40 protein-coding genes and 8 tRNA genes are annotated in these 42,156 nt (G+C 58.4%); 33 read left to right on the top strand and 15 right to left on the bottom strand.

Going from position 1 to position 42,156, the window contains the following annotated elements; genetic code table 11:
* Positions 1-65: 65 nt before the first annotated feature.
* The 6 genes from ACE3SE_RS19220 to ACE3SE_RS19245 all read left to right on the top strand — a co-directional run bounded on the left by ACE3SE_RS19220 (position 66) and on the right by ACE3SE_RS19245 (position 984).
* Positions 66-141 (top strand) — tRNA-Lys (locus tag ACE3SE_RS19220).
* 31 nt (positions 142-172) lie between these two features.
* Positions 173-248: transfer RNA gene (locus tag ACE3SE_RS19225), tRNA-Lys, on the top strand.
* Between the two features lie 10 nt (positions 249-258).
* A tRNA-Lys gene (locus tag ACE3SE_RS19230) sits at positions 259-334 on the top strand.
* A gap of 31 nt (positions 335-365) precedes the next feature.
* A tRNA-Lys gene (locus ACE3SE_RS19235) sits at positions 366-441 on the top strand.
* 10 nt (positions 442-451) lie between these two features.
* Positions 452-527: transfer RNA gene (locus ACE3SE_RS19240), tRNA-Lys, on the top strand.
* A gap of 130 nt (positions 528-657) precedes the next feature.
* Positions 658-984, top strand: a complete 327-nt coding sequence (locus ACE3SE_RS19245) for a hypothetical protein (protein ID WP_062788367.1) — start codon at positions 658-660, stop codon at positions 982-984.
* Positions 985-1,031: 47 nt separating this feature from the next.
* On the opposite strand, the gene ACE3SE_RS19250 is transcribed toward ACE3SE_RS19245, so the two are convergent.
* Positions 1,032-1,637, bottom strand: a complete 606-nt coding sequence (locus ACE3SE_RS19250) for a DUF4124 domain-containing protein (protein WP_062788365.1) — start codon at positions 1,635-1,637, stop codon at positions 1,032-1,034.
* The gene (gene pyrE, locus ACE3SE_RS19255; RefSeq protein WP_374557560.1) at positions 1,638-2,282 is read right to left on the bottom strand and encodes an orotate phosphoribosyltransferase; all 645 of its coding nucleotides are present in this window, start codon (positions 2,280-2,282) and stop codon (positions 1,638-1,640) included.
* A 76-nt stretch (positions 2,283-2,358) separates the two neighbouring features.
* On the opposite strand from pyrE, the gene ACE3SE_RS19260 reads away from it, so the two are divergent.
* The 3 genes from ACE3SE_RS19260 to ACE3SE_RS19270 all read left to right on the top strand — a co-directional run bounded on the left by ACE3SE_RS19260 (position 2,359) and on the right by ACE3SE_RS19270 (position 4,538).
* Positions 2,359-3,141, top strand: a complete 783-nt coding sequence (locus tag ACE3SE_RS19260) for an exodeoxyribonuclease III (protein WP_045846353.1) — start codon at positions 2,359-2,361, stop codon at positions 3,139-3,141.
* A gap of 182 nt (positions 3,142-3,323) precedes the next feature.
* A complete protein-coding gene (locus ACE3SE_RS19265; RefSeq protein WP_374557562.1) occupies positions 3,324-3,776 on the top strand; it encodes a hypothetical protein in 453 nt (150 codons plus the stop codon).
* A 138-nt stretch (positions 3,777-3,914) separates the two neighbouring features.
* Entirely contained in the window at positions 3,915-4,538 is a 624-nt protein-coding gene (locus tag ACE3SE_RS19270; protein WP_374557564.1) for an RBBP9/YdeN family alpha/beta hydrolase, read from the top strand.
* 74 nt (positions 4,539-4,612) lie between these two features.
* Here the strand turns inward: ACE3SE_RS19270 and ACE3SE_RS19275 are convergent, their stop codons facing one another.
* On the bottom strand, positions 4,613-5,449 hold the full coding sequence (locus ACE3SE_RS19275) for a sulfurtransferase (protein ID WP_374557566.1): 837 nt from the start codon (positions 5,447-5,449) through the stop codon (positions 4,613-4,615).
* A gap of 190 nt (positions 5,450-5,639) precedes the next feature.
* On the bottom strand, positions 5,640-6,050 hold the full coding sequence (locus ACE3SE_RS19280) for an HIT family protein (protein ID WP_374557569.1): 411 nt from the start codon (positions 6,048-6,050) through the stop codon (positions 5,640-5,642).
* A 169-nt stretch (positions 6,051-6,219) separates the two neighbouring features.
* On the opposite strand from ACE3SE_RS19280, the gene ACE3SE_RS19285 reads away from it, so the two are divergent.
* The 3 genes from ACE3SE_RS19285 to ACE3SE_RS19295 all read left to right on the top strand — a co-directional run bounded on the left by ACE3SE_RS19285 (position 6,220) and on the right by ACE3SE_RS19295 (position 8,902).
* Complete coding sequence (locus tag ACE3SE_RS19285; protein ID WP_207389854.1) at positions 6,220-7,527, top strand: hemolysin family protein; 1,308 nt, start codon at positions 6,220-6,222, stop codon at positions 7,525-7,527.
* Between the two features lie 136 nt (positions 7,528-7,663).
* On the top strand, positions 7,664-7,957 hold the full coding sequence (locus ACE3SE_RS19290; protein WP_045846384.1) for a hypothetical protein: 294 nt from the start codon (positions 7,664-7,666) through the stop codon (positions 7,955-7,957).
* A 192-nt stretch (positions 7,958-8,149) separates the two neighbouring features.
* Positions 8,150-8,902 (top strand): glutathione S-transferase family protein, encoded by a 753-nt coding sequence (locus ACE3SE_RS19295; protein ID WP_374557572.1) that lies wholly within the window; start codon positions 8,150-8,152, stop codon positions 8,900-8,902.
* Positions 8,903-8,954: 52 nt separating this feature from the next.
* Here the strand turns inward: ACE3SE_RS19295 and ACE3SE_RS19300 are convergent, their stop codons facing one another.
* The 4 genes from ACE3SE_RS19300 to ACE3SE_RS19315 form a co-directional block, all read right to left on the bottom strand.
* Positions 8,955-12,797: a DUF3683 domain-containing protein gene (locus ACE3SE_RS19300; protein WP_374557574.1), complete on the bottom strand. Its 3,843-nt coding sequence runs from the start codon at positions 12,795-12,797 to the stop codon at positions 8,955-8,957.
* Between the two features lie 218 nt (positions 12,798-13,015).
* Positions 13,016-14,005: a 4-hydroxythreonine-4-phosphate dehydrogenase PdxA gene (gene pdxA, locus ACE3SE_RS19305; protein WP_374557577.1), complete on the bottom strand. Its 990-nt coding sequence runs from the start codon at positions 14,003-14,005 to the stop codon at positions 13,016-13,018.
* Positions 14,006-14,008: 3 nt separating this feature from the next.
* Positions 14,009-15,298 (bottom strand): peptidylprolyl isomerase, encoded by a 1,290-nt coding sequence (locus tag ACE3SE_RS19310; RefSeq protein ID WP_374557579.1) that lies wholly within the window; start codon positions 15,296-15,298, stop codon positions 14,009-14,011.
* 2 nt (positions 15,299-15,300) lie between these two features.
* Entirely contained in the window at positions 15,301-17,604 is a 2,304-nt protein-coding gene (locus ACE3SE_RS19315; protein ID WP_374557581.1) for an LPS-assembly protein LptD, read from the bottom strand.
* A gap of 74 nt (positions 17,605-17,678) precedes the next feature.
* On the opposite strand from ACE3SE_RS19315, the gene amgK reads away from it, so the two are divergent.
* The 9 genes from amgK to ACE3SE_RS19360 all read left to right on the top strand — a co-directional run bounded on the left by amgK (position 17,679) and on the right by ACE3SE_RS19360 (position 24,783).
* Entirely contained in the window at positions 17,679-18,710 is a 1,032-nt protein-coding gene (gene amgK / locus ACE3SE_RS19320; protein WP_062788340.1) for an N-acetylmuramate/N-acetylglucosamine kinase AmgK, read from the top strand.
* Between the two features lie 10 nt (positions 18,711-18,720).
* Positions 18,721-19,419, top strand: a complete 699-nt coding sequence (gene murU / locus ACE3SE_RS19325) for an N-acetylmuramate alpha-1-phosphate uridylyltransferase MurU (RefSeq protein ID WP_374557584.1) — start codon at positions 18,721-18,723, stop codon at positions 19,417-19,419.
* Entirely contained in the window at positions 19,416-19,946 is a 531-nt protein-coding gene (ruvC, locus tag ACE3SE_RS19330) for a crossover junction endodeoxyribonuclease RuvC (protein WP_045846364.1), read from the top strand. Before murU ends, ruvC begins: the two co-directional genes overlap by 4 nt.
* 60 nt (positions 19,947-20,006) lie before the next feature.
* Positions 20,007-20,954, top strand: coding sequence for a prenyltransferase (locus tag ACE3SE_RS19335; RefSeq protein ID WP_374557586.1), 948 nt, complete (start codon positions 20,007-20,009; stop codon positions 20,952-20,954).
* Positions 20,955-20,983: 29 nt separating this feature from the next.
* Positions 20,984-21,577 carry a Holliday junction branch migration protein RuvA gene (gene ruvA, locus ACE3SE_RS19340; protein WP_045846366.1) on the top strand — a complete coding sequence of 198 codons (594 nt, stop codon included), beginning with the start codon at positions 20,984-20,986 and terminating at the stop codon, positions 21,575-21,577.
* 66 nt (positions 21,578-21,643) lie between these two features.
* On the top strand, positions 21,644-22,678 hold the full coding sequence (gene ruvB / locus ACE3SE_RS19345; protein ID WP_045846367.1) for a Holliday junction branch migration DNA helicase RuvB: 1,035 nt from the start codon (positions 21,644-21,646) through the stop codon (positions 22,676-22,678).
* A 4-nt stretch (positions 22,679-22,682) separates the two neighbouring features.
* Entirely contained in the window at positions 22,683-23,399 is a 717-nt protein-coding gene (locus tag ACE3SE_RS19350) for a glutamine amidotransferase (RefSeq protein ID WP_374557590.1), read from the top strand.
* A 68-nt stretch (positions 23,400-23,467) separates the two neighbouring features.
* Positions 23,468-23,902, top strand: coding sequence for a hypothetical protein (locus ACE3SE_RS19355; RefSeq protein WP_374557593.1), 435 nt, complete (start codon positions 23,468-23,470; stop codon positions 23,900-23,902).
* A gap of 89 nt (positions 23,903-23,991) precedes the next feature.
* Entirely contained in the window at positions 23,992-24,783 is a 792-nt protein-coding gene (locus ACE3SE_RS19360) for a hypothetical protein (RefSeq protein ID WP_374557595.1), read from the top strand.
* Between the two features lie 70 nt (positions 24,784-24,853).
* Here the strand turns inward: ACE3SE_RS19360 and proB are convergent, their stop codons facing one another.
* The 3 genes from proB to ACE3SE_RS19375 form a co-directional block, all read right to left on the bottom strand.
* A complete protein-coding gene (proB, locus tag ACE3SE_RS19365; protein WP_045846370.1) occupies positions 24,854-25,972 on the bottom strand; it encodes a glutamate 5-kinase in 1,119 nt (372 codons plus the stop codon).
* Positions 25,973-26,043: 71 nt separating this feature from the next.
* On the bottom strand, positions 26,044-27,582 hold the full coding sequence (locus ACE3SE_RS19370) for a hypothetical protein (RefSeq protein WP_131356177.1): 1,539 nt from the start codon (positions 27,580-27,582) through the stop codon (positions 26,044-26,046).
* Positions 27,583-27,711: 129 nt separating this feature from the next.
* Positions 27,712-29,061 carry an adenosylmethionine--8-amino-7-oxononanoate transaminase gene (locus tag ACE3SE_RS19375; protein ID WP_131356175.1) on the bottom strand — a complete coding sequence of 450 codons (1,350 nt, stop codon included), beginning with the start codon at positions 29,059-29,061 and terminating at the stop codon, positions 27,712-27,714.
* Positions 29,062-29,249: 188 nt separating this feature from the next.
* On the opposite strand from ACE3SE_RS19375, the gene ACE3SE_RS19380 reads away from it, so the two are divergent.
* The 4 genes from ACE3SE_RS19380 to ACE3SE_RS19395 all read left to right on the top strand — a co-directional run bounded on the left by ACE3SE_RS19380 (position 29,250) and on the right by ACE3SE_RS19395 (position 33,891).
* Positions 29,250-29,672 carry a pilin gene (locus tag ACE3SE_RS19380; RefSeq protein ID WP_374557598.1) on the top strand — a complete coding sequence of 141 codons (423 nt, stop codon included), beginning with the start codon at positions 29,250-29,252 and terminating at the stop codon, positions 29,670-29,672.
* Between the two features lie 17 nt (positions 29,673-29,689).
* A complete protein-coding gene (locus ACE3SE_RS19385) occupies positions 29,690-30,130 on the top strand; it encodes a pilin (RefSeq protein WP_374557600.1) in 441 nt (146 codons plus the stop codon).
* Positions 30,131-30,189: 59 nt separating this feature from the next.
* Positions 30,190-32,010: a PglL family O-oligosaccharyltransferase gene (locus ACE3SE_RS19390; RefSeq protein WP_374557602.1), complete on the top strand. Its 1,821-nt coding sequence runs from the start codon at positions 30,190-30,192 to the stop codon at positions 32,008-32,010.
* A gap of 93 nt (positions 32,011-32,103) precedes the next feature.
* Positions 32,104-33,891 carry a PglL family O-oligosaccharyltransferase gene (locus tag ACE3SE_RS19395; RefSeq protein WP_374557604.1) on the top strand — a complete coding sequence of 596 codons (1,788 nt, stop codon included), beginning with the start codon at positions 32,104-32,106 and terminating at the stop codon, positions 33,889-33,891.
* Between the two features lie 120 nt (positions 33,892-34,011).
* Here ACE3SE_RS19395 and rpoH read toward each other — a convergent pair whose 3' ends face one another.
* From rpoH to ftsY, 4 genes are all read right to left on the bottom strand, one after another.
* Positions 34,012-34,875, bottom strand: a complete 864-nt coding sequence (rpoH, locus tag ACE3SE_RS19400; protein WP_045846375.1) for an RNA polymerase sigma factor RpoH — start codon at positions 34,873-34,875, stop codon at positions 34,012-34,014.
* A gap of 192 nt (positions 34,876-35,067) precedes the next feature.
* Positions 35,068-35,976, bottom strand: coding sequence for a permease-like cell division protein FtsX (gene ftsX / locus ACE3SE_RS19405; RefSeq protein ID WP_045846376.1), 909 nt, complete (start codon positions 35,974-35,976; stop codon positions 35,068-35,070).
* Complete coding sequence (gene ftsE, locus ACE3SE_RS19410; protein ID WP_045846377.1) at positions 35,973-36,626, bottom strand: cell division ATP-binding protein FtsE; 654 nt, start codon at positions 36,624-36,626, stop codon at positions 35,973-35,975. Before ftsE ends, ftsX begins: the two co-directional genes overlap by 4 nt.
* Positions 36,627-36,700: 74 nt before the next feature.
* Positions 36,701-37,825, bottom strand: a complete 1,125-nt coding sequence (gene ftsY / locus ACE3SE_RS19415) for a signal recognition particle-docking protein FtsY (protein WP_045846378.1) — start codon at positions 37,823-37,825, stop codon at positions 36,701-36,703.
* A 76-nt stretch (positions 37,826-37,901) separates the two neighbouring features.
* Between ftsY and ACE3SE_RS19420 the strand changes: the two genes are divergently transcribed.
* The 8 genes from ACE3SE_RS19420 to ACE3SE_RS19455 all read left to right on the top strand — a co-directional run.
* The gene (locus tag ACE3SE_RS19420; RefSeq protein WP_374557608.1) at positions 37,902-39,260 is read left to right on the top strand and encodes a M16 family metallopeptidase; all 1,359 of its coding nucleotides are present in this window, start codon (positions 37,902-37,904) and stop codon (positions 39,258-39,260) included.
* Entirely contained in the window at positions 39,250-40,554 is a 1,305-nt protein-coding gene (locus tag ACE3SE_RS19425) for a M16 family metallopeptidase (protein WP_374557610.1), read from the top strand. Before ACE3SE_RS19420 ends, ACE3SE_RS19425 begins: the two co-directional genes overlap by 11 nt.
* 78 nt (positions 40,555-40,632) lie before the next feature.
* A complete protein-coding gene (rsmD, locus tag ACE3SE_RS19430; RefSeq protein ID WP_045846380.1) occupies positions 40,633-41,193 on the top strand; it encodes a 16S rRNA (guanine(966)-N(2))-methyltransferase RsmD in 561 nt (186 codons plus the stop codon).
* Between the two features lie 99 nt (positions 41,194-41,292).
* Positions 41,293-41,544, top strand: a complete 252-nt coding sequence (locus ACE3SE_RS19435; protein WP_045846381.1) for a YfhL family 4Fe-4S dicluster ferredoxin — start codon at positions 41,293-41,295, stop codon at positions 41,542-41,544.
* A 139-nt stretch (positions 41,545-41,683) separates the two neighbouring features.
* Positions 41,684-41,769, top strand: a tRNA-Tyr gene (locus ACE3SE_RS19440).
* A gap of 53 nt (positions 41,770-41,822) precedes the next feature.
* A tRNA-Gly gene (locus ACE3SE_RS19445) sits at positions 41,823-41,896 on the top strand.
* Positions 41,897-41,917: 21 nt separating this feature from the next.
* A tRNA-Thr gene (locus tag ACE3SE_RS19450) sits at positions 41,918-41,992 on the top strand.
* A 40-nt stretch (positions 41,993-42,032) separates the two neighbouring features.
* Positions 42,033-42,156, top strand: a 124-nt coding sequence (locus tag ACE3SE_RS19455) for a GTP-binding protein (RefSeq protein ID WP_034985951.1), incomplete at its 3' end; no start/stop codon positions are given.

Raw genomic sequence — 42,156 nt, forward strand, 5'->3', positions numbered from 1 at the left:
GAGCAGCGGACTTTTAATCCGTTGGTCGCGAGTTCGAATCTCGCCCGACCCACCACGTTTCATCCGGGTTGTTAGCTCAGTTGGTAGAGCAGCGGACTCTTAATCCGTAGGTCGAGTGTTCGAGCCACTCACAACCCACCAGTTTTTCCGGTTTTGCTGTATGGCAAGACTCGGGTCGGTAGCTCAGCCGGTAGAGCAGCGGACTTTTAATCCGTTGGTCGCGAGTTCGAATCTCGCCCGACCCACCACGTTTCATCCGGGTTGTTAGCTCAGTTGGTAGAGCAGCGGACTCTTAATCCGTAGGTCGAGTGTTCGAGCCACTCACAACCCACCAGTTTTTCCGGTTTTGCTGTATGGCAAGACTCGGGTCGGTAGCTCAGCCGGTAGAGCAGCGGACTTTTAATCCGTTGGTCGCGAGTTCGAATCTCGCCCGACCCACCACGTTTCATCCGGGTTGTTAGCTCAGTTGGTAGAGCAGCGGACTCTTAATCCGTAGGTCGAGTGTTCGAGCCACTCACAACCCACCAGAATCAGCAAAAGCCCGGTCGCCAAGGTGACCGGGCTTTTGTTTTGTGGCGGGCGCACGCCAGGGTCGTCAAGGCTGGCCGTGGTGTGGATAATGACGGGGTCAACCATGGCTGTGAGAGGGCCCAGGCAATGATCAAACAATTTGCTGTTGTACTGTTGCTGGCAGCACCGCTGCCGCTATTGGCGCAGACGGTCGATGAACAATTGCTGTCGGCACAAATGGCTTACCAGCAGGCCAACAACCAACAGGAGCAGGCTGCCGAGCGGCTCAAGCAGGCACAAGCGGCCAAGCAGCAAGCCGACCAGCGCTTGCTTGATGCCCAGAATGCAGTACAGAAGGCGACAGATGAACTGGCTGCGGCCACCAGTGCCGACGCGGCTGCCAAACAGCAAATGCAGCAGCAGACCCAGCAATTGAATGAAGCTTGGAAACGCAAGGAAGCTGGTGGTCAGTAAGAGCCCGCTCCTGAATTGAAAAAAGCCGGTTAGTCCGGCTTTTTGCTTTACTGCTTGCTACGCGAGATCTGCTGGTAGCGCGCGATGTCTTCCTGCATTTTCTGGCGCACGTTGTTGTATTCCGCCTGTTTGGTGGCGATCAGTGTGCCCAGGCCCTTCTGTTCCTGCTGGATGACCTGGATATTGTGCTGCAGGCCGGCAGGCACCGGACGATGCTGCTGTTGGTTGACAGTTTGCTCCTTGAGCATGTCGCGCAACTGCAGGTTCAGGGTTTTCATGCGGGAATACTGGGCATCCAGCGAGGCTTGCAGAATCCCCAGCTGTTTTTCGCGATCCTGGCGCAGCTCGTCCACATTGCGATAGCTTTCCAGCAAACTCTTGTCATAGCGGGCGCTATCCAGCTGGCGTTGCTGCTCCTGCTTGCGCACGGCTTCGCTGGCTTCGCGTTGTTGACGTGCCTGCTCGCTTTCTGCCTGCTTGCGTACCACGCCCTGACGGTTCAGTTCCGCCACGCCCTGCTTCTGGTGCTGCAAGGGCGGTGCATCGCTGTAATGCACCTTGCCCGCATCGTCCACCCACTTGTACAGGCCGCCATCAGCCATGGCGGCACCGCAACTCAGCAGAATCAACAGGGCGGGCAGGTGCTTGGTCATTTAGTCATTCACTCCATATTGGGCGCGGTAGTCACGTACCGCAGCCAGATGTTGTGCCAGCTCCGGGCTGCCTTCAAGGAAGCCCAGCAGGTCTTTGAGGGTGGCAATGGCGACCACCGGCATGCCATATTGCTGTGCCACTTCCTGTACGGCAGACAGTTCGCCCGTGCCGCGCTCCATGCGATCCAGTGCAATGGCAACACCGGCCGGGATGGCACCTGCAGCACGAATCAATTCAACCGATTCGCGCACCGAGGTTCCGGCGGAAATCACGTCATCAATGATCAGCACGCGGCCTTGCAGCGGGGCACCAACCAGCGTGCCGCCTTCGCCGTGATCCTTGGCTTCCTTGCGATTATAGGCAAACGGAACGTTGCGGCCTTGTTCGGCCATGGCCATGGTGGCACCGGCTGCCAGAATGATACCCTTGTAGGCCGGTCCGAACAGCATGTCGAACTCGATATTACTCGCCATTATGGATTTGGCATAGAAGCGCGACAGGTGCAGGGTGGACAGGCCGTCGTTAAACAGGCCGGCATTGAAGAAGTACGGCGATTTGCGCCCTGCCTTGGTGATGAACTCGCCAAATTTCAAAACCTGCTTGTCGAGTGCAAAACGGATAAAATCTTGGCGGAAATCGCTCATATCATTCCTCTTAGAAACTAGTTAACTATCTGAACGGCTGGAAAATTTGCCGGCAAGGATAGCACAGGAGACTGCATTGCTTCGAATCGTTTCAGCCAACCTCAATGGTATCCGCTCGGCGGACAAGAAGGGTTTTTTTGACTGGATGTCCACCATCGGGGCGGATTTCGTTTGTGTGCAGGAGCTGAAGGCGCAGGCAGGGGACCTGAGCGAGCGCATGCGGGCACCGGACGGCATGACCGGCTATTTCCACTATGCCGAGAAAAAAGGTTATAGCGGCGTGGGGGTCTACACGCGCCGCCAGCCGGACGCGGTGATTGAAGGCCTGGGCGTGGACTGGATCGACGCCGAAGGCCGTTTTCTGCAGCTGGATGTTGGCAATCTGAGTGTGGTGTCGCTGTATCTGCCCTCCGGCTCCAGCAGCGATGAGCGCCAGCAGGTGAAGTTCCAGTTTCTGGATGTGTTCATGCCGCACCTGGAGCAACTCAAGGCAGCGGGTCGGGATATCGTCATCTGCGGGGACTGGAACATTGCCCATCAGGAAATCGACCTGAAAAACTGGAAGGGCAATCTGAAGAATTCCGGTTTCCTGCCGGAGGAACGGGCCTGGATGAGCGACTTGCTGGGGCGCGTGGGCTGGTGCGATGTCTGGCGTACCCTGTACCCGGATCAGCCCGGCTACAGCTGGTGGAGCAACCGCGGTCAGGCTTATGCCAAGGATGTGGGCTGGCGTATCGATTACCACATCGTCACCCCGTCCTTGATGGCCTTGGCCAAAAGCGCATCGGTCTACAAGGAGGAGAAGTTTTCCGACCATGCGCCGCTGATTGTGGATTACGCGCTGGAGCTGCCAGCCTGAGCGCTGCCGGGCGCTGCTTGATGAATTTGTGTTGAGCCGGTTGCGATTGCTAACACATCGCAATGATTGTCTTCACCGGTGGCAGCTTGCCGGGACTAGGATGAAGGCATCGGGGCAGATTGCCTGCGCTGCCTTTGGCCTGCCGCAGGTGAGCGTGAACAACACTTATCTCAGGACGCGCCATGAAACATCGTCTGCTGTTTTGCTTGCTGGCATTGACCGCCGCCACCCCAGCGATGGCGGCCAATGTCGGTATTTCGGTCAATATCGGAGAGCCGGGCTTTTACGGCCAGCTGGATATTGGTGATTATCCGCCACCGGCCTTGTTGTACCCGCAACCGGTGATTGTCAGCCCGGTGGTGGTGGCACAGCCACCCATCTACCTGCGGGTGCCACCGGGCCATGCCCGGCACTGGGATCGCTATTGCAGCCGTTACCATGCCTGTGATCGCCGGGTGTATTTCGTGCAGGACCAGTGGTATCGCCAGGAATATGCGCCGCGCTATCTGCGCGAGCACCCGCATGGTCACCATGACAATGGTTGGCATGAGGGCGATGACCACCGCGGGCATGGACCACGGGACGGACGTCCGGACGAGCCCTGGCCGGACCAGGGTGGACCGGGCCGCCACTGAGCTTGTCGTTTTCCCTTGCACACCGCCGGTCATGCCGGCGGTTTTGCATTCTGTGGCAAAGCGTTCTAGCCTGTGCTCAGAATGACAAACCCGTCCTGTCAGACAGGGCGCAACCACGGTGCAGCATGAGTACGCCTGATGCACCGGCAACAAGCAAGGGTGATGATGCTGGACGATGATGATGTGGTGCTGATTACCGTGCCCGGGTGGGGTAATTCCGGTGACAAGCACTGGCAAACCCTGTGGGAGCTGACCTACCCGCTGGCGCGGCGCGTGCAGCAGCAGGACTGGCTGTACCCGGAGCGTGAAGCATGGGTGGCGGCGCTGGATCAACTGGTGCGGGACACGCCCGGCCGTATCGTGCTGGCAGCACACAGTCTGGGCTGTCATACCACGGTAGCCTGGCTGCGTAAGGTGGATTATGTTACCCAGCGGCGCATCAAGGGCGTGCTGCTGGTGGTACCACCGGCACTGCCGATTACCGAGGCAAGGGCGCGCGCCAGTGGCGAACTGCCGGCTGCTGCGGCCATGCCGGCTTTTACCGGTTTCGAACAACCTGACGCTGGCGCATTGCCGGTTCCTGCGGTGATGGTGGCCAGCAGGGATGATCTGTTTTGTGATTTCGCCGCTGCCGAGTTAATGGCATCTGGCTGGGGCGTGCGCTTGCTGGATGCCGGCAAGGTCGGTCACATGGGCAGTCATGCCGGGCTGGGTAGCTGGGCGGCTGGCCAGCAGTTGTTGCAGCGTTTCATCCTGGCCTGAACTGGCCTGTGACGAAAAACCGCCGTCCCGGATAGCGAAGACGGCGGTTTTTTCATGGTGGTAACTTGGTTAACTTAGCGGGCGACCGGGCGCTCCGGGTCGCTGCACCATTCGCTCCATGAGCCCGGATACAAGCGGCTGCCGGTCAGCCCGGCATGTTCCATCGCCAGCAGGTTGTGGCAGGCGGTGACGCCGGAACCGCACTGATGCACGATTTCTTCCGGGCTGATGCCAGCCAGTACGGCCTCCCATTCGCTGCGCAGGGTGGCAGGGTCCTTGAAGCGGCCGTTGCCATCCAGATTGTGCTGGAAGAAGCGGTTGCGTGCGCCGGGGATGTGGCCGCCGACCGGATCCATGGTTTCGCCTTCGCCACGGAAGCGCTCCGGACTGCGGGCATCCACCACGACAAAATCCTGTTCTTCCAGATTAGCCAGTACCTGATCGGCATCGACGGTTTCGATCAGGCTGGCCTTCACCGGGAAGCGGCGCGGCATATGGCGCTTCTTGTCGGTTTCCAGCGTGGCACCGGCCTGTTGCCAGGCCTGGATGCCGCCATCCAGTACCGCTACCGCAGCATGGCCCAGCCAGCGCAGCAGCATCCAGGCGCGGGCGGCGTACATGCCTCCGGCGTCGTCATAGCACACTACTTGCACATCGGCGGTAATGCCGGCGGCACCCAGGTCCACCGCCAGACGCTGGCCGTCCGGCAGCGGGTGACGGCCATTGCTGCCGGTTTTCACGCCGGACAGGTGGTAATCCAGGTTGAGGTAAAGGGCACCGGGAATATGGCCGGCTTCGTAAGCATGCGAGCCGTATTCCGGGTCGGTCAGCTGGAAGCGGCAGTCGAGGATGACGGTGTGCTCCGGGTCCAGTGTCTGTAACTGGGTCGGGCTGATGAGGGTGGTGTACATCGGCAACTCCTGTGTGAGTGGTGGGCGGGTCGGGTCGACCTGCCGGTCTCCGGAGGAGCCGCTTACGAGCCGGCCCAGGGGCCGGCTTGAAAGCGGTTCCGCGTCATCGCTGGTGGTGTTTGCCACCAGCATGATCGCTCTAGCCTACACAGAAGCCATGGCTGCGGGCAAGTTGCCGGGGATGGCGCGCTCAGCTGGCAGCTTGCTCCAAGAGGGCAGTGCGCAGCAGCCCGGCCAGTTGCGGCTGGCTGTGGTCGGCCCCTTCGCGCTGCGGGCTGGCCCAGATCGGGCTGGGGAAATGGGCATCATCGGCAAAGCGCGGAATCACATGCCAGTGCAGGTGCGGAACCACATTGCCCAGGCTGGCCAGATTGATCTTGTCTGGCTGCATGACGTGGCGGATGGCCTTTTCGGTGCGCAATACCCAGTCAAGCACATGGGCGCTGTCGGCCGGAGGCAGGTCACTCATTTCGCGTACATGCTGTTTCCAGATGACGCGGCAAAAGCCGGGATAGCCGGCTTCTTCTACCAGCAAGACCCACAGACGGGCATCTTCGTACAGCAATTCGCCGGCAGGCAGGGTGCAAAGCGGACAAGTCATGAGCGGATCGCCTTATTCTGTTGAAGGATGTCGCTCATTCTACCGTGCCACGGCCTTGCGGTTTTTTTTCGTCTGTTATACTGATTCCACTGTCCGCATGTTCAGTCCTGTCATGCGGAATGGCTATCCTGTACAAGACATCCCGTCGCTAACCCCCTGGAAATACTGTGTGAATCTGGTTCAGAACCTGATGGTGATTGCCGTACTGATTTTGATCAGTGCCTTCTTTTCCGTATCGGAAATCTCGCTGGCGGCGGCACGCAAGATCAAACTGCGGCAAATGGCCGAAGAGGGCGACGTGCGTGCCGAACGCGTGCTGGCCTTGCAGGCGCAGCCGGGCTTGTTCTTTACCGTGGTGCAGATCGGCCTGAATGCCGTGGCCATCATGGCCGGTATCATGGGCGAGGCGGCCTTTACCCCCTATTTTGCCCAGGCACTGCATCTGGTGTTTTCCGCCGACTGGGTAGAACGGGTCAGCTTTCTGCTGTCTTTCGTCACTGTCACGGCGCTGTTCGTACTGTTTGCCGACCTGATGCCCAAGCGCTTGGGCATGTCGGCACCGGAGCAGATTGCGGTGCGCGTGGTACGGCCGATGCAGGCCTGTGTGCGGCTGTTCATGCCCTTGGTGTGGCTGTTCAACAGCCTGGCCAATGCCTTGTTCCGCCTGTTTGGCCTGCCCACCGCGCGGCCGGACGACCTGACGCCGGACGATATCGTGGCGATGATGGAAGCCGGGGCCGAGGCTGGCGTGCTGCAGGAGCAGGAACATCACCTGATCGAAAACGTGTTCGAGCTGGAAAGCCGCACCGTGCCGTCGTCGATGACGGCGCGGGAAAGCGTGGTGTATTTCACCCTGCAGGAAGAAGAAGCCAGCATCAAGCGCAAGATTGCCGAAAGCCCGCATGCCAAGTATCTGGTATGTGACGGCGTGGTGGATGCTGTCGTTGGCTATGTGGATTCCAAAGACATCCTGACCCGGCTGGTGAACCAGCAAAGCGTGTCGATCAAGCGCGAGCTGACCATCCGCAACGTGCTGATCATCCCGGACAGCCTGACCCTGTCCGAGCTGCTGGAGCGCTTCAAGGCCTCGCGCGAGGACTTTGCCGTGGTGATGAACGAGTACGCGCTGGTGGTGGGCATCATCACGCTGAACGACGTGATGAGCACGGTGATGGGCGACCTGGTGTCGCAAAGCCAGGAAGACCAGATCGTGCAGCGTGATGCCGACAGCTGGCTGGTGGATGGCGCCTCGCCGGTGGAAGATGTGCTGCGCGCGCTGGATATCGATGGCTTCCCGGATGACGAGAACTACGAAACCATTGCCGGTTTCATGATGTACATGCTGCGCAAGATTCCCAAGCGCACCGACCATGTCGAGTACGCCGGCTACAAGTTTGAAGTGGTGGACATCGACAATTACCGTATCGACCAGCTGCTGGTCACCCGTGTGCAGGCACCCGCTCCGGCTGGGGGCTGAGGCGGTTACGAACGCTTACACGGGCTTACAAGAGTCTCACAGACGCGCAGCTTTCCCCTCCCTAAGATGCAGTTCATGGAGACAGCAAACACGCTGCCCCCGGAACCCAACAAAGTCGCCTTACGGGAGAATGACCATGAAAAAGATCGCCGCCCTTGCCCTTGCCGCCGTGTTTGGTCTGGCTTCCGCTGCCGGTTTTGCTGCCGATGCCTCTGCTCCGGCTGCTAAGCCTGCTGTCGCTGCGCCGGCCAAGGCCCATGCCAAGGCACACCATGGCAAGAAAAAACATCATCAGGTGAAGAAGGCCCGCAAGGCCGCTTCGGCACCTGCCGCACAAAAGGCACAAGCTGCCAAAAAGCATGTGCACAAGCATCACCACCGCCATGCGGTGAAGCATCACCAGCATGCCCCGCGCAAGCTGAACCAATAAGCCATAAGCCGCACAGCGGCAGCTCACTCGCAGTATGTAGTGCTCAAGCAAGAGGAGGCGCAAGCCTCCTTTTGCTTTTGGCTAGTCCGGAATGACCGGTCTGATCTGGCGCAATATCAGGTCAGACAATCTTAATGCTTATGTCATTGCATGGCATCATGCTGGCTCTGCCAATACGGGCCGGATGGGCTGATGCTGACACTCTACCAATTCCCCTTTTCCCATTTTTGCGAAAAAGCCTGCTGGGCGCTGGACCTCAAGCAGCAGCCCTACCGCGCGGTCAACCTGTTACCTGCCTTGCATCTGGCCTGGAGCCGGCGCATGTCCAGTGCCAGTTCACTGCCCATTTTGCGTGACGGGCCGTATATCGTGCAGGATTCGTCCGCCATCATCGACTATCTGGACCAGCGCTGGCCACAGCATGGCCTGACACCGACAGACGGGAACCTGGCCCGTCAGGCGCGGCAATGGGAGCAATGGCTGGGCGATGAAATCGGCGTGCCCTTGCGCTTGTGGTTCTATTCCCACGTACTGCGTCAGCGTCAGTACGCGATGGCTTTTCTGTTACGTGGCGCGTCGCGTGGCCAGGGACTGGTGTTTCAGGCGCTGTTCGGCCTGATCCGCCATGCCATGTTTTACAAGATGCGGATCAACCCGCAGAGCGCTGCTGCTGCCTTGCCACAGCTGGAGCGGGCACTGGATACGCTGGAAGCTGCCTTGCAAGGGCGGGATTATCTGGTGGGGGATGCCTTCTGCCGGGCCGATCTGACCGCCGCTTCCCTGCTGTGGCCGATGCTGCCGTGGAGTGGTGATGAGACGGCAATGCAGGCCTGCCTGCCCGAGGTGATCAGGCAATGGCGGCAGGGCTTCACGCAGCGTCCGCTGTATGGCTGGCTGCAGCGCACCTACCGCTTGCATCGCCCCGTCTCTTGCATTCAGCCATGAAAAAACCGCAGGCCGGAGCCTGCGGTTTGTAGGGTAATACCAGGGTGATGGCTTACAGCAGCACGCGTTCGATACCACCGTTGCGGGCTTTTTCCACGTAGTCCTTCATCCAGTTCTTGCCCAGGATGTGCTTGGCCATTTCCACCACGATGTAGTCGGCTTCGGTGCCGGTATCCGGGCTGTAGCGCGACAGGCCCTGCAGGCAGGACGGGCAGGAAGTGAGAATCTTCACCGGCTGTTCGGTTGCACCGATCTTGGCCAGATCCTTGTTGATTTCCTCTTCCTTGCGCGAGCGCACCTGGGTGGCAATGTCCGGACGGCTGGCGGCAAAGGTGCCGGATTCGCCGCAGCAACGGTCGTTCAGCGTCACGCCACCGCCCAAGAGCTTGTTGGCCACGTCCAGTGGCTGGTAGGCCTTCATCGGAGTGTGGCAGGGGTCGTGGTACATATACTTCTGACCGCCAATCCCGTCCAGCTTCAGGCCCTTCTCCATCAGGTATTCATGGATGTCGATGATGCGGCAGCCCGGGAAAATGTCCTCGAAGCGGTATTTCGCCAGCTGGTCGTAGCAGGTGCCACAGCTCACCACCACGGTCTTGATGTCCAGGTAGTTCAGCGTGTTGGCCAGACGGTGGAACAGCACGCGGTTTTCCGTGGTGATGGCCTCGCCCTTGTCGGCGTAGCCTGCCGACGTTTGCGGGTAACCACAGCACAGATAGCCCGGCGGCAGCACGGTCTGGGTGCCGACATGCCACAACATGGCCTGGGTGGCGAGGCCCACCTGGCTGAACAGGCGTTCCGAGCCGCAGCCGGGGAAGTAGAACACCGCTTCGGCATCTTCCGCCACTTGCGGGTTGCGGATGACCGGCACCACATTGGCATCCTCCACATCCAGCAGCGCACGGGCGGTTTTCTTCGGCAGGCCGCCCGGCATCGGCTTGTTGATGAAGTGAATGATTTGTTCCTTCACCGGTGCCTTGCCGACGGTGGACGGCGGCTGCTTGGTTTGTCCGCCGGTCAGGTGCAGCTTCTTGCCCACGCTGTAACCCAGGCGCTGTGCCTTGTAGGCAAAGCCGACCAGGCCGCCACGGATGGCCTTGATGGTGGACGGGTCCTTGACGGTGAGGAAGGCCATGCCCAGCGCGGTGCCGGGGTTGAAGCGTTTGTTGCCGGTCTTGCGCAGGAAATTGCGCATGGCCACCGATACATCGCCGAAGTCGATCTTCACCGGGCAGGGTTTCACGCAGCGGTGACATACCGTGCAGTGGTCGGCCACATCGGACAGCTCGTCAAAGTGCTTCAGGCTGACGCCACGGCGGGTTTGTTCTTCGTACAGGAAGGCCTCGGTCAGCAGGCCGACGCCAAGAATCTTGTTGCGCGGGCTGTACAGCAGGTTGGCGCGCGGTACGTGGGTGGAGCACACCGGTTTGCACTTGCCGCAACGCAGGCAGTCCTTGACGCTGTTGGAAATGGCACCAATGTCGGATTGTTCCAGAATCAGCGATTCCGCACCCAGCAGCGAGAACGACGGAGTGTAGGCCATGGTGAGGTCGGCACCGGGCAACAGCTTGCCGCGGTTGAAATGACCGTTGGGGTCCACGCGTTGCTTGTAGGCGCGGAAGGGGGCGATTTCCTCTTCGGTGAGGAATTCCAGCTTGGTGATGCCGATGCCGTGTTCGCCGGAAATCACGCCGTTCAGGCTGCGTGCCAGTTCCATGATGCGGGCCACCGCCTTGTGGGCGGTTTGCAGCATGTCGTAGTCGTCGGAGTTGACCGGCAGGTTGGTATGCACATTGCCGTCACCGGCATGCATGTGCAGCGCCACGAACACGCGGCCGCGCAGCACTTTCTGGTGCAGTGCGTGCACGGCGTCCAGAATCGGCGCATCGGCCTTGCCGGAGAACAGGTTTTCCAGATCGTTCAGCAACTCGTCCTTCCAGCTGACGCGCAGCTGGAAGTCACGCATGGCGATGAACACGCTGGACGGGCTGGCATTGGCATCCACCAGCGGTGCATCCGGCCACAGGCTGCGGTACTGGGCAAACGGGGCATCCAGATTGTCCAGCAACCACTGCCAGCGCTGACGCAGGGTGGCAATCAGCTCCAGTGCGGAGCTGCGACGCTCGCCGATGATTTCGTCGGCCGAAACGGCACCGCCTTCGGTATCCACCGGCAGGTTGCCCTGGAAGTATTCGCTCAGCGTATCCAGCAGGCGCAGCTTGTTGGCGACGGATAGCTCGATATTGATGCGTTCGATGCCGTCGGAGTAATCGCCCAGGCGCGGCAGCGGAATCACCACGTCTTCGTTGATCTTGAAGGCATTGGTATGGCGCGAGATGGCGGCAGTGCGCGAGCGGTCCAGCCAGAACTTCTTGCGCGCTTCCGGGGTGACGGCAATAAAGCCTTCGCCGGTACGGGCATTGGCAAAGCGCACCACCTGGCTGGCGGCTTCGGCTACTGCGTTTTCATCGTCGCAGACAATGTCGGCGATCAGCACCATTTTCGGGCGGCCCTTGCTCTTGGCCTTGGTGGCATAACCCACGGCACGTACATAGCGCCAGTCCAGGTGTTCCAGACCTGCCAGTTGCACACCGGCAGCATGACCGGCACCGCCTTGCTTGAAGTAGTCGGTGATTTCGACAATGGCCGGGGTGGCCTGGGCCACGGTGCCGAAGAATTCCAGACACACGGTGCGGGTGTGCGCCGGCATGCGGTGCAGCACGAAGCGCGCGCTGGTGATGATGCCGTCGGTACCTTCCTTCTGTACGCCAGGCAGGCCGGCCAGGAATTTGTCGGTCACGTCCTTGCCCAGGCCGACCTTGCGGAAGGTGGGGCCGGGGATGTCCAGCTGCTCGGTGGACAGGACGGTCTTGTCGTCTTCCTTGTAGCGGGTGATGCGGAAGCTGGCCACGTCCACGTCGTGGATCTTGCCGTAGTTGTGGCCCACCCGTTCGATAAACATCCAGTTACCGTTGGGGTCCACCATTTTCCAGCTGGCCAGGTTGTCCAGCGCAGTCCCCCACAGCAGGGCTTTCTTGCCGCCGGCATTCATGGCGACGTTGCCGCCAATACAGGAGGCTTCGGCGGAGGTGGGGTCCACGGCAAATACCAGGCCGGCAGCACTGGCTGCCTCGGCCACGCGGGCGGTGACCACACCGGCACCACACTGGATGGTGGCGCGCTGGCCATCCAGGCCGGGCAGGGCGATGTATTCCACGCCGTTGTGCTGCACCAGCTTTTCGGTGTTGATGACGGCGCTGCGGCGGTCCAGCGGCACGGCACCGCCGGTGTAGCCGGTACCACCGCCACGCGGGATGATGGTGAGTTCCAGCTCGATCAGCGCCCGCACCAGCGGCGCGATTTCTTCTTCGGTATCCGGTGACAGCACTACGAAGGGGTATTCCACGCGCCAGTCGGTGGCGTCGGTCACGTGCGAGACACGAGCCAGGCCATCAAACAGGATGTTGTCGCGGCGGGTGTGGCGGCTGAGCTTTTTCAGGATGGCCTGACGCAGTTCGCGGGTTTCGGCAAATTGCTGCTCGAAGGCATTCACCGCCTGGCGGGCGGCGGCAATCAGCTGGCCTACCTTGTCATTGCCTTCGCGGCGCTTTTCCACTTCCTGCAGGCGGTGGTGCATGGCTTCCACCAGCGCGGACAGGCGCTTGGGGTTGTCCAGCAGGTCGTCTACCAGGTAGGGGTTACGGTCCACTACCCAGATATCCCCCAGCACTTCAAACAACATGCGGGCAGAACGGCCGGTCTTGCGCTCGCTGCGCAACTCTTCCAGCAGCGCCCACATGGGTGCGCCCAGAAGCCGGATGAAGATTTCCCGGTCCGAATACGATGTGTAGTTATAGGGGATCTCGCGGAGACGCTGATGGGTGCTGGTGGTCATGGTCCGTGCTGCTGTAATTGTTTGAATACATTGGCGGCTAGTTTAGCCCAATTGCTGCGTTGCGAAAAATGCCGTTCACGTCATTTTTACATTTTGATATAAAGATACCGACCTGTTCTGGATGTTGTCCGACAAAACAGGCCCGTCTACCTTAAGGTATTGCCACAAAAGGAAAAGCCCCTGTCATTAGCAGGGGCTGTGGTGTTTTGGCGGCAGTTTCACGGCTGTGTGACAGCCAGCTGTGCAGCCAGACGCACGGCTTCATACAGGCTGCCCGGATCGGCACGGCCGGTGCCGGCCAGGTCCAGCGCCGTGCCGTGGTCCACCGAGGTGCGGATGATGGGCAGACCCAGCGTGATGTTGATGCCGGCCCCGAAGCTGGCGTGCTTGAGTACCGGCAGGCCCTGGTCGTGGTACATGGCCAGTACCGCATCAGCCGTGGCCAGCTTGTCCGGGTTGAACAGGGTGTCAGCCGGTAGCGGGCCGATCAGCTGCATGCCTTCGGCGCGCAAGTCTTGCAATACCGGTTCGATGACGTCGATTTCCTCACGTCCCATGTGGCCGGATTCCCCTGCATGCGGGTTGAGGCCCGCCACCAGAATGCGCGGATTCTGCAGCCCGAACTTGTGCTGCAAATCGCCATGCAGGATGCGGATGACGGCTTCCAGCTCCGGTTTGGTGATGGCGTCGGCCACGGCACGCAGCGGCAGATGGGTGGTGACCAGCGCCACCCGCATGCCGGCCCCGGCCAGCATCATCACCACGCGCGGGGTGGCGGTGTGTTCTGCCAGATATTCGGTATGGCCACTGAATGGCACGCCTGCATCGTTGATCACGCCCTTGTGTACGGGAGCGGTTACCATGCCGGCAAACTCACCGGACAGACAGCCGGCAATGGCGGCATCCAGCGTATCCAGCACATAACGGCCATTGCGCTTATCCAGCACGCCCGGCGCGACTGGTGCGGCCAGCGGTACGTGCAGCACTTCCAGCGTACCTGCCGCAGGGGCGGGCTGGCCGGGCCGGTAAGGCATGAATTGCTGCTGATGCAGGCCCAGCAGCGCAGCACGCTGTTGCAACAGGGGCAGGTCGGCAATCACCACCAGCCGGGCATCTACCGTGAGGCGGCCCAGGGTGAGTACCAGATCCGGGCCGATGCCGGCCGGTTCTCCGGCGGTGACAGCCAGCAGGGGGCGTGCCGCAGTCATGGCTTACTTGTCGTCCAGGCGCTGTTCGACAAAGGCGGAATCACGCAGCTGACGCACCCAGTCCAGATAAGCCTGGTCCAGCTTGCGCATGCGCAGCTGCTGCTTGATGGTCTGGCGCTCGCGATCGGCGGAGACATCCTGGTTGCGCTTGGCATCCACCAGGATCAGGTGCCAGCCAAACGGGCTGCGTACCGGCTCGGATACGGTGCCCACCGGCAGGGCCAGCATGGCTTTTTCGAATTCCGGCACCATGTCGCCCTTGTTCACCCAGCCCAGATCGCCGCCTTTGACATTGCTGCCGTCTTCGGAATACAGCTTGGCCATTTCGGCAAACTTGGCACCGCGCAGAATACGGTCGCGGATTTGCAGGATGCGGTTCTTGGCGTCGGTATCGGAAACCGCTTCATTGGTGCGGATCAGGATATGCGAGGTGTGGTATTGCTCGACCACCAGCGGCTGGTTGCCGCCACGCTTCTCGATCAGCTGGAAAATCATGAAGCCTTGCGGTGTACGAATGACGCCGGTGTGCTGGCCCGGGTTGAGGCTGTCCAGCAGCGATACGAATTCCTGCGGCAAGGTGGCAGCCGGACGCCAGCCCAGATCGCCACCCTTGATGCCGTTCGGTGCATCGGAGTAAGTGGCTGCCACCTTGGCAAACGGCTGCTTGTCATTCAGCTCGGCCAGTGCCTTGCTGGCCTTGGCCGCCAGGTTATCCAGCTGCTTGGCGTCGGCACGCTCCGGGGTGCTGACCAGAATGGTGGCCAGGTGGTATTCGTTGCGATTGGCACTCTGGGCACTTTTCAGTACCTGATCCACTTCGCTGTCAGTCACATTGATGCGCGAGCCGATTTCATTGTTTTTCAGACGGGCCAGAATGATTTCGCGGCGGATTTCCTCACGGAAGCGGGCAAACGGCACGCCTTCCTTGGCCAGCTGCGCTTGCAGGCCTTTTACGTCCAGCTTGTTCTGCTTGGCCAGGTCGGCAATGGCCAGGTCCAGGTCATGGTCATCCACGCGGATGCCGTTGCTGTTGGCGTATTCCAGCTGTGTCTGCTCGGTAATCATCTGCTCCAGCACCTGATGCGCCAGAACGTCACGCGACGGCGGGGTGACATTCTGTCCTTTCAGTTGCTGGATGACGGCATCAATACGGTTTTGCAGGTCCAGATTGGTGATGACGGTCTTGTTGACCACCGCCACGATGCGATCCATTTCATTGACCGGGTTGGCCGGTGCTGCGTGGGTCGTCTGGACGAATGTTGCAATCAACAGAGCAAGCAGGGTTTTTTTCATGGTCAATTGGATCGGATATCGGAAATGTTGGAGTAGCCCGGGATGGCCAGCTTAAGGTCGGATGTCGGGCTGCTGCCCAGACTGCCCAGACCACGCAATTCCAGCTGGAAGAAAATACCGGTGCTCTTGGAGGCGGAAGAAATGGTGGTTGCCAGGGTGTTGGTACGCTTCACCACCACACGCGCCGTCCAGCAGCCGTCGTTGTACTCTACCCCGAGCAGATGCTCAAGTGGCTTGCTGTCGATCAGGGAATAGCTCTCGCGGCCCACGGCATACCATTGACGCACGATAGGCCATTGCACACCCAGGTCGACCATGCGTAGCGGGCCGTATTGGGTTGTATCACCAATTTGGTCGTAACGGCCATAGCGGTAGCGCAGGCTGACGGTTTTGCCCGGAGCCGGGTTGTAGCGCACTTGCAGATTGTAGCGCTGGGTTTTGGCCAGATCCTGGTTGTACTCATAGGTACTGTCCAGACGCCAGGCCTGGTCAAGATCGCCGCCCAGGCTACCCAGCAGGCCTTTGCTGTTGTTCTGCAGGGTGATCTGGTTGCCGTACAGCGAGGTGTCTTCGTTGCGGAAGTAATAGCGCTGACCCAGCATCAGGCGCAGCCGTTCGATACCGGTTTCAGCACTGATCAGGCGGCTGGTCAGCGCTGCGGTCAGCTGGTTGGCGGCATTGATGCGGTCCCAGCTGGAAAAGCGGTTTTCCGAGAACAGCTGGGCGAAGTTGAAGTCGTTTTCCGAGCTGTCAAAGTTCGGAATCTTGCTTTGGTCTTTGGCCGGGATGTAAACGTAGAACAAACGCGGTTCCAGCGTTTCCACATAATTGCTGCCATTGAAGCTGGTGTCGCGCTCGAAGTGCAGGCCGGAATCGGTGCTGAAAATCGGCAAGGTGCGGGTAATGGTGCTGCCCGGTGTCGTATTGTTACCCAGCGGATTCAGGTCGTACTTGGTGTAATTGACGCCGAACTTGGGGCGGAAGAAGCCCCAGCTCTTGTCCAGCAGATTCCAGGTGATACTGGGATAGGCGACAAAACGGTCACCGGTCTGCAAGGTGGGGTGTGAGAAACGCGTCAGGTCGCCTTGCAGATTGAAGCTGAAGCTGGATGGCAGCTGCTGGTTTGCCACCAGGGTCAGCTGCGGTAGGCGGGCATAGGGCTGGTCGGCCGGAATCAGCGGGTCTTCCAGCGTCTGGTAGCGCTGCACGCGCAGCATGGCTTCCAGATTACCGCCTTGCCAGCTGGTGTTGTACTTGGTCCAGGCTTGGCGCAGAAGGTTGACATTGATGGCCTGCAGGGTGCGGTCACCAAAGTCGTCGAAGTATTTCGTGTCGGAGACGTAGTTGTAGTCGTAGCCAAAGGTCAGCCCCGGCAGCAGGTTTTGCTTGTGAGTGGCATACCAGGCGTAGCGATTGGTGTGGGTCAGCTTGTCGTTGCGCAGCTGCTCGGTATAAATGCTGCCCTCGTAGTCCGGCTCCAGGTAACGGAACTCACCGGCCAGCATGGTGCCCCGCTTGAGGTTGATGTGCGGGGTGAGGGTGGCATCGAAATTGGGCGCGATGTTCCAGTAGTAGGGCAGCGCAATGTCAAAACCGGTGGTGCCGGAACGGAAGGTGGGCGTAAGCAGGCCGGATTTGCGGCTGCCATCCAGCGGGAAGTCGATCCAGGGTGTGTACAGGATGGGGACGCCCTGGAATTCCAGCCGGGCATTGCGGGCAACACCGATATTGGTGGCGTAGTTCAGGTCCAGCGTGGAGGACTTCAGATACCACGAGTCATCCCCCACCACGCAGGAGTTGACCCGGCTGTTGATCAGGCGGTACTGATCCGGCCCGGTGAACTGGGCTTCACTGCCATCGCCACGGAAGGCAATGCCGGATTGCGCCAGGCTGCGCTTGGCACCGCCGGGCTTGTTATTGGTATCCGGGCTGCCCATCTGGAAGGAAGGCTGCTGGGCCGAACCGGTATGTTCGTCCATCCAGTAGTCAAGCGTGGTGCCGGTGACAACGTCCTTGTCACGCGTCAGACGGAAGTGGTTGCCCGCCTTCACCCGGTTTTGTTGCTGGTAGTAGTCCAGCCAGTCCGCTTCCAGGGTCTGGTTGTCGCGAATCACCACCACATCGCCACTGGCTTTCAGCTTGTCCTGCATCTGCCCGTCCATGTGGTCGGCAGTGACATGCGTCTGCCCCTGGGTGGTGGGCGTGGTATTAAGCGCTTCCGGCGCATTGTCTGCGGCCTGGGCGGCAGAAACCGAGAAAGCGGCTGCCAGAGCCAGCGTCATTTTCGTGGGCTGCAGTTTGAGCATGCACAAAGCCATATCGTGTGGACAGGTGAGCAGGTTAAAATCAGCAGATTCTATCAGCATCGTGACGAACCGACATGCAACGTTTGGAACAACTCAAGAGCTGGCTTGACAGCCTGTATCCGCAAACCGACATCATGGTGGAGTTTGCCGCGGCCGACGCCGACTTCCGTCGCTACTTCCGTGCCCACTTCCCGGATGGCACTTCGCGCATCGTCATGGATGCGCCGCCAGAGAAAATGGACACCGATCCTTACGTGAAGGTTCGTGAGATTTTTTCGGTGGTGAATGTCCCGCAGATCATCGCCCGTGACCGCGAGCAAGGCTTCATGTTGTTGGAGGATCTGGGCAAGATCACTCTGCTGGCCGCACTGGAACATGACACACGTCCGCTGGTGCATCGTCATCTGCTGCTGGAGGCGGTGGATACCCTGCTGGCCCTGCAGCAAGCCAGCCGTCCCGATGTGTTGCCAGAGTACGACGAAGCCTTGCTGCGCCGGGAACTCAGCCTGTTTCCGGAATGGTATTGCGCCAAGGAACTGGGCAAACCGCTCAACTTCGCGCAGCGCCAGTTATGGGATGCCGGCTGTGAAAAACTGCTGGCGGCCATCCTGCCGCAAAACAAGGTTTTCGTGCATCGCGACTTCATCGTGCGCAACCTGATGCTGACCTCCGGCCATCCCGGCGTGCTGGATTTCCAGGACGCGGTATATGGCCCGATCAGCTACGATCTGGTGTCCTTGCTGCGCGATGCCTTCATCGAGTGGGAAGAGGATTTCGTGCTGGATATCGCCATCCGTTACTGGGAAAAAGCCCGGGCCCTTGGCTTGCCGGTGCCGGAAAGCGTGGATGATTTCTACCGTGATTTCGAATGGATGGGCGTGCAGCGCCACCTGAAAGTGGCCGGAATCTTTGCAAGACTTTACCACCGTGACGGCAAGGAAAAGTACCGTAGCGAGATTCCGCGCTTCATCAAATACCTCAAACGCACCACCCGCCGCTATCAGGAACTGGCTCCGCTGTATCAGTTGCTGCTGCAACTGGTGGGCAAGGACGAGACCGATGCCGAGCTGCAATCGGCCTACCCGGTACTGAGCGTCAAGGGCTGATGGCGTGGGCATGAAAGCGATGATTCTGGCGGCCGGTCGTGGCGAGCGCATGCGCCCGCTGACCGACCACACGCCCAAACCCTTGCTGCCGGCTGGTGGCAGGCCGCTGATCGAGTGGCATATCCGCCGTCTGGCGGCAGCGGGTATCCGCCAGTTGGTGATCAACCACGCCTGGCTGGGTGCGCAAATCGAACAGGTGCTGGGTGACGGCAGTCGCCTTGGTGTGGAGATTGCCTACTCGCCGGAGAGTACCGCGCTGGAAACGGCCGGTGGCATTGCCACCGCGCTGCCCTTGCTGGGCGATGCACCTTTCCTGGTGGTGAATGGCGATGTGCTGAGCGATGTCGATTTCACCACCTTGCAGCAACAGGCAGCACAGCTGGATGGCAGAACCCGTCTGGCCCACCTGCTGCTGGTGGACAATCCGCCGCACAATCCGGCCGGTGATTTCGGCCTGCTGGATAATGGCCTGCTGGCAGCCAGGCCAGATGCGGGTAACGGGCTGACCTTCTCCGGCATTGCCGCCTACCATCCGACCCTGTTTGCCGATACGCCCGCCGGCCAGCCGGCCAAGCTGGCACCGCTGCTGCGTGCCGCCATGGCGCCAGGGCAGGTGAGTGGCAATCGGCTGGATGGACTGTGGCTGGATGTGGGCACGCCGGAACGGCTGGCCGAGGCTGATGCCATTGCCGCGGGCTGGCCAGCGTGAGTCGGCGCATTCTGGGGGTGGACCCCGGTAGCCGCATTACCGGTTTCGGCGTGATCGACCTGATTGGCCAGCAGCGTCATTATGTGGCTTCCGGCTGCATCCGCACTCCGCAGGGTGCGCCGCTGGCCGAGCGCATCAAGGTCATCATCGACGGGCTGTTCGGCGTGATCGACACCTATCAGCCACACGAAGCGGCCATCGAGCAGGTGTTCGTCAACGTCAATCCGGCGGCCACGCTGATGCTGGGCCAGGCGCGTGGTGCCTGTGTTTCCGCCTTGGTGTTGCGCAATCTGGCTGTCTCGGACTACACCGCCTTGCAGGTCAAGCAATCGGTGGTCGGTCATGGCAAGGCGGCCAAGGAGCAGGTGCAGCACATGGTGGTGCGCATGCTCAATCTGTCCGGCACGCCACAGGCCGATGCGGCTGATGCGCTGGCCGTGGCGCTGGCACATGCCAACCTCAGTGGCGGTGCCATCGGCCAGCTGGCACGGCAGGGCCTGAAAGTGCGTGGCGGGCGTCTGGTTTAGCGCAAGCACAGTTGGTCGTGGCTGCGCTATGCTGTGGTCATCGTCCTGACGGAGCACTGCATGCCCCCTTCTCCTGTTGCCATCGAACCGCAAGCGGCTGATCTGGCGCATCATCCGGTGCGCTGGTGGCTGGCCACCCGGCCTGCCTTTCTCACCATCACCCTGGCCGGTGCATTGCTTGGCATCGCCGCCAGCGGCTGGGCAGCATTGCAACAGCACTGGCCCTTGGCACTGCTGGGCCTGATCCTGGCCTTGCTCACCCATGCTGCGGTCAATGTCATCAATGATGTGGCCGACCATCACAATGGCACGGATGCCGCCAATACCGCGCGGCTGTTTCCGTTTACCGGTGGCAGCCGTTTCATCCAGAACGGTGTGCTCAGCGCCACACAGATGCGTAGCCTCGCCCATGGGCTGTTTGCTCTCGTCATTGCCGGCGGGCTGTATCTGGTCAGCTTGCGTGGCCTGCCGCTCTTGCTGATCGGTGTGGCTGGCGTGCTGCTGGGCTGGGCCTATTCAGCACCGCCCTTGCAGCTGAACAGCCGCGGTCTGGGAGAGCCCAGTGTGGCAGCCTGCTTTCTGTTGTTGCCACAGGGCATGGCGGTATTGCTGACTGGTGGCTGGCAAACCACCTTGCTATGGGCCAGCTTGCCCTATGCCATCCTCACCAGCCTGCTGTTGTATATCAATCAGTTTCCCGATCGCGACGCCGACCGGCATGCCGGCAAATGGCACTGGGTGGTGCGCTTGCCACTGGCGCAGGCCCGCATGGTCTACGGCCTGCTTGTCGTGCTGGCCTATGGCCTGCTGGCCGTACTGGTGTGGCAGCAGCGTCTGCCGCTGCTTGCTGCACTCGGTTTGCTGACCTTGCCGCTGTCCGGCTTTGCCAGCGTGCAGCTGTGGCAGCATGCGGGCGAGCCGTCACACTTGCGCCCGGCCATCATCGCCACCATCATGGCGGCCAATCTGTATCCACTGTTGCTGGCCGTGGCCTTGCTACTGGCCTGAGCAATCAATTTCACCGGAGTATTTTTGTCATGATCGGACGCCTCAGCGGCACTCTTATCGAAAAGCTGCCACCGCAGGTGGTGGTGGACGTCAATGGCGTCGGTTACGAAGTGGATGTGCCGATGACAACGTTTTACCAGCTCCCGGCCCTGGGCCAGAAGGCCACGTTGTTCACCCATCTGGTGGTGCGGGAGGATGCCCACCTGCTGTTCGGTTTTGCCAGCAAGGAAGAACGGGAGACCTTCCGCCAATTGATCAAGGTCAGTGGCATCGGTGCCAAGATTGCGCTGGCCATCCTGTCCGGCATGACGGCGGATGAACTGGCGGTGGCCATTGCCAGTGAGGATATCAAGCGCCTGTCTTCTGTTCCCGGCATCGGCAAGAAAACCGCTGAACGGCTGGTGCTGGAGCTGCGTGGTAAGCTGGCTACCGGTAGTAATCTGGCCGTACCCGGCGGCCTGCCCTTTGCCGCCACGCCGGACGAAAAGAGCGATATCGTCAATGCCCTGCTGGCACTGGGTTACAACGAGAAGGAAGCTGCTGCCGCCACCAAGGGCCTGCCTGCCGACGTGACCGTCAGCGACGGTGTGCGCCTCGCTTTGAAGAATTTGATGAAGGGCTAGCCTGCGGCCTGTTGGGTCAGGTGGTAAGATGGACGGATTCAAAATCCAGCCACCACGGCAGTACCCATGATCGAAACCGACAAGCTGATTGGCGGCGCACCCGAGCGACGCATCGTTACCCAGCAAAGCCTGTCCTCGCAGGAAGAAGCACTGGAGCGCGCGCTGCGCCCCAAGCAGCTGGATGAATATGTGGGCCAGAAGAAGGCACGCGAGCAGCTGGAAATCTTCATCGAGGCTGCCAAGCGCCGTGGTGAAGCGCTGGACCACGTGTTGCTGTTCGGCCCGCCCGGCCTGGGCAAGACCACGCTGGCGCACATTGTGGCGCGCGAGATGGGCGTCAACCTGCGCCAGACCTCCGGCCCGGTGCTGGAACGTGCAGGCGACCTGGCAGCCCTGCTGACCAATCTGGAGCCGCACGATGTGCTGTTCATCGACGAAATCCACCGCCTGAGCCCGGTTGTCGAGGAAATCCTCTACCCGGCGCTGGAGGATTACCAGATCGACATCATGATTGGCGAAGGCCCGGCCGCACGCTCGGTCAAGCTGGACCTGCCGCCCTTTACCCTGGTGGGGGCCACCACCCGTGCCGGCATGCTGACCAATCCACTGCGGGATCGCTTCGGCATTGTGGCGCGGCTGGAGTTTTATACCCCGGAAGAACTGACGCGGATTGTCAGCCGTTCTGCCGGGCTGCTGAATGTCACACTGGGCGAAGACGGCGCTTTCGAGGTGGCACGTCGCTCGCGCGGCACTCCGCGTATTGCCAACCGCTTGCTGCGCCGGGTACGTGACTATGCCGAAGTGAAATCCGACGGCGTTGTCACGGCCCAGGTGGCTGATGCCGCATTGGCCATGCTGGATGTCGACCCGGCCGGTCTGGACGTGATGGACCGCAAGCTGCTGGCTGCCATTCTGGAGAAGTTCGGCGGTGGCCCGGTGGGGCTGGACAATGTCGGTGCGGCCATTGGTGAATCCACTGACACCATTGAAGACGTGATCGAACCCTTCCTGATCCAGCAAGGCTATTTGCAACGTACCCCGCGCGGCCGCATGGCCACGGCACTGGCGTACACCCATTTTGGCCTGCCGCTGAAAGACTAGTCCCATGCAGAAAATCATCATCAAGACCGGGCGTACCTACCCGGCGCTGGCCGAAAAACTGGGTGATTTTGAACACTGGATTGCCCGTGAATTGCAAGCTGCTCCCGATGAGTGGCGCGTGGTGGACGTGCAGCGTGGCGAAACCCTCCCCGCAGTGGAGGACTGCGCCGCGGCGGTGATTACCGGCTCCCCGGCCATGGTCAGCGATCGCGAGGACTGGAGCGTGTCCACCGCACAGTGGCTGCGTCAGGCGGTGGCGCGTGAGATTCCGGTATTGGGTATCTGCTATGGCCACCAGTTGCTGGCTGATGCACTGGGCGGCAGCGTGGGCTATCACCCCAAGGGGCCGGAGGCAGGGGTGGTTGAAGTCAGCCTATTACCTGCCGCAGCAGAAGACCCGCTGTTTGCCGGCATGCCCGCCAGCTTCCCGGCAGCGGTCATTCACTGGCAGTCAGTCAGTGCCTTGCCACCGGGGGCGGTACGGCTGGCAGCCAATGCATTCGAACCCAATCATGCATTCCGCCTGGGTTCGGCCTGGGGCGTACAATTTCATCCCGAGTTCGATCTTGCCGCCCTGGACGCTTATCTGGCGTACCTGGCACCCACGCTGCAAGCGGCAGGTCTGACACCAGAGGCGTTGCGGACAAGGTTGTGCCCCACGCCACAGGCTGCGGCTGTGTTGCAGCGGTTTGCCCGCCTGCTGCAACAGCCGTCGGTCTGAGCGCGGCGCGCTGTACATGAATTGATCTGTTATCTGAACCTGATTTGGTTTTCCAGAAAGGAAACATCATGTTTTATGCACTGTTTGCTGCCATTGTCGTGGTTGCCCTGGCTACTTCGCTGGCAGTAGTGCGTTTTTTTGACCCTGCCATCGTCAAGATCCTGCGTCGTACTCTGGGACAGGATCTGGCCGATGCCTGGCGCTACTACATCAGCTTTGCCATCGTGGTGGCAGGGATATCCGGCGGTGTCCGCCCCTGGAATCTGGAGCAGTATCTGCCGCCCACTGCCGGCAAGGGCAGTACCCAGCTGGAACTGACCGGTGCGCGCTGGGTGCTGGAATTGTGGAACGCGCTGACCGAAACCCTGCGCTCGATGGCGCTGGTGATGTTCCTGTTCTTCATCTGCCTGATGATGGCTTATGTGATTGCCCGTGCGCTGGAATTGCGCCGTGCACGCGAGCTGGAAGCTGGTAAGAACGTGGATGCGTCCGGACGGGAGTGATACTGCATGTTGCAGGTGCTGTTTTTTGACATTGGCATGGCTATTCAGGACAATCGCATAGTGTGAAAAAATGTTAACGAAAGTCCCCGATGAAAAGAACTGCACTCTTTCTGGCGCTGGCAACCTGTTCGGCCAGCTTGTATGCCGCCAATCCCATGCCTGCAGCACAACTCGGTATTGAAGGCTATCACGAGACCTACCACGAGACTGTGGCCGGCGCGAGCTTCATGACAGAAAAGGCAAACATGTTCGGCTTGAACATGACCTTGCGCGAAGATATCAACGACAGGGATGCCTTTGTACTGCGCGGTCGCTATGCGTGGGGCAGTTCCGACTACTCGAGTGCTGCCGGCCAGTTCAGCGATTTGCGCCGCAAGAGCTATGACTTCAGCCTGGTTTACCAGCATGCATTTGAATTGAGCGCTACCACGCTGACGCCGGAAATCGGTCTGGGTTATCGCCGTCTGGATGACCACCTGGATCAGGCCGGCAGTGGCGGCTACGGACGCAATTCCATGTACAGCTATTTGCTGCTGGGGATGAGTACCCGCAACAGCCTGAATGCCGACTGGATGATTGCCCCGCGTCTGACCTACAAATACATGCTGGCGGGTACCCAGGTATCACGTTTAAGTGAAATCAGCAGTTCTTGTGGCGACTTGCACAACAGCCAGAAGAATGGCTATGGCTATGAAGCCAACCTGGCTTTCGACCGCAAGCTTGCAGGCGGAACCGCACTGAGCATCACACCGTTTTACCGTTACTGGAGCATCAAGGACAGTGATACGGCCACTACCGTATGTGGCAATTTCATTGTTTCCGGGATGGAACCACAAAACACCACCAAGGAAGTGGGTGTGAGTGTGGCGTATTCCTTCTGAAGCCCTTGTGCCATAAAAAAGGCGGCTTGCGCCGCCTTTTTTGTGCCTGTCACTACCCTGAAGCCAGGATTTACAGGGTGACCATATTGTCGCGGTGAATCAGTTCCGGCTCCACCATATAGCCCAGTGTGGCTTCAATCTCGCGCGTGGTTTTCTTCATGATCAGCCGGGCTTCGTCCGAGCTGTAGTTCACCAGGCCGCGCGCCACTTCCAGCCCTTGCGGGTCCACGCAGGCCACCGCCTCACCACGCAGGAAGTCGCCTTCGATGGCGGTAACCCCTACCGGCAGCAGGCTGGTACCACGTTCGCGTACTGCCAGTGCCGCACCATTGTCCAGCACGATGCGACCGGTCAGCTTCAGGTGGTCAGCCAGCCATTGCTTGCGTGCTGCCATGCGGTTGGTCGGTGCCAGCAGCTGGGTGCCAATGCCTTCGCCATCGGCCAGACGCGACAGCACATCATGTTCGCGACCACAGGCAATCACCGTGTCGGCACCACTGCGGGCCGAACGCTTGGCGGCGAGGATCTTGGTAATCATGCCGCCGGTACCAATGCTGGAGCCAGCACCACCGGCCATGTCTTCCAGCGCAGCATCACCTGCCTGCGCTTCGTGCACGAATACCGCATCCGGATGCTTGCGCGGGTCGGCAGTGTACAGGCCTTGCTGGTCGGTCAGGATGATCAGCGCATCGGCTTCAATCAGGTTGGTGACCAATGCACCCAGCGTGTCGTTGTCGCCAAAACGGATTTCGTCGGTGACCACCGTGTCATTCTCATTGATGATGGGGACGACATTAAGATTGAGCAGGGTGGTGAGTGTGGTGCGCGCATTCAGGTAACGGGTGCGGTCGGCCAGGTCTTCGTGGGTCAGCAGGATTTGGGCGGTTTTCAGGCCGAAAGAGCGGAACGCGGTTTCATAGGCCTGACACAGGCCCATCTGGCCCACGGCAGCAGCGGCCTGCAGTTCGTGAACCCCCTTGGGGCGTACAGACCAGCCCAGGCGCTGACAGCCTTCGGCAATGGCCCCGCTGGAAACCAGCACCACCTGTTTGCCACGGCGTTTCAGTTCGGCAATCTCGGCGGCCCAGCGCGCCAGCGCCGCCAGGTCCAGTCCCTTGCCATCATTGGTGACCAGGCTGGAACCTACCTTGACCACAATCCGGTTGGCGGCATGAATCACCGAGCGCATACAAAACCCTTCTGCTGCAATAAATGAAGAAGCTGAAGAGTTTACCGCAAACCGGACAGCCTGGGCGTGGCTCAGAAGTGGTCGCTATCGCGAAATTCCATCAGCTGGAAGTGGGGGGATTGCTTGTCCAGCCTGGAGGAGCGTACCAGCATGTCACCCTTGTCATCCCACAGGCGGAATTCGCGCAGCCGGCTGAACGGGCGGCCTTGCATCAACAGCAGGGCCGGACGGCGCAGGCTGGCAATGGCCGGGAGGCGCAGGGCAAATTGCGGGGTGTCGCTGGGATGGGTAATGGTGGGAATCACCATGACGGCTTCGGGTTTGGCCGCGATGATTTCCACCCCGCATTCCACATCTACCCCATCCGGCAGCAAGGATACCCAGCACACCATGCACAACTGGGCGCTGTCAGGTTTGCCCGGATGAGTCAGCAACACAGCTTCGCCAGCGCGCAGGGTCTGGCCGCGTGGCTGGCCGCGCAGCAGAAAGCCGGTGGCACTCTGGTTCACCACCACAAACAGGCTGGGCGGCGGCGGTGCGCGGGTGGTGGGGGGCGGTGCGGCTTCTTCGTTGCCGGCCTGCACCCAGCTCATGCCGTTGCTGCGATACCAGATGGCCGGCACGGTGGAAATCAGTTCGATTACTTCCTGGATCGGCAGGCGCTGGTGTCGGCGGCGGCGCGGTTGCTGCCATTCGGCAGCCAGCGATTGCAGCAGGTGCAGCTCATCGTAAGTCTGGCTGGGGTTGCTGCTGGTGTTCTGTACCTTGGTCAATTGCTCGATGCTGTGATTCAGCACGGTAATGGCCGGTACCAGGTCCAGCAGATAACATCCCGCTTCCAGGGTTTCCGCCTGGATACGCAGAAAGCGCGGCGGTTCGTCACGGCTGGCATCCACCAGATAGCCATGGGCCTGGCCCTGGATTGCCTCAACCGGAACCAGACCGGTTTGATGGGCCAGATCCATGATCAACTGCTTGGCCACCAGTAATTCCGGCATGGACAGCCGGTTGGTGGAGGTCAGCCCCAACAGCAGGATCTGGCGGTAAATGGTGGCCGGTGAATCGTCGTTTTCCAGATGCTTGTCCTGCCAGCCGCGCGCCAGGGCAAAGCTGAACAGCTGGTGGCAGTCGTACCAGAAGTGTGCCGGTGGCGGGCTGTAGCTCTGGCAGCAGATGCTCAGCAACTGGCGTGCCGACATCATGGTGTACAACAGCAGTTCGATGCGCTGCTGCTCCCGTTCCAGCAGGCCACGTTTGGCCAGCCGCTCGCTCAGCGTGCGTTTGAAGGCAATGAAAATGGCTTCGAACAGGGCTGCGCCCAGCATGGCCAGCTGGCGGGTGCGCGGTGCCGAGGTCAGATCGGTCTGGATGATTTCACTTTCCAGCGCCGGGTAGTAGCGGTCCAGCCCTTTCAGGTATTGCAGCAGCAGCTTGTGGCGGTTGGCCACTTCCATCGGGGTACGGCTGAGATTGCGCAAGGCATCCAGCATCTGGCGGCCGCATTCATGCAGGTCGGTGTAGGGCAAGCGTTCTACCCAGCTGGCAACGCTGTCAGGGTTGGTGTCTACCAATCTCGGGTCCATATCCAGAGCGGGCAAGGCAAGCTGCATCGTGCATCCTGTGGCTAGGCGGGTAAGGGAATGAGTTCTGGCGGAATGACAAACCATATGGATGGTTGATCTGCCATTCCTTGTATCGCTCATGCTATTTGAATCAAGCCCGCCTAGGCAAGGTAATCCTCACGGCAACGCGGTGACCGGCCCGGTCAAAATCGTGTTTTCTTGATGCAGGGCATCCAGTACGGTGCTGGTGGCCTGGAACAGCTGCATCATTTCCGCGGGCTGCATGACATAAGGCGGCATGAAGTACACCGTCTTGCCGATCGGTCTGACCAGACAGCCCAGTTTCAGCATGGCCGAGAAAAACGCTTGTGCAAAGTCGGCGCGCGGGCTTTCTACATCAAACGCCCAGATCATGCCGGTATGGCGGAAGTGACGCACATCCGCCCGTTCAGCCAGCGGTGCCAGAATGTCGGTAAAGGTGGCGGCCAGTTCGCGGTTGCGCGCAATGATGTCTTCGTCGGCAAAAATGTCCAGCACCGCCAGGGCGGCGCTGCAAGCCAGGGCATTGCCGGTGTAGCTGTGGGAGTGCAAAAAGCCGCGGGTGACATCATCGTGATAAAACGCCTGATAGATGGTGTCGGTGCTCAGTACACAGGACAGGGGCAGGAAGCCACCGGTAATGCCTTTGGACAGGCAGAGAAAGTCCGGTTTGATACCGGCCTGCTCGCAGGCAAACAGCGTGCCGGTGCGGCCAAAGCCAACGGCAATTTCATCGGCAATCAGGTGTACCTGGTACTGATCGCACAGGCGGCGCAGTTCTGTCAGGTAGACCGGGTGGTACATGGCCATGCCGGCCGCACCCTGTACCAGCGGTTCCACAATGATGGCCGCCATTTCGCCAGCCTTCTTTGTCAGCACATTTTCCAGCGAGCGAATCGCCGTCATCGCGACATCTTCAGCGCTCTGCCCTTGTCGTGCCAGTCTTGCATCCGGCGATGGCACCCGCACGCCAGGTTTGAGCAGCGGCGCATAGGTGGCGGAGAACAGTGGAACATCGGTGACGGCCAGCGCACCGGCGGTTTCACCGTGGTAGCTGTTATCCAGGCTGATGAAACGGCACTTCTCCGGCTGGCCGATGTTCTTCCAGTAATGAAAGCTCATCTTCAGGGCAATTTCGGTGGCGCTGGCACCATCCGAGGCATAGAACACATGGCCAAGCCCGGTCAGCGCCGACAGGCGCTCGGACAGTTCGATCACCGGCCTGTGGGTGAAACCGGCCAGGATCACATGTTCCACCTCATCCAGTTGCTGCCTGATGGCCTGCTTGATACGCGGATGGCCATGACCGAACAGGTTCACCCACCAGGAACTCACGGCATCCAGGTAACGATTGCCGTCGAAATCCTCCAGCCATACCCCTTCGGCTTTGGCAATGGGGATGATGGGCAGGGTTTCGTGGCGTTTCATCTGGGTGCAAGGGTGCCAGACGCTGTCGCGGCTGCGGTTCAGCCAGTCCTGGTTGCTCATGAGGGCTCCTGTATGCGGGAATGGCAGGATGCTAACACAGCCAGTCCCGGCAGCCGGAACTGACAAAAAACGTCACATGCTGACAGCCTATGCAGGGTGAGTGATGGCGTCACGCCCTGAAAACACGGCGCGCAGCCACCTGGCACGCTTTCTGCATTATGTAGCCCGTGCATACCACGGAGAGGGGCATGCGACGCAATAACGGTTTTACCTTGATTGAACTGATGATAGTGGTAGCCATCATCGGCATTCTGGCTGCGATTGCGATACCGGCGTATCAGGACTATACAATCAGAGCAAAAGTTGCTGAGGGTGTGTCTTTCGCCGATTTTGCGAAAACTACAGTTAGTGAGTATTATTTTTCGAATAATACATGGCCAAGTAGTAATGCGAGTGCTGGTATCCCGTCAATAGTTTCCGGTACATATGTAAGCAATTTGCAAGTAACGGCAAGTGGTGGTGCGGGTGTTATAACTGTTTCATTTCCCAGTGCCATTGCATCCGGTATTCAGGTTATTTTGACATCAAGTGTGACCAGTAGTAATTCTATAAGTTGGACATGTTCTGGAAGTGGCCAGAATGTGAAATACTTACCGTCTTCATGTCGCTAGTTCTTAAGGAGATTTCTATGAAAAAGCAAATCCAACAGGGTTTTACTCTGATTGAATTGATGATTGTAGTTGCGATCATCGGTATTCTGGCTGCAATTGCTATTCCGGCCTATCAGGACTACACCGTTCGTGCAAAGGTTTCTGAAGGTTTGTCGATGGCAGATGCAGCTAAAACAGCGATTTCTGAATCAGCTATTACCAACGGTAGTTTTCCTTCTCAAGCCTCTGGTTCTACCTACTTCACTTCTTCTAGTACTAAAAACGTAAGTGGGGTATCTTACAATACCAGCGGTTCAAATGGTGTTATCACTGTCTGGATGAATGACTCTATTGGCGGTACCGTTGGTCCCAACAAAGACCAATTCTCTCTGACTGGTACTCTGGCTAGCGGTGGTGTGACTTGGACTTGCGCTGCAGTTAATATTGATTCCAAGTACTTGCCTGCTAACTGCCGTTAATTAAATTTTAATATTTAAAGGGTGCTAAATATAGCACCCTTTTTTCATTGGGGTGACGAATGTCTTGGAGAAGTGACAGGGTTGTTGTTTTTTTTCTTGGACTGGCTATTTTATTGCCCTTTTTTAACTTTTTAAGATTTGCTCCTCTGGCGGACTGGTATTTCACCGCGTTAGGAATTTTTTCGCTTGGTCTGGCTTTGGTTGTATGTGTGTTGAATGGGTGTGGCTATCGACTTTCTCGAATTAGTATAGTGGTGTTGATCTTTGTTATTGCGCTGATCTTATCCCATTCTGCTGACCTTGTTGTTCCTGCGGCATTGCTGTTTTTGCTATTTTTCTTTTTTGTCAGTTTGGGTGATTTGTCTGTTCAAGAAAAAAGAATTATTTTTCTTGATTTTTTATCTGCAATGATTTTTATTGCAGCCTTGGTGCAAGTTTTGCTGGGGTTTTCTCAGGTGATTGACTTTGCCAAGTATTTAAATGGATTTGTTACGTATGATGTGAATAATAGAACAGGAAATATATTTGGCAATATCGGACAAAGAAACCACTATGCAAATTTTCTTGGATGGGGAGTGGTTGCTGCCTGCTATTTGTATGCGAAGGGAAAGTTGAGGTTTTTGTTTTTTGTTGGATCTGTATTCTCGATTGAAGTTTTGATCGCTTGGTGTGGTTCTCGTCTTCCCTTTGGCTATAATCTTATTATCTGCTTGTTGGGGTGGTATTGGATGCGGCGCTCGAGTGAGGAGCTTTATGTAAAAAAGATGGTTGTTGGTTTGGTTTTGTCTGTAATCTTGTTTTCATTGATTCAAATATTCAGTAATCAAATTGATTTGATTCTTAACTCTATTGGACTGCCAATTCATGCCCAGAGTGGTGCTGACCGGATTCTTGCCGCCGATCTTGGTGCGCGACGACGAGTTGAATGGGCGAAAGCATGGGATATTTTTCTTTCCCATCCTCTCTTTGGCGTCGGTTTAGGAAATTTTGCCCATTACAGTGTTCAAATGGAGGCATTTTCAGGCTATCCAAAATATCCTGAAAGTTGGTTGTTTACAAATTGCCATAATCTGGTTTTTCAGTTGTTGGCTGAAACTGGTATATTTGGTGCGGTGGTTGTTGTGTTCGGTCTTGCGTTTTGTCTGTTTCCCTATTTTTCTAAAGGAAAGCAGAATGTAGAGAATCTTTTTTTGATTTGTATTGCAGGTATTATTCTTGGGCATAGCATGTTGGAGTATCCTTTGTGGTACTGGCCATTTTTGGCTATGTTGTACACGATTTGTGCATTTTCACCAGTTGCCTCCTATAGACTAGATATGAGCAAGATGTTTTGCTCTGTGATCTCTTTGGCTGTTGCTGCATGCTGTTTTATGAATTTCTATTTTGGTAGAACGGTATTTTATGAATTGGTTGGTTATAATATGCCGGTGCCAAGTATTGCGGAAAATATTCGCAGAGTTGTTCGTCTGCAGGAAATTGAAAAAAATCCACTCTGGAGGCCGGAAGCTCAATTGGTATTGTCCAATTATTTATTACCAACCAGTAGTCAGATTGATTACAAAATTAAACTCTTTGAGGAGATGTCATACTCTATGCCATATCCCCAACTTTTATTCAAGTTGGCAATTTTGTATTCGCTGAATAATCAACCACAAAAAGCCAGAAGTGTAATGGTGCTCGCCATTGCTAATTTTCCAGACATGCTTCCTGCATTCCTGTCAGATCTTGACTCCAGGAAAGAGCAATCCTTGCTAATGATCAGAGAGATGACCAGAAAAGCGGTAGTTGCTTATGGCAATCCCCAGGCTGTAACTACCAATAGCAGAATTGCCGCCGTCATGACCGTCGCCGCCCCCGTCACCCGCAAAGCGCTGTTCTGATCGTCCACAGGCACCGTCGGCCCAGGCTGGCGGTGTCTTCCTGTCAGACATGCGGTATCCTCCTTGTTTTGCTTTCGGCTCCCCTATTTCATCATGTCCTTTCCGACGATCTCCCGCCGCATGGCCTTGCTGGCGTTTTGCCTGATTGCCATCCTGCCCTTTGCATCCCGCATTCATTTTGTCCCGCTACCGCAATGGTTTGGCGAGATGAATGTGGTGTGGTTGATGCTGGCTTCCGCCGTATTCCTGCTACCGTCGGCAACTTTGTTTGAACGTGTACCACGCGCCAGCTGGTGGTGTTTGTTGCTCGCACTGCTGTGGGGTGTGCAGCCGCAGCTGGTGCAGGCCCTGTTTCCCGGCATGACCTATGCCACCGCACTGGCCTGGCTGGTGGTGGCCTTGCTGGCGGGGCTGTCCTACAGCCTGCAGCAGACATTCGGGCCGCGTGACTTTGCCATCTGGCTGGCGCGGGCAGTGATTGTGGGTGGTTTGGTGCAGTCGCTGATTGGCCTCGCACAGCTGACCGGCCTTGCCCACACGCTGGGCCTGTTTTATGACAGTGCGCACCCCACTACCAATATTTTTGGCCATATCGGCCAGCGCAATCAGTACGCGCATTATCTGATGTGGTCGGTGGTGAGCGGGGTATACCTGTTTGCGGTGGACCGCATGGCGCGTGGCTGGCTGGCCTTGCTGGTGGTCTGGTTCGGCCTGATGCTGGCTTATGCTGCATCGCGTACCACGCTGTTGTATCTGCTGGCACTGACCATGCTTGGCTTTGTATGGCACTGGCGCATGCGTAGCCAGGAGTCGCGCCGCCTGATGTGGGCGATGTTGCTGGCCTGTGTGGTGATCTTCGCCGCGCAGTTTGCCTTGCCTTTGGTCAATCACCTGATTTCGCTGTTTACCCATGCCAATGTGACCAATGCCTCCGGCGTGGAGCGGCTGGCGGCTAATGGGGATGACATGGGTTCGCGCCGTATTGCCGAAATGACCAAGGCCTGGATGACCTTCAAAACCCACCCGTTGTGGGGGGTGGGTTGGTCGCAATATGCAGCGGAAAGCGTACGTTTGCAGCCGCTGCCGCAGTTTGCCAGTGCTGGCTTCAATAGCGGCCTGTTCACCAATTGCCATAACCTCATTTTGCAATTGCTGGCGGAAATGGGCCTGCCCATCACCCTGGCCGTGGTAGTCGGCTTTGTCTGGGTGGTATGGCCATTCTTCAGCGAGCGTGCCGAAGCCGAAGGCATGCTGGCCCTGGGTTGCATGGCGGTGACGCTGATTCACAGCATGCTGGAATACCCGCTGTGGTATCTGTATTTCCTCGCCATGCTGGTGGTGTTTGCTTCGATGGCACCGGCACGGACTGCGCGTGCCGGCTTGCTGGTGCGCTCAGCCTGGCTGCTGGGTATGGTGTATGTGGGCTATCTGTCGATTGTCACCTGGTCCACTTACAACGAGCTGGTGGGCTTGTATACCCAGACGGATAACCCGGCACGCGATGCCAAGCGCCAGCAGCGTCTGGCGCAGATCATGGATGAGCATCCGCTGTTTGCCTATCACGCCCTTAGCACGCTGGATGATTATCTGACTGCGGATCGCAGCAACCTGACGCAGAAATTGCAGTGGGAAGAACGCCTGACTGCTTTCCGCCCCTATCCGGATGTGATGATGAAAAAGGCGCAGATGCTGGCACTGGCGGGTAAGCAGGATGAGGCGCGCAAAACCGTGGCCACGGCACTGGCATCCTTCCCGACCTATGCCAAGGATTATCTCGATGGTATTGATGAGGATGTGCCCGAATGGCAAGGCCTGCGTGCCGAGGCGCAACGCGTCTTTGACAAGCTGCCAGCCAAGTACCGGGGTGGGGAAGGGGAGTGAGTGTTGCTGCAAACCGCCGCCCGTAAGGTGGCGCTTGTATCACTCAGACGGTAAAACAGTGAAGAAAATGAAAAAGCCCGCGTCGTTTGGCGCGGGCTTTTTGTTATGGCGGGTGACGGCTTAGTCGTCGATCACCACACCTTCACTCAGTGCGGCCTTCATTTTCCCCAGCGCCTTGGCTTCGATCTGGCGAATGCGTTCGGCCGAAACACCAAACTCGGCAGCCAGTTCGTGCAAGGTGGAACCGCCATCGTCTGCCAGCCAGCGGGCTTCCACAATGCGGCGGCTACGGGCATCCAGAGTGGACAGCGCATATTCGATGCCTTCGGTCTGCAGGTGATCGAAAGCCTTGCGTTCCAGTGCGCGGGTCGGCTCATGGTGGGCATCAGCCAGCCAGTCTATCGGTGCATACGACTCGTCATCACCGTCATCGGCCATCAGCGCGATATCCTGCCCGCTCATGCGGGTTTCCATTTCACGTACTTCTTCCGGCTTCACGCCAAGGTCTTCGGCAATCTGCTGCGCTTCCTGCTCACTCAGGGCAGAGAAGCTGCTTTTCATGCTGCGCAGGTTGAAGAACAGCTTGCGTTGTGGCTTGGTGGTAGCAATGCGCACCAGACGCCAGTTACGCAGGATGAATTCGTGGATTTCGGCCTTGATCCAGTGCACGGCAAAGGAAAACAGGCGAACACCGCGGCCGGGCTCGAAGCGTTTTACCGCTTTCATCAGGCCGATATTGCCTTCCTGGATCAGGTCGGCTTGTGGCAAGCCGTAACCGGCATAACCACGGGAAATGGATACGACGACACGCAGGTGCGACAGAACCATCTGGCGAGCGGCATCCAGGTCGTTTTCTTCCTGGAAGCGGGTGGCCAGTTCTGTTTCCTGTTCGGGGGTCAGCATGGGAACACTGTTCACCGCCTGGATGTATTGCTCCAGGCTGCCGCTGGACGACGGAACGGGCAAGGCAAATGTTGTGGTCATCAGTGTAACTACCTCCTTGGGTAGTGCTATCTTAGCACTCGCATATAGAGAGTGCTAGCAAGCAAAGGTTCCACCGTCAATGAATTTTTCTATGATGCCGATAGCTTTTTTCAAGTCGCTAGCGGGTATTCATCAGGGACGGCCAGTTGTCACCTTAAGTGAAAACCGGCCGTGGCGGGAAGGGGAGGATTGTTAACGAGGTTGTATCTGGCGCAGGTGATGGTCGGACGCCAGGCGGGCACCCAGCATGGCCAGCACGGCAGAAACGGCCAGTACCACGGCCAGCTCCACCGGCGTCAGGCCACGCAGCGAGACGGCTTCGTTATAAAGCTGGGCAAACTCGTGAATGGCCGGGTTGGCCGTCACCACCAGCCAGCTGGTCAGCCCCCAGGCAGCCAGTCCGGCCAGCAAACCCTGCCACATGGCGTGATACATGAAGGGTCGGCGGATGAAGCTGTCCGGTGCGCCAATCAGCTTGGCCACTTCAATTTCGTCACGCCGTGCCAGAATCTGCATCCGCACCGCATTGTAGGTTACCAGCACCAGTGCGATGCCCAGCGCAGCACCCAAAAACCAGGTCAGTTGCTTGCCCATTTCCACCATGCCGTACAGGCGCTTGGCCCAGCGGGCATCAAACTGGGCGGTCTCCACCATGGGCAGGCCGGACAGCTCTTTTTGCAGCATTTCCAGTTCGTGCGGTTCCAGCGTCTTAGGGGTAACCACAAAGGCGTCCGGCAGCGGATTGTCAGTCAGTCCTTCGCTTAAGCCGGCCAGTCCATTGCGCTTTTCCAGGTCAGAGAGCGCCTGTTTCTTGCCAATGAACTGGAAACTCTGGATGCGCGGGTGCTTGGTCAGGGTGCTGGAGACAGCAGCCAGGTCTGCTTCTTCGGCAGACTGCTCCATGAAGAGGGTGATCTGCGGCGTGGCGGTCAGTCGGCCCGCCCATTCCTGGATGCTGCTCACACTCAGGTACAGCGATAGCGGCAGCGCCAGCGCAATCGACAACATCAGCAGGGTAAGCAGGCTGCCAAATGGCTGACGGACAATCTTGCCCAAAGCCTGCCGTGCACTTTGCCAGTTCAGATACAGATAATGTTTCATGCGGCGAACTGCCCTTCTTTCAACCGGATGATACGGCGACCATAGTCTTCCATCAGTGTTTCATCATGGGCGGAAATCACCACGCTGACGCCAACCTGATGGAAGGATTTGAACAATTCCATGATGTCCAGTGCATAGGCGCGGTCCAGGTTGGCTGATGGTTCATCGGCCAGCAGCAAGCTGGGGCGGTGTACTACGGCACGGGCAATGCACAGCCGCTGCTGTTCACCACCGGACAGGCGGATAGGCATGGTTTTCTCTTTTGACAGCAAGCCCACCTTGTCCAGTGCGGCACGTACGCGGCGCGCGGCATCGCGGCGGTCAAAGCCGATGATGTCCAGCGGCAACATCACATTGTCGAATACTGAACGGTCAAACAGCAGCTTGTGGTCCTGAAACACCATGCCGATATGCTGCCGGACATAGGGAATCTGACTGTTACGCAGCTTGGACAGGTTTTGCCCGCTGACAATCACGCTGCCGCTGGTGGCGCGTTCTATCCCGGCCACCAGTTTGAGCAAAGTGGATTTGCCTGCACCGGAATGCCCGGCCAGAAACACCATTTCACCGGTATCGATGGTAAAGGAAAGGTTCTTCAGGGCCTCGTTGCCACCGGGATAACGCTTGGTGACCTGGTCGAACTGAATCATGCGCTGGATTCCCCTTGATCCGGAAAGACATCACCGGCAGTGGTCTGCCGGTGCTCATAGATTGTATTGCTGACTTAGTCGAACAAGGCGTCGACATAGTCCTTGCTGTTGAATGGCCGCAAGTCGTCAATGCTTTCACCCACGCCGACAAACCGTAGCGGAATGGGGCGCTGCTTGGCAATGGCGGCAATCACGCCACCTTTGGCGGTGCCATCCAGCTTGGTCAGAATCAGGCCGGTGAGGCCCAGCGCGTCATCGAATACCTTGACCTGGCTGATGGCGTTCTGGCCGATATTGGCGTCCAGCACCAGAATCACCTCATGCGGGGCATCCGGCAGGGCCTTCTGGATGACGCGCTTCACCTTCTTGATTTCTTCCATCAGGTGCAACTGGGTGGGCAAGCGGCCAGCGGTATCTGCCAGTACGATATCAATGCCACGCGCCGTGGCGGCCTGGATGGCGTCATAACAAACAGCGGCGGCATCACCGCCTTGCTGGGCAATCACGGTGACGTTGTTGCGTTCGCCCCAGGCCATCAGCTGCTCGCGCGCAGCCGCGCGGAAGGTATCGCCGGCTGCCAGCAGCACGCTCTTGCCTTGCTGCTGGTAGTACTTGGCCAGTTTGCCAATGGAAGTGGTTTTACCAGCACCATTCACCCCGGCCATCATGATGACAAACGGCTTCTTGCCGTTGACATCCAGCGGCTTCTCCAGCGGGTGAATTAGCTCGTTCAGCGAATCCTTCAAGGCGCCTTTCAGTTCGCTGCCGTCTTTCAGACCTTTCAGGCTGACGCGCTCGCGCACATCCTTTAATAGATGCAAGGTGGCATCCATGCCCATGTCGGCGGTCAAGAGGACGGTTTCCAGCTCCTCGTACAGATCCTCATCAATCTTGCCGCCACCAAACAAACCGGCCAAGGATTTGCCCAGCTTGTCGCGGGTTTTGGAAAGGCCAGCCTTCAGGCGCTCGGTCCAGCTGAGTTTTTTGGCGGGGGCGGCGCTTTCTGCTGCCGGGATTTCCGCTGCGGTAACCGTGCTGGCGACAACCGGCGCAACGGCTTCAGCCTGCACGACAGGAGCTGGATTGTTTTCCGGTACGGCAACAGGCGATTCGACAGCCGTGCTCTGGGTCGGCTCGGCTTGCGGTTCGATAACCGGGGTTTCAACCGGCTTTGGCTTTTTCTTGAAGAAACTAAACATGCGTCTGTGTAGTCTGGGGAAGCGATAAATGGCTAAATTGTATCCTTAAATGAGCAACTGGGCAGAAACGATGGTGATGAAAGCAAAATCAGGGCTGATCCTGGGCATGCTCCTGCTATTGGCGGGTGTGGTGATGGCGGCACCGCAAGAGACAATACTGCCCAACGGCATGAAGGTGGTGGTGGTACGCGATGCAAGATCACCCGTGGTGGTTTCCCAGTTGTGGTACCGGGTGGGGAGTGTGGATGAGGTCAATGGGCATACCGGCCTGTCACATTTACTGGAACACATGATGTTCAAGGGTACGGCCAGCGTTGCGGATGGCGAATACTCCAGACGGATTGCCCAGGCCGGTGGCAAGGAAAACGCCTTCACCAGTCGCGATTACACGGTGTACTTCGCCCAGCTGTCTGCCGACAAGCTGCCCTTGCTACTGGAGCTTGAAGCCGACCGCATGGCCAATCTGCAGATAGATGAAGCAGCTTTCCGGCGTGAACTGGAAGTCGTCAAGGAAGAACGTCGCCTGCGCACTGACGACCAGCCCGCCGGCCTGTTGCAAGAAGCGCTGTATGCCAATGCCTTTGTGGCAAATCCTGTTCGTTACCCGGTGATTGGCTGGATGGATGACCTAGTCCATGCCAGAGCGGATGACCTGCGCCAGTGGTATCGCCAGTGGTATGTGCCAAACAATGTCACCTTGGTGATTGTCGGTGATGTCGATCCGCCTCGTGTATTTGAGCAGGTCAGGCATTACTTTGCCGGTCTCCCGGCCAAAACATTGCCCGCACGTAATCCGCAGCGTGAACCCTTGCAGCAGGGCATCAAGCGGGTGGAGCTGAGTGCGCCGTCACAGTTCAATTATCTGAGCATGGCCTGGCATGTGCCTGGGCTCAGTCCCGGGGCGGATGGTCAGGCATATGCCTACGCCCTGTTGGAGGCCGTGTTGTCGGGAGATGCCGCTGCACGGCTGCCTAGTCAGATGGAAAGGGGAAAGGCGCTGGCGCATGCGGCAGCTGCCGATTACAGCATGCTGGGCCGGGGCGAGGCCTTGTTTGTCATTACCGCCACGCAAGCACGTGGCAGGCAGCCGGCAGAACTGGAAGCTGCCATCCGTCAGCAGCTGCGGGACATCGTCGAGCGTGGTGTCAGCGAGCAAGAACTGGGACGTGCCCGGCTCCGGCTAGATGCGGATGAGATATACCAGCGTGATTCACTGTTTGCCCAGGCCATGCGCGTAGGTACGCTGGAGTCTGTCGGCTTTTCCTGGCGTGATGCCGACCGCATCCGGCAGCAAATGCAGCAGGTGACTGCGGAACAAGTACGCCAGGCAGCAGCTTCCTTGCAGGATGGCCAGCTTACTGTTGTCACCCTGCTGGGCAAAGGCGGCGTAAATACAATGGCCGGTCAATTGAAGGGAGATGGACTTGTCCGTTAAAACAATGACCCTGGCTGCCGTGATGGCCCTGTTCAGCTCGCTGGCAAGTGCAGTCGAGATTCAGTCGTGGATTACACAGCAAGGCGCCCGCGTTTTGCTGGTAGAAGCACATGACAACCCGATACTGGATGTGCGGGTTGACTTTGACGCAGGCAGCCGGCGCGACCCGCCAGGTAAGGAAGGGCTGGCAGCCATGGTGGCCAGCCTGCTGGATAGTGGCACCGCCCGGCTGGATGAAGATGCCATCCAGCAACAGCTGGCCAACAGTGCTGCACAGCTGAACGGCTTTGCCGAACTGGAAACTGCAGGCCTGCGCATGCGCAGCCTGAGCCGTCCTGATCTGCAAGAGCGCGTCACCGGACTGGCCTCCCAGTTGCTTACCCAGCCGACATTTGCCGTGGCCGTGTTGAATCGCGAACGGCAACGCGCCATAGAAAGCCTGCTGCAAAGGCAGGAAGATGCCGGGGCAAGCGCAGACATCACCTTGCAACAACGCATGTATGGTGATCACCCCTACGCCAGGCCCGCATACATCACGGTCAACAGCCTGCAAGCCATCCAGCGCGAAGATCTGCTGCAGTTCTGGCAACAACATTACCGCGCAGCAGGGGCCGTGGTATCCATTGTCGGAGACATAAAACGTCAGGATGCTGAATTACTGGTCAATGCCATGCTGCGTAACTTGCCGCAAAGCACGCAGCCTTTGCCGGATATTGCACAAGCAACACCGCAGCCTGTTGCCCGGGTTCACCTGACACGATCAGGCAGCCAGACCCATATTGCACTGGGCATGCCGGTACTCAGGCGCGACGATCCGGACTACTACCCATTGTTGCTGGGAAATTACATTCTGGGTGGTGGTGGCTTTGACTCCCGCCTGATGCAGGAGCTGCGTGTACGGCGCGGTTTGACCTACGGTGTGCGCAGCCACTTCACACCATTGCAACAAGCAGGGCCGTTTATCATTTCACTAGCCACCCGCAATGCAGAGGCCGGACTGGCGCTGCAGACAACGCGTGAGGTACTGGCACGCTTTATAAAGGAAGGACCGACAGAAACAGAGTTGAACCAGGCCAAGGCCAATATCATTGGCGGCTTTCCATTGCGCTATGACAGCAACAGCAAATTGCTGCCCTATCTCGCTGTTATCGGTCAGTACCACTTGCCATTGAGCTATCTGGAAGATTACCCACGCGCCGTAGCCCAGGTGAGCATTGCGCAGATTCGTGATGCCTGGCAACGCCGGATTGACCCGCAGCAAATGCAGATTGTGACGGCAGGCGCTACACCTTGAGCGTCAAACTGCTTGCGATGCAGCATGCCAGGCGGGAAAAGAGTAAACTCTCGCCCTTGTGTTTTCAGCCCATGCATCATGAATCAGCAGCGAAACAAAGTCCGTATCATCGGTGGGCAGTACCGCCGCCGCTTGTTACCTTTCCCGGATGCCGAGGGCTTGCGGCCCACACCGGACCGCGTCAGGGAAACCGTATTCAACTGGTTGGGTCAGGAACTCTATGGCAAACGCTGCCTCGACCTGTTTGCCGGTAGCGGGGCGCTGGGGTTCGAAGCCGCATCGCGCGAGGCAGCTCGCGTGGTCATGGTGGAGAAGTCGCGCAAGGTGGTCGAGTCGCTCAAGGCGAATCGTCAGCTGCTCGCCGCAACGCATATAGATGTAGTCGCCATGGATGCAATGCACTATGTGCAAGGCTGTCGTGAAAAATTCGATGTCATCTTCCTGGACCCGCCATACGACTCGACACTGTTGCAGCAGGTGCTGCCTTTGACAGCAGCGCTGCTGGCAGAAGACGGTGTGGTGTATTTCGAGGCCAGGCATTGGCCTGAAGCCCTCAGCGGCTGGGAAGTCATCAAGCAGGACAAGGCGGCATCCGTGCATTACGCACTGGCAAGGCCGCTGGAAGAAGAATCGCTGTAATGCACCTGCAGGCCGCCGCATAAAGATATAACGGGGCGAACTTGCGACTGCGGCAGGTGGATGACAGAATCAATACTGTGAATACTTGAGGAAATTACTATGTCTCTCATGATTACCGACGAATGCATCAACTGCGACGTCTGTGAACCGGAATGCCCGAACAACGCCATTTCGCAAGGCGAAGAGATCTATCAGATCGACCCCAACCTGTGCACCCAGTGCGTTGGTCATTACGACGAACCGCAGTGCCAGCAAGTCTGTCCGGTGGATTGCATCCCGCTGGATCCGGCGCATCCGGAAACCCAGGAAGAGCTGCACGCAAAATATCTGCAGATTTCCGGCAAGGCCTGATCAAGGCTAAGTGCTTGATGCAAAAAGCAGAGCCCCGCCCAGTGCGGGGCTTTGTGCATTTTCCGGCAAAAATAATTAAAAAAAATGCGCTACAGGTGTTGACGGAAGAAACGGGTATCTATACTATTCGGGTCTCTCAGGGGGGGTTACCCCAGCGGTCAACGGGTCCGGACTGTAAATCCGGCGGCTCAGCCTTCGAAGGTTCGAATCCTTCTCCCCCCACCAGAATTAATTACGTCTTGGCGGCGTGTAGTATGAAAGCCGTTTAGTTGTTGCAGGCGGGTGTAGCTCAATGGTAGAGCAGAAGCCTTCCAAGCTTACGACGAGGGTTCGATTCCCTTCACCCGCTCCAAGCGTTATTGCCTGTTTAAGGGCCCATGTAGCTCAGGGGTAGAGCACTCCCTTGGTAAGGGAGAGGTCGGCAGTTCAATTCTGCCCATGGGCACCACCCATTTGTTTGTTAGAGACTCAATTCAGGAAATTTTGCCATGGCTAAGGAAAAGTTCGAGCGGACCAAACCGCACGTAAACGTCGGCACCATCGGTCACGTTGACCATGGTAAGACCACCCTGACCGCAGCGATCACCACCATTCTGTCCAAGAAGTTCGGTG

This window comes from Aquitalea pelogenes (assembly GCF_041914625.1).
GTDB lineage: Bacteria > Pseudomonadota > Gammaproteobacteria > Burkholderiales > Chromobacteriaceae > Aquitalea > Aquitalea pelogenes.

What these genes read in the sequence shown, in the direction of transcription:
- ACE3SE_RS19335 (WP_374557586.1), top strand. Translation starts at nt 20,007, where the DNA reads ATGCCCCCTTCTCCTGTTGCCATCGAACCGCAAGCGGCTGATCTGGCG.
- rpoH (WP_045846375.1), bottom strand. Translation starts at nt 34,875, where the DNA reads ATGACCACAACATTTGCCTTGCCCGTTCCGTCGTCCAGCGGCAGCCTG.
- ACE3SE_RS19300 (WP_374557574.1), bottom strand. Translation starts at nt 12,797, where the DNA reads ATGACCACCAGCACCCATCAGCGTCTCCGCGAGATCCCCTATAACTAC.
- ACE3SE_RS19360 (WP_374557595.1), top strand. Translation starts at nt 23,992, where the DNA reads ATGAAAAGAACTGCACTCTTTCTGGCGCTGGCAACCTGTTCGGCCAGC.
- ACE3SE_RS19380 (WP_374557598.1), top strand. Translation starts at nt 29,250, where the DNA reads ATGCGACGCAATAACGGTTTTACCTTGATTGAACTGATGATAGTGGTA.
- ACE3SE_RS19390 (WP_374557602.1), top strand. Translation starts at nt 30,190, where the DNA reads ATGTCTTGGAGAAGTGACAGGGTTGTTGTTTTTTTTCTTGGACTGGCT.
- ACE3SE_RS19355 (WP_374557593.1), top strand. Translation starts at nt 23,468, where the DNA reads ATGTTTTATGCACTGTTTGCTGCCATTGTCGTGGTTGCCCTGGCTACT.
- ACE3SE_RS19310 (WP_374557579.1), bottom strand. Translation starts at nt 15,298, where the DNA reads ATGAAAAAAACCCTGCTTGCTCTGTTGATTGCAACATTCGTCCAGACG.
- ACE3SE_RS19265 (WP_374557562.1), top strand. Translation starts at nt 3,324, where the DNA reads ATGAAACATCGTCTGCTGTTTTGCTTGCTGGCATTGACCGCCGCCACC.
- ACE3SE_RS19420 (WP_374557608.1), top strand. Translation starts at nt 37,902, where the DNA reads ATGAAAGCAAAATCAGGGCTGATCCTGGGCATGCTCCTGCTATTGGCG.
- pdxA (WP_374557577.1), bottom strand. Translation starts at nt 14,005, where the DNA reads ATGACTGCGGCACGCCCCCTGCTGGCTGTCACCGCCGGAGAACCGGCC.
- ftsE (WP_045846377.1), bottom strand. Translation starts at nt 36,626, where the DNA reads ATGATTCAGTTCGACCAGGTCACCAAGCGTTATCCCGGTGGCAACGAG.
- ACE3SE_RS19280 (WP_374557569.1), bottom strand. Translation starts at nt 6,050, where the DNA reads ATGACTTGTCCGCTTTGCACCCTGCCTGCCGGCGAATTGCTGTACGAA.
- ACE3SE_RS19385 (WP_374557600.1), top strand. Translation starts at nt 29,690, where the DNA reads ATGAAAAAGCAAATCCAACAGGGTTTTACTCTGATTGAATTGATGATT.
- ACE3SE_RS19250 (WP_062788365.1), bottom strand. Translation starts at nt 1,637, where the DNA reads ATGACCAAGCACCTGCCCGCCCTGTTGATTCTGCTGAGTTGCGGTGCC.
- ruvB (WP_045846367.1), top strand. Translation starts at nt 21,644, where the DNA reads ATGATCGAAACCGACAAGCTGATTGGCGGCGCACCCGAGCGACGCATC.
- amgK (WP_062788340.1), top strand. Translation starts at nt 17,679, where the DNA reads ATGCAACGTTTGGAACAACTCAAGAGCTGGCTTGACAGCCTGTATCCG.
- ACE3SE_RS19290 (WP_045846384.1), top strand. Translation starts at nt 7,664, where the DNA reads ATGAAAAAGATCGCCGCCCTTGCCCTTGCCGCCGTGTTTGGTCTGGCT.
- rsmD (WP_045846380.1), top strand. Translation starts at nt 40,633, where the DNA reads ATGAATCAGCAGCGAAACAAAGTCCGTATCATCGGTGGGCAGTACCGC.
- ACE3SE_RS19395 (WP_374557604.1), top strand. Translation starts at nt 32,104, where the DNA reads ATGTCCTTTCCGACGATCTCCCGCCGCATGGCCTTGCTGGCGTTTTGC.
- ACE3SE_RS19295 (WP_374557572.1), top strand. Translation starts at nt 8,150, where the DNA reads ATGCTGACACTCTACCAATTCCCCTTTTCCCATTTTTGCGAAAAAGCC.
- ACE3SE_RS19350 (WP_374557590.1), top strand. Translation starts at nt 22,683, where the DNA reads ATGCAGAAAATCATCATCAAGACCGGGCGTACCTACCCGGCGCTGGCC.
- ftsY (WP_045846378.1), bottom strand. Translation starts at nt 37,825, where the DNA reads ATGTTTAGTTTCTTCAAGAAAAAGCCAAAGCCGGTTGAAACCCCGGTT.
- ftsX (WP_045846376.1), bottom strand. Translation starts at nt 35,976, where the DNA reads ATGAAACATTATCTGTATCTGAACTGGCAAAGTGCACGGCAGGCTTTG.
- ACE3SE_RS19315 (WP_374557581.1), bottom strand. Translation starts at nt 17,604, where the DNA reads ATGCTCAAACTGCAGCCCACGAAAATGACGCTGGCTCTGGCAGCCGCT.
- ACE3SE_RS19435 (WP_045846381.1), top strand. Translation starts at nt 41,293, where the DNA reads ATGTCTCTCATGATTACCGACGAATGCATCAACTGCGACGTCTGTGAA.
- ACE3SE_RS19270 (WP_374557564.1), top strand. Translation starts at nt 3,915, where the DNA reads ATGCACCGGCAACAAGCAAGGGTGATGATGCTGGACGATGATGATGTG.
- proB (WP_045846370.1), bottom strand. Translation starts at nt 25,972, where the DNA reads ATGCGCTCGGTGATTCATGCCGCCAACCGGATTGTGGTCAAGGTAGGT.
- ACE3SE_RS19245 (WP_062788367.1), top strand. Translation starts at nt 658, where the DNA reads ATGATCAAACAATTTGCTGTTGTACTGTTGCTGGCAGCACCGCTGCCG.
- ACE3SE_RS19370 (WP_131356177.1), bottom strand. Translation starts at nt 27,582, where the DNA reads ATGCAGCTTGCCTTGCCCGCTCTGGATATGGACCCGAGATTGGTAGAC.
- ACE3SE_RS19275 (WP_374557566.1), bottom strand. Translation starts at nt 5,449, where the DNA reads ATGTACACCACCCTCATCAGCCCGACCCAGTTACAGACACTGGACCCG.
- pyrE (WP_374557560.1), bottom strand. Translation starts at nt 2,282, where the DNA reads ATGAGCGATTTCCGCCAAGATTTTATCCGTTTTGCACTCGACAAGCAG.
- murU (WP_374557584.1), top strand. Translation starts at nt 18,721, where the DNA reads ATGAAAGCGATGATTCTGGCGGCCGGTCGTGGCGAGCGCATGCGCCCG.
- ruvA (WP_045846366.1), top strand. Translation starts at nt 20,984, where the DNA reads ATGATCGGACGCCTCAGCGGCACTCTTATCGAAAAGCTGCCACCGCAG.
- ACE3SE_RS19375 (WP_131356175.1), bottom strand. Translation starts at nt 29,061, where the DNA reads ATGAGCAACCAGGACTGGCTGAACCGCAGCCGCGACAGCGTCTGGCAC.